Annotated in this window: 56 protein-coding genes (1 of these 56 cut by a window edge); 27 read left to right on the top strand and 29 right to left on the bottom strand. The window is 51.9% G+C overall.

Features of this window, described 5'->3' with window-relative positions; genetic code table 11:
* Together traI and traJ are read right to left on the bottom strand one after the other, a co-directional pair.
* Positions 1-1360: the 5' portion of a TraI/MobA(P) family conjugative relaxase gene (gene traI, locus BMY01_RS13625; RefSeq protein WP_074748506.1), read on the bottom strand. 719 nt of this gene lie to the left of the window's left edge; only the first 1360 of its 2079 coding nucleotides appear in the window; the start codon lies at positions 1358-1360; its stop codon lies off the left edge, out of view.
* Between the two features lie 19 nt (positions 1361-1379).
* Entirely contained in the window at positions 1380-1868 is a 489-nt protein-coding gene (gene traJ, locus BMY01_RS13620; RefSeq protein WP_254772750.1) for a conjugal transfer transcriptional regulator TraJ, read from the bottom strand.
* A gap of 159 nt (positions 1869-2027) precedes the next feature.
* On the opposite strand from traJ, the gene BMY01_RS13615 reads away from it, so the two are divergent.
* The 3 genes from BMY01_RS13615 to BMY01_RS13605 are packed head-to-tail and all read left to right on the top strand — an operon-like array spanning position 2028 to position 3552.
* Entirely contained in the window at positions 2028-2372 is a 345-nt protein-coding gene (locus BMY01_RS13615; protein ID WP_074748503.1) for a TraK family protein, read from the top strand.
* Positions 2372-3100, top strand: a complete 729-nt coding sequence (locus tag BMY01_RS13610) for a nucleotide-binding protein (protein WP_074748500.1) — start codon at positions 2372-2374, stop codon at positions 3098-3100. The genes BMY01_RS13615 and BMY01_RS13610 overlap by 1 nt, the downstream gene beginning before the upstream one ends.
* Positions 3097-3552: a hypothetical protein gene (locus BMY01_RS13605; RefSeq protein WP_074748497.1), complete on the top strand. Its 456-nt coding sequence runs from the start codon at positions 3097-3099 to the stop codon at positions 3550-3552. Before BMY01_RS13610 ends, BMY01_RS13605 begins: the two co-directional genes overlap by 4 nt.
* Before the next feature lie 7 nt (positions 3553-3559).
* On the opposite strand, the gene BMY01_RS13600 is transcribed toward BMY01_RS13605, so the two are convergent.
* The 8 genes from BMY01_RS13600 to BMY01_RS13565 all read right to left on the bottom strand — a co-directional run bounded on the left by BMY01_RS13600 (position 3560) and on the right by BMY01_RS13565 (position 9419).
* Positions 3560-3919 (bottom strand): KfrB domain-containing protein, encoded by a 360-nt coding sequence (locus BMY01_RS13600; RefSeq protein ID WP_254772749.1) that lies wholly within the window; start codon positions 3917-3919, stop codon positions 3560-3562.
* 19 nt (positions 3920-3938) lie between these two features.
* Complete coding sequence (locus tag BMY01_RS13595; protein WP_074748493.1) at positions 3939-4901, bottom strand: ParB/RepB/Spo0J family partition protein; 963 nt, start codon at positions 4899-4901, stop codon at positions 3939-3941.
* A gap of 84 nt (positions 4902-4985) precedes the next feature.
* A complete protein-coding gene (gene kleE, locus BMY01_RS18830; RefSeq protein WP_175463273.1) occupies positions 4986-5261 on the bottom strand; it encodes a KleE stable inheritance protein in 276 nt (91 codons plus the stop codon).
* A 54-nt stretch (positions 5262-5315) separates the two neighbouring features.
* Complete coding sequence (gene ssb / locus BMY01_RS13585) at positions 5316-5684, bottom strand: single-stranded DNA-binding protein (protein ID WP_074748486.1); 369 nt, start codon at positions 5682-5684, stop codon at positions 5316-5318.
* Positions 5685-6192: 508 nt separating this feature from the next.
* Entirely contained in the window at positions 6193-7161 is a 969-nt protein-coding gene (locus BMY01_RS13580; RefSeq protein ID WP_074748483.1) for a replication protein RepA, read from the bottom strand.
* A gap of 45 nt (positions 7162-7206) precedes the next feature.
* On the bottom strand, positions 7207-7533 hold the full coding sequence (locus tag BMY01_RS13575; protein WP_074748480.1) for a TrfB-related DNA-binding protein: 327 nt from the start codon (positions 7531-7533) through the stop codon (positions 7207-7209).
* A gap of 42 nt (positions 7534-7575) precedes the next feature.
* Positions 7576-8637 carry a ParB/RepB/Spo0J family partition protein gene (locus tag BMY01_RS13570; protein ID WP_074748476.1) on the bottom strand — a complete coding sequence of 354 codons (1062 nt, stop codon included), beginning with the start codon at positions 8635-8637 and terminating at the stop codon, positions 7576-7578.
* Entirely contained in the window at positions 8634-9419 is a 786-nt protein-coding gene (locus tag BMY01_RS13565) for a ParA family protein (RefSeq protein ID WP_074748472.1), read from the bottom strand. The genes BMY01_RS13570 and BMY01_RS13565 overlap by 4 nt, the downstream gene beginning before the upstream one ends.
* Positions 9420-9646: 227 nt before the next feature.
* Here BMY01_RS13565 and BMY01_RS13560 point away from each other — a divergent pair, with 227 nt between their 5' ends.
* The 16 genes from BMY01_RS13560 (at position 9647) to BMY01_RS13485 (ending at position 23651) form a co-directional block, all read left to right on the top strand.
* Complete coding sequence (locus BMY01_RS13560) at positions 9647-10060, top strand: transcriptional regulator (RefSeq protein ID WP_254772748.1); 414 nt, start codon at positions 9647-9649, stop codon at positions 10058-10060.
* Between the two features lie 124 nt (positions 10061-10184).
* A complete protein-coding gene (gene trbB, locus BMY01_RS13555) occupies positions 10185-11150 on the top strand; it encodes a P-type conjugative transfer ATPase TrbB (RefSeq protein ID WP_074748469.1) in 966 nt (321 codons plus the stop codon).
* A gap of 3 nt (positions 11151-11153) precedes the next feature.
* Entirely contained in the window at positions 11154-11573 is a 420-nt protein-coding gene (gene trbC / locus BMY01_RS13550) for a conjugal transfer system pilin TrbC (RefSeq protein WP_081353939.1), read from the top strand.
* Entirely contained in the window at positions 11560-11871 is a 312-nt protein-coding gene (locus BMY01_RS13545) for a conjugal transfer protein TrbD (protein WP_074748466.1), read from the top strand. Before trbC ends, BMY01_RS13545 begins: the two co-directional genes overlap by 14 nt.
* Complete coding sequence (locus tag BMY01_RS13540; RefSeq protein WP_139176923.1) at positions 11868-14528, top strand: VirB4 family type IV secretion/conjugal transfer ATPase; 2661 nt, start codon at positions 11868-11870, stop codon at positions 14526-14528. Before BMY01_RS13545 ends, BMY01_RS13540 begins: the two co-directional genes overlap by 4 nt.
* Before the next feature lie 29 nt (positions 14529-14557).
* Positions 14558-15313: a VirB8/TrbF family protein gene (locus BMY01_RS13535; RefSeq protein WP_175463271.1), complete on the top strand. Its 756-nt coding sequence runs from the start codon at positions 14558-14560 to the stop codon at positions 15311-15313.
* Between the two features lie 15 nt (positions 15314-15328).
* Entirely contained in the window at positions 15329-16552 is a 1224-nt protein-coding gene (trbG, locus tag BMY01_RS13530; protein ID WP_254772747.1) for a P-type conjugative transfer protein TrbG, read from the top strand.
* Between the two features lies 1 nt (position 16553).
* Positions 16554-17096: a hypothetical protein gene (locus tag BMY01_RS13525; protein ID WP_074748463.1), complete on the top strand. Its 543-nt coding sequence runs from the start codon at positions 16554-16556 to the stop codon at positions 17094-17096.
* A gap of 15 nt (positions 17097-17111) precedes the next feature.
* Positions 17112-18434 carry a TrbI/VirB10 family protein gene (locus tag BMY01_RS13520; RefSeq protein ID WP_074748460.1) on the top strand — a complete coding sequence of 441 codons (1323 nt, stop codon included), beginning with the start codon at positions 17112-17114 and terminating at the stop codon, positions 18432-18434.
* Positions 18415-19218: a P-type conjugative transfer protein TrbJ gene (gene trbJ, locus BMY01_RS13515; protein WP_254772746.1), complete on the top strand. Its 804-nt coding sequence runs from the start codon at positions 18415-18417 to the stop codon at positions 19216-19218. Before BMY01_RS13520 ends, trbJ begins: the two co-directional genes overlap by 20 nt.
* A gap of 9 nt (positions 19219-19227) precedes the next feature.
* Positions 19228-19440 carry an entry exclusion lipoprotein TrbK gene (trbK, locus tag BMY01_RS13510; protein ID WP_074748454.1) on the top strand — a complete coding sequence of 71 codons (213 nt, stop codon included), beginning with the start codon at positions 19228-19230 and terminating at the stop codon, positions 19438-19440.
* Positions 19441-19444: 4 nt separating this feature from the next.
* On the top strand, positions 19445-20767 hold the full coding sequence (gene trbL, locus BMY01_RS13505) for a P-type conjugative transfer protein TrbL (RefSeq protein ID WP_074748451.1): 1323 nt from the start codon (positions 19445-19447) through the stop codon (positions 20765-20767).
* Between the two features lie 16 nt (positions 20768-20783).
* A complete protein-coding gene (locus BMY01_RS13500; protein ID WP_074748448.1) occupies positions 20784-21236 on the top strand; it encodes a transglycosylase SLT domain-containing protein in 453 nt (150 codons plus the stop codon).
* 428 nt (positions 21237-21664) lie between these two features.
* A complete protein-coding gene (locus tag BMY01_RS13495; protein ID WP_081353938.1) occupies positions 21665-22582 on the top strand; it encodes a DUF2167 domain-containing protein in 918 nt (305 codons plus the stop codon).
* A gap of 26 nt (positions 22583-22608) precedes the next feature.
* Complete coding sequence (locus BMY01_RS13490) at positions 22609-23304, top strand: hypothetical protein (protein WP_139176922.1); 696 nt, start codon at positions 22609-22611, stop codon at positions 23302-23304.
* Positions 23304-23651, top strand: a complete 348-nt coding sequence (locus BMY01_RS13485; RefSeq protein WP_074748439.1) for a J domain-containing protein — start codon at positions 23304-23306, stop codon at positions 23649-23651. Before BMY01_RS13490 ends, BMY01_RS13485 begins: the two co-directional genes overlap by 1 nt.
* A gap of 338 nt (positions 23652-23989) precedes the next feature.
* On the opposite strand, the gene BMY01_RS18825 is transcribed toward BMY01_RS13485, so the two are convergent.
* The 7 genes from BMY01_RS18825 to BMY01_RS13445 all read right to left on the bottom strand — a co-directional run bounded on the left by BMY01_RS18825 (position 23990) and on the right by BMY01_RS13445 (position 31955).
* Positions 23990-24514, bottom strand: a complete 525-nt coding sequence (locus tag BMY01_RS18825) for an HNH endonuclease signature motif containing protein (RefSeq protein ID WP_074748437.1) — start codon at positions 24512-24514, stop codon at positions 23990-23992.
* A 91-nt stretch (positions 24515-24605) separates the two neighbouring features.
* A complete protein-coding gene (locus tag BMY01_RS18820) occupies positions 24606-25421 on the bottom strand; it encodes a DUF6615 family protein (RefSeq protein WP_074748434.1) in 816 nt (271 codons plus the stop codon).
* 33 nt (positions 25422-25454) lie between these two features.
* Positions 25455-25658 carry a DUF3800 domain-containing protein gene (locus BMY01_RS18815; protein ID WP_368086245.1) on the bottom strand — a complete coding sequence of 68 codons (204 nt, stop codon included), beginning with the start codon at positions 25656-25658 and terminating at the stop codon, positions 25455-25457.
* Positions 25659-25712: 54 nt separating this feature from the next.
* Positions 25713-27839 carry an ATP-binding protein gene (locus BMY01_RS13465; RefSeq protein WP_074748431.1) on the bottom strand — a complete coding sequence of 709 codons (2127 nt, stop codon included), beginning with the start codon at positions 27837-27839 and terminating at the stop codon, positions 25713-25715.
* A 15-nt stretch (positions 27840-27854) separates the two neighbouring features.
* On the bottom strand, positions 27855-29219 hold the full coding sequence (locus BMY01_RS13460) for an SIR2 family protein (protein WP_074748428.1): 1365 nt from the start codon (positions 29217-29219) through the stop codon (positions 27855-27857).
* 1111 nt (positions 29220-30330) lie between these two features.
* A complete protein-coding gene (locus BMY01_RS17515) occupies positions 30331-31116 on the bottom strand; it encodes a hypothetical protein (protein ID WP_139176921.1) in 786 nt (261 codons plus the stop codon).
* A complete protein-coding gene (locus tag BMY01_RS13445; protein ID WP_074748419.1) occupies positions 31113-31955 on the bottom strand; it encodes a J domain-containing protein in 843 nt (280 codons plus the stop codon). Before BMY01_RS13445 ends, BMY01_RS17515 begins: the two co-directional genes overlap by 4 nt.
* A gap of 416 nt (positions 31956-32371) precedes the next feature.
* Here BMY01_RS13445 and BMY01_RS13440 point away from each other — a divergent pair, with 416 nt between their 5' ends.
* Positions 32372-34009: a pentapeptide repeat-containing protein gene (locus BMY01_RS13440; RefSeq protein WP_074748416.1), complete on the top strand. Its 1638-nt coding sequence runs from the start codon at positions 32372-32374 to the stop codon at positions 34007-34009.
* 372 nt (positions 34010-34381) lie between these two features.
* On the opposite strand, the gene BMY01_RS13435 is transcribed toward BMY01_RS13440, so the two are convergent.
* Complete coding sequence (locus BMY01_RS13435) at positions 34382-36088, bottom strand: tetratricopeptide repeat protein (RefSeq protein WP_074748413.1); 1707 nt, start codon at positions 36086-36088, stop codon at positions 34382-34384.
* Positions 36089-37304: 1216 nt separating this feature from the next.
* On the opposite strand from BMY01_RS13435, the gene BMY01_RS13425 reads away from it, so the two are divergent.
* The gene (locus BMY01_RS13425; protein WP_074748407.1) at positions 37305-40877 is read left to right on the top strand and encodes a hypothetical protein; all 3573 of its coding nucleotides are present in this window, start codon (positions 37305-37307) and stop codon (positions 40875-40877) included.
* A 111-nt stretch (positions 40878-40988) separates the two neighbouring features.
* Here the strand turns inward: BMY01_RS13425 and BMY01_RS13420 are convergent, their stop codons facing one another.
* Positions 40989-41978, bottom strand: a complete 990-nt coding sequence (locus tag BMY01_RS13420) for a tyrosine-type recombinase/integrase (protein ID WP_074748404.1) — start codon at positions 41976-41978, stop codon at positions 40989-40991.
* Positions 41979-42259: 281 nt separating this feature from the next.
* Positions 42260-42547: a ribbon-helix-helix domain-containing protein gene (locus tag BMY01_RS13415; RefSeq protein WP_074748402.1), complete on the bottom strand. Its 288-nt coding sequence runs from the start codon at positions 42545-42547 to the stop codon at positions 42260-42262.
* 204 nt (positions 42548-42751) lie between these two features.
* Here BMY01_RS13415 and BMY01_RS13410 point away from each other — a divergent pair, with 204 nt between their 5' ends.
* The 3 genes from BMY01_RS13410 (at position 42752) to BMY01_RS13400 (ending at position 45216) form a co-directional block, all read left to right on the top strand.
* On the top strand, positions 42752-43006 hold the full coding sequence (locus BMY01_RS13410) for a type II toxin-antitoxin system Phd/YefM family antitoxin (RefSeq protein WP_074748399.1): 255 nt from the start codon (positions 42752-42754) through the stop codon (positions 43004-43006).
* Positions 43003-43416: a type II toxin-antitoxin system VapC family toxin gene (locus tag BMY01_RS13405; protein ID WP_074748396.1), complete on the top strand. Its 414-nt coding sequence runs from the start codon at positions 43003-43005 to the stop codon at positions 43414-43416. The genes BMY01_RS13410 and BMY01_RS13405 overlap by 4 nt, the downstream gene beginning before the upstream one ends.
* A 126-nt stretch (positions 43417-43542) precedes the next feature.
* Positions 43543-45216: a cyclic peptide export ABC transporter gene (locus tag BMY01_RS13400; RefSeq protein ID WP_081353936.1), complete on the top strand. Its 1674-nt coding sequence runs from the start codon at positions 43543-43545 to the stop codon at positions 45214-45216.
* Positions 45217-45472: 256 nt separating this feature from the next.
* Here BMY01_RS13400 and BMY01_RS13395 read toward each other — a convergent pair whose 3' ends face one another.
* From BMY01_RS13395 to BMY01_RS17510, 7 genes are all read right to left on the bottom strand, one after another.
* On the bottom strand, positions 45473-46495 hold the full coding sequence (locus BMY01_RS13395) for a glycosyltransferase family 2 protein (RefSeq protein ID WP_074748391.1): 1023 nt from the start codon (positions 46493-46495) through the stop codon (positions 45473-45475).
* 270 nt (positions 46496-46765) lie between these two features.
* Positions 46766-47956 (bottom strand): cyclophane-forming radical SAM/SPASM peptide maturase GrrM/OscB, encoded by a 1191-nt coding sequence (grrM, locus tag BMY01_RS13385; protein ID WP_175463270.1) that lies wholly within the window; start codon positions 47954-47956, stop codon positions 46766-46768.
* Positions 47953-48780, bottom strand: coding sequence for a hypothetical protein (locus BMY01_RS13380; protein WP_074748382.1), 828 nt, complete (start codon positions 48778-48780; stop codon positions 47953-47955). The genes grrM and BMY01_RS13380 overlap by 4 nt, the downstream gene beginning before the upstream one ends.
* A gap of 332 nt (positions 48781-49112) precedes the next feature.
* Complete coding sequence (locus BMY01_RS13375) at positions 49113-50288, bottom strand: cupin-like domain-containing protein (protein ID WP_074748379.1); 1176 nt, start codon at positions 50286-50288, stop codon at positions 49113-49115.
* 13 nt (positions 50289-50301) lie between these two features.
* A complete protein-coding gene (locus BMY01_RS13370; protein WP_074748376.1) occupies positions 50302-51258 on the bottom strand; it encodes a phytanoyl-CoA dioxygenase family protein in 957 nt (318 codons plus the stop codon).
* A gap of 831 nt (positions 51259-52089) precedes the next feature.
* On the bottom strand, positions 52090-52743 hold the full coding sequence (locus BMY01_RS13360) for a recombinase family protein (protein ID WP_439331407.1): 654 nt from the start codon (positions 52741-52743) through the stop codon (positions 52090-52092).
* Positions 52744-52906: 163 nt separating this feature from the next.
* A complete protein-coding gene (locus BMY01_RS17510; RefSeq protein WP_139176920.1) occupies positions 52907-53128 on the bottom strand; it encodes a hypothetical protein in 222 nt (73 codons plus the stop codon).
* Positions 53129-53336: 208 nt separating this feature from the next.
* Here BMY01_RS17510 and BMY01_RS13355 point away from each other — a divergent pair, with 208 nt between their 5' ends.
* A complete protein-coding gene (locus BMY01_RS13355; RefSeq protein ID WP_139176919.1) occupies positions 53337-53906 on the top strand; it encodes a hypothetical protein in 570 nt (189 codons plus the stop codon).
* A 285-nt stretch (positions 53907-54191) separates the two neighbouring features.
* On the opposite strand, the gene BMY01_RS13350 is transcribed toward BMY01_RS13355, so the two are convergent.
* Both BMY01_RS13350 and BMY01_RS13340 read right to left on the bottom strand, forming a co-directional pair.
* Positions 54192-54548, bottom strand: a complete 357-nt coding sequence (locus tag BMY01_RS13350) for a thermonuclease family protein (RefSeq protein WP_254772745.1) — start codon at positions 54546-54548, stop codon at positions 54192-54194.
* Positions 54549-55322: 774 nt separating this feature from the next.
* Entirely contained in the window at positions 55323-56129 is an 807-nt protein-coding gene (locus tag BMY01_RS13340) for a vWA domain-containing protein (RefSeq protein WP_074748359.1), read from the bottom strand.
* A 337-nt stretch (positions 56130-56466) separates the two neighbouring features.
* On the opposite strand from BMY01_RS13340, the gene BMY01_RS13335 reads away from it, so the two are divergent.
* Together BMY01_RS13335 and BMY01_RS13330 are read left to right on the top strand one after the other, a co-directional pair.
* A complete protein-coding gene (locus BMY01_RS13335; RefSeq protein ID WP_074748356.1) occupies positions 56467-56739 on the top strand; it encodes a type II toxin-antitoxin system prevent-host-death family antitoxin in 273 nt (90 codons plus the stop codon).
* Positions 56739-57152, top strand: coding sequence for a putative toxin-antitoxin system toxin component, PIN family (locus BMY01_RS13330; RefSeq protein ID WP_074748353.1), 414 nt, complete (start codon positions 56739-56741; stop codon positions 57150-57152). The genes BMY01_RS13335 and BMY01_RS13330 overlap by 1 nt, the downstream gene beginning before the upstream one ends.
* Positions 57153-57490: the final 338 nt, after the last annotated feature.

Below are 57490 nucleotides of genomic sequence, written 5' to 3'. Positions count from 1 at the left end.
CAATCCCAGCGTGGGAGGCACCATCGATCCTGGTTCCAGCGTGTGAGGCAGAATTCTTCTTCCCCTGCAGCGGCCTGCCCTGCCCTACCTCCTCCTGCTTGCCCAGCAGCGCATTGACGCGACCGAGGGCAGCGCGCTGTCGCCTCCTCAGGGTGGCCAGCGCCTGTGCGTCACCCATGGACGCGCACTCGGCAAGCCAGTCAAACCAGGACAAGCTTCTCGCATGCGAGAATTTTTCCTCATGCGCTGCCCTTTGCCGGGCATGGATGGATCCGATATCCTCGCGCAAGGCCGCGCCTGCCTGCCGGTAGAGCATGCATTTCATGAAGCGGTCGCAAGCGAGCTCCCTGATCAGTCCGCGCTTGATTCTCGCGCGGTCCTTCGCCTGCGACACGAGGGAATGCTTCTGCTCGCGCAGCTCCTGGCGTATTTGCGCCCGGGCGCTTCGCCTGCCCGCCTGTTCCGCGAGATAGCGCTGGTAGAGCGTGATTGTGCTGGAGTCTCGCGCCATTGGCCGCGGCTGATACGCCCTGTCCACCTTCTCTACTTTCTGTACCTGGCCCTTCTGTCCCCGGCTCGCCTGCAGCTGCGCATCAATTGCTTCAAACGGGCCGAAGCGTTTTTCGAGCTGCGCCTTGGAGAGGTCGCGCGCAATGGAGCTTGCCTTGACCGTTCTTCCCTCCTGGTCAGAGACGACGAGTCCGTTGCCCCGTTCCTGAAGCGCAAGCCCGTTTCTTCTCAAGTGCTCATGCAGCTCTCCCCAGCTTTGCGCCTGGCGTAGCTCTTCCAGGCACTCGCGCTGAATCCAGCCAAGCAGGCTTTCCACCCCTGCCAGATATTCCACGTCCAGGGCGCGATTACGGGCTCCAGGAGCGATCGTCTGATGATTGGTATGGATGAGGCCATGGACATGCTCCAGGCGCTCGCAGACGGCTCCCAGGGCCTTGTAATCGCAATACGGATTGTGGATGGCAAGTGTCTTTGGATGGATCTTGTTGATCGCCACATGGATGTGCAGGTTGTCGGTGTCGGTGTGCGTAGCGCTCACGCGCTGATGCTCCCCGAAACCCAGTGCGTTGCAGACTTCATCCTCGATGCCGCGCAAGGCCTCCGCCGAGGGGGAGTCGCCTGCGGGAAACGAGATCAGGAGGTGATAGGTCTTGTCGCTGCAGGCGCGCTGGTTTTGCAGCTGGGTGGCAAGCACTTCCAGTACTGCGTCCTGCGCCTCCTGCTGATGGCAGTTCGTGACTCTGACTTCCCCGATCCTCACCGCCTTGTCCTTCGCGTGAGTGATGTAGGCCACCAGTTCGCGAAAACTGCTGCGCCGGGCAGACTTCATCGGAATGTGCTTGGCAATCATTCCTCCCTCCCCTGCCCCTCTATCGCGCCAGCACTTTCTGCATGATGGTGCGCATGGCTTCCTGGTTGCGCTCGATCTTGTTCAAGAGTCCGCGCAACTCCTCTGTCCGGACTTCACGCAACCGCTCGTCGTTCGTGAGCCACAACTTGAGCAATCCGCCCAGGCGCCCAAGATCGCCATTGACCCTGGCCAACTCCTCGATGCGCTGGTAGTCGAGCACGGTACGGACCTCAAAGCCTGCGCCCACCCGCAACAGGAAGGTGGACAGGCTCAAGCCTGCCGCTTTCGCGTTCTCCGCTATCTGCGCTTTTTCTTCGGGTAGGCAGTACACCTTGATCGGGGTACTGCCCTTGCGTGTGGGCTCCTGCTCTTGTTCCATGCTCTCCCCTGTCGGCGGCGGCAGCCGCACCCCAATCAGTTTGCCCCGCAGGGCAAGATTCCTGTTGAGCACATCCGTGCGAATAAAGGGAAAAGTGAAGGGGGAATGGCCGCTTGCGGGTAGGCCCACTTCACATATCTTGCCCCCACTCTCTTCGAAACAAAAATCCAGTGCTCCGAATTCTTCCGGAATTCTTTCAAAGATGAATTGAAGTTAGCAAAAATACTTTGGTTGTGCAACATAAATGTTCGATATACTATTGTTCATAATTCATTAAATTGAATTCACATGACTAACCTTTCTTACAGAATATTGTTACGAGTCAAAGACAATAGATCCAGCAGGAATGCTCGCAACCTTGCTGCGTTCCTCGCTCAACGCGAAGAGATTCGCAATGCGCTCGAAGATGGGTGGACGGTCTATCAGATCTGGGAAACACTCCACGCCGAGCAAAAGGTAACGACGAGCTACAACACATTCTGTAGCCAAGTTAATCGGCTGATCATCAAGCGCGAGGAAGCATTACCTAAGACGAAGCGCGCTTATCAATCACCTTCCCCGCCTCGTCACGCAACTGATACCGCTGGCTTCACCTTTTCTTCAACCCCTTTAAAAGACGAGGAGATACTCTGATGGCAAATGTTCATATGATTCTGCAAGGAAAAGGCGGCGTGGGTAAATCTTTCATTGCCACTGTGCTTGCGCAATACATGAATGCAATGGGAAAGAAACCCCTCTGCATTGATACAGATCCAGTAAATGCAACCTTCCACGGATATAAAGCGCTTAATGTCCATAAACTCGAAATTATGGAAGGAGACGAGATCAATCCTCGCCATTTTGATGCATTAGTGGAACTGCTTGCTTCGTCTAAGCAGGATGTCATCATCGATAACGGGGCAAGCTCTTTCGTCCCGCTGTCGCACTACCTCATAACGAATCATGTTCCCGCGCTTTTGTACGAAATTGGCCATCGGTTGTTGGTGCATACCGTGATCACAGGCGGCCAGGCATTGCGCGATACAGTGAGTGGTTTTGCGCAAATGGCTTCCCAGTTTCCGCAAGATGTGTCGTTTGTAGTATGGCTTAACCCCTATTGGGGCTTAATTGAACATGAAGGAAAACGCTTTGTAGATCTGAAAGCCTGCAAAGACCATCGCGACCAGGTGGCCGCCGTAATTGAAATTCCTGCATTGAAACGTGAAACCTATGGGCACGACCTGTCAGAGATGTTGCGAGCGCGGCGCACGTTCGAGGAATCCTTACAGCTTGCCTCACTCCCGATCATGGTGCGCCAGCGCTTGAAGATTGTACGCGACCAGCTTTATGGGGGGCTCGGCGGCTTGGTGGCACCCGCATGAACAGTAATGAAAAGAATAGTCTTTCGTGGGAGCGTGATGCGCTTGATGAAATCATCCGGGAAGTGGCTATTCGTCATGGTATCTCCGTTGGACGCGATGATCCTATCCTGATGACTTATACCATCAACAGACAGGTGATGGAGTCCGCCACAGGTATTCAGAAGATGATCTTGAACGACTACCTAAAGGGCTTGAGAACACTCTCAAAGGAGCTACAGGATGAAGCTGCAGGGCGGCTGGAACAAACCATGCGCGAAGCCACCAATAGCATCTGTCTAGCCCTCGAACAGGAAGCAAAACGTCTCTTCAGTCTGCAACGAATGGAAAATGAGATGGTGGTCCGCAAGATGATGGAGGAATACAGGCATTTGCAGCGCTTCTCCAGCATTAGCTTCCTAGTTTCGTTCCTTGGATTCGCCACAGCTCTAGCGATGTTATGGTATACAGGCTAGTAATGAATTAGCGGGACAATCTTCTGCTTTTGCTCAAAGCAGCGTCCGCCACAAGGGCTTTCCCCTGCTCATATGAAATGGAAACGGGCTTGCCATATTCGGGGATAGAGTCGAATACTTGGAATAGATGCCGAACAATATTCTGTTCTGTTTTCTGGTATACGTAGATCTCATCTGCATAAAACACAATTCCGTTGTGCTGCACAGTAGGATCCGCATCCTTCGCGAGATAGGCATTATAGATTCCAGGCTTGAGGCGACCGGCCTTGGAAACCTTTTGCGTAATCCACTCTCCTCCCTGCTCCTGCTGGAGAAGACGCTGCCCATTCATGACAAGGATGCGCTCTTTCTTTGCTGATACTTCCACTCCCCTCCCCTTTCGTAAATTACTCACCCTCTGCCAGCCCGACAAGCTGAACGTCATTCATTGCGTGTTCTTTCTCTTCCCCGCTATCCTGATATCGAATCCATGCTCTTCCGAAGCGGGAAGGACGGCGATAGTAAAGTAAATACCCAATCCGATCATCAATGCGTACCTGTACGAGTGGCTTTCGTAGCTTGAAAGGATTTGTCGTGCGCCGTTTGCGCTCGCGAGATGTTGTTTCTGCTTCTAAATGAATTTCTTGGGGAGCCAGCGTGGAAGAGGATTCCTGCTCTGCGCGCCTATCCAGAAAGTCTCGTAGACTCCTTATGGAGTGGCGCGTAACCTCTACAGTTGAGTCATCGAGCCATATTTCCACATCATCAGGATACAGTTTCCATACTGTGAATAGCTGAGTGAGTGCAGAAACATCTTCGCACCGCCCCGAATTAAATACTTCAGCGAGCGGCTCGGGCAGCTTTAGAAGGTTACTGTAGTAGGTTACAAATGGAGGGGTTTTCCCCAATTCTTTGGCAATCTGAATCCGTTGCTTTCCCTTTTTTTCTTCCTGATCTATCAGGATTGCCCATTCCCTCGGCGTAAAGTTAGCGTGATGAGCATTGACGATAATCTGATCTATTTTCGTAAAATCGGGATCAATAAACGCAGGAATAGACTTTTTACCTGCCATCTTAGAGGCTCTATAACGCCGGGCCCCATCATTGATGATGTACCGACCTGGTTTCTCCGTATTAAGATGTACTGAGATTGGGTTTTTAACCCCCCTGGCACGGATTGTGTCCGCCAATTCTTGAAGGAGTTGAGGATCGAAAACGGTTCGAGGCTGGTTTGGATCTTCATCTATCAAATCCAGCGGCAATTCTATTGGACTATGTGAGGTAGATACCGATTCCTGTCCGGGATCGTTCAGAGACGGCGCGATATGTCGGCTTGATTGATCATCTGTTTTTTTTTTGGCTTTTACCATCTAGAAATCCCCAGCTACTTTTTAATCAAAATGAGTCTAGCAAAAACTGGGGATTTATTTAAGCCGCGTAAATGATTATTTACCTCATCTTTTTGATGTAACAAAACAGATCATGCAGGTGTAGAGGAGAAAATGAAGAAAAAAAGACCAGTCAAAGTATAAACCGGACCGTGAAAAACCAATCAGCATACGGAAAAACTGAAAAGTAACATCGATAGCGAGCAACCAACGTAATACGGGCCAAAAAAACGCAACCAGAAACCACAGAATGCTAACGAACCTTGATACTACTTTACTGCCCATATGAACTCTGGGTGGATTTGAATAGTTGAGGTTCCGCCTTATTGGAATAACATTCATTTCAAAATCCTTTGTCAGCCCTTTTTAATCGGCTGTTAGTTTGCTCAATTTTTTTCAGAATGGAACATCCAGCACTTCTTCATCTAAAGTCGATCCGTCCACTGGATGCTTGACGGGTTTTTTGTCCAACATTCTAAGTAAGTTGCCTGCTATTTCTGTTGTAAATCGCCTTTTGCCGTCTTTGTCTTCCCAATAATGGGTCCTGAGTTTTCCCTCAAGATATACCAGTGCTCCTTTCTTCAGATAGTCCCTTGTTACATCAGCTAGTGCTTTGTAAAACACGATTCGATGCCATTCTGTTCTTTCCTGTCGATTACCTTCCCTATCTCTCCATACTTCCGTAGTAGCGAGATTAAAGGTAGCTACAGTTGTCCCATCCGGATTACTTTTTTTCTGTGTTCTCAACAGCGTGGGTAAAACCACAAGTTTTTAAGAAAAAATTATAAAAAATGATTTAGGCAAGGCCGAAGGCCGCGTCAGAAAAGATTTGTTTTGAAGATTAGGAATCCTGTGGGCAATCCCTGTGGGAAACCTTGTGGACGGGGTTTTATCGTCCATCAGGTTTCCCATCAGGGTTGTCCATAGGGTAGATGAGGGTGTACTGAATGTTGGTGGGGCTTAAGAAATTCCAAGTTGGAATACTTATTCACAAGCTTGCCTGCTCCCACTATCGGAGATACATATAGGTAAAACCTAAAGGCTATACCTATCGGTTTAGGGGGGGTCTGATTAGGCGTGAATGAGGGGTCTAATTAGGCATATATTTGTCAGTTCAGGGGTCTGATTAGGCATGGATGGGGGGGTCTAATTAGGCGTGGATAGATAACGGACTCCACTGAGTTATACACACTGAATCATAAGGGGGGTCGGATTAGGCATAGTGCTGATCGCACCATGATCTAAGTTTGTTTCCAATCAGCTTCTGTGAATACTAGAATCCCTTATACGGAATTGGAGGGGGAGACGGCATAAGCATGATTCCTCCTGTAACTTGTTTTACCTTAGCTTCCGGGTAGACTGAGAGAGCAGCGCGTAATGCTGGTAAAAATTTCTTTTTAAAATCTTTGTCTGCATCTTTGCCTTGGTATTCCTGCGCAAATTGATCGCGCAGATTAGCCCAATGCAGAACTATTGGTCTGCCCTGAATTCTATGTAAGCGCTGCGCAAGCCAAGTGTAAACGTCCAAAGCTAATGCTGAACTCTTCAGCGCCATAAAAGCGCGTAGATCGAGAGGTACAGCATGATCCTTCAGGGTGAGGTAATAATCCTGAGAGAATGTAACTGATCCCGGCCAAAAGGGACGTTGCTTTTCTTCGGTATTGAGCCACGTTTCAAAATGCTTGATGGGTTTGCCTTCGTAAGTGTGAGCTCGACCGTTTGCGTTAAAACCTAAAGTCATGCGACATGCGGATAGTGCTTGTACTTGCTTGCGGAAAGTTGTGTAGACTCCGTTGCGGCCACCATTAATATTTTTGTGTCCAAGCATCCGCAGGAATTCGCTTGCACTGTCTCCTACAGGAATTTCTGGTGAGTTGAAACGTACGGCATAGGTGTTCATCCAGGCTAACATTAGGCGTGGCATTGCTCCGTATGGGATTGGTTGTTGGACAAACTGCTTGCCATCCCATAACTTTCCGGCTTCTACCAATAATGCTGCGCCACCGGAATAACGTTCAAAAGAATTACCTTCTACTTTGGAGCGAGGTAAGCCTACCTGGCACATTATAGAGTGCATGTAAGCTCTATCATCATCATCTGGGCGCTCGCCAGCAATCTCCGCAGCAGTCTTGACCAGGCGTTTCTGGTTTCTCGTTAGGGGCGGGGTTGCTGGCGAATTTGTCTCAGCTTGTTCAGCTTCTTTTTGCCCAACGGCTTGATCCAAAGTCTTCTTTTGTATCATCTTGAGAAGCCCCTGCGGTTGTTTCGCATTTACAACGCATTTGCGTCAACTGTTCTGAGAAAAATACTTGATCCGTTCACGTTCCACTTCGGTAAGAAATCGATTGAGCATTTCTTGAGGAGCACACACCGATGCTCTTACCCAATCCGGGGGAAACATGGAGTTTCGAAGGTATGCGGAATGAAACTTGTCGCGGATGGCCATTACGCGTTGGCGCGTGAGCTGGTATCGCGCAGCAACCTCAGACATATCTTTTCCCTCCACCAATATTTCGCGAGCAATCACTACGCTTTTCTCCTTTAGCCGTGTATTTCGAGCAACTCTCTCAAAATCAGCTGCGGGAATACGATAGCTATCTAACATTTGTTGCATGAAATCCTCTTCTAGCTAGCGGCATTCCTGCCGGTTTGTTGTTTACTTGCGATTTGCCAAAGTGTCGAGGGTGTGGCAGATTCTATAGAGCTCAGTTTGTGCGTGAACTACACTTTGCAATGTGTCGCCAAGCAGATCGAGTACATCGTGGCGTTGTTGCAGAAGCGTGGAAAGGAGGTTCATTTGTTCACAAATGGAGCGCGAATGCTCTGCAGCTTCGGCAATATGCGAAACTGCGTCTGGGTGAAGTTCGGGTTGATGGAAGTCATTTATTCTTCCGTCAGCAGTTTCTAATTCTCGCATGCGAGAATTTTCTTCCTGTTGCTCCTTTTCGTTCGCTTTGGTGTCTCGATGTTTTTCTCGCATGCGAGAATTTTCTTCTTGTTGTTGCTCCTTTTTATTCTTTTTGGCGCCTTGAAGCTTTTCTCGCACCATCTTGCGCACATTGGCATTTGGATCAGCTTTGGCCTGCTCGATCACGCTCTCAGCGGCAGCTGGATCGGTTTTTTCCAATCGATCAAGGTCATTGACCGCTGTAATGTCGGCCGTCACACGGTCAATCACAGCTTTGCTCGCTACGCCACCCGTCTCAACCACCTCAAGAAACTTGATTCTCTCGGCTACCCAATTAATGCCCTTGTTCCATTCAGCGGCCACTTTATCGAGAGTCTGAAGTCGCTCCTTATCGTCGCGTAGTGCTATTGCAATTTCCAGTTGCGTCAGATTCTCACGTTGAATATTTTCTGCGCGCTGAGTACGTCGCGCTTGTTCTTCGGTTATATCCCGAACGACTGCTTTAAGCTTCAGACCCTTTAGTTTACAGGCACGCCAACGCCGTTCACCTGCGACCATTAAGTATCGGCCTGCATGCTCGGGATTTTTTCGCAAGACGGCGGGTTCATGCTGCCCATCGCGTTCCAGATCATTGGCAAGCTCAGTTAATGATTCAACTGTAAAACCGGGATTATCCTCACTGCGAAGCTGTTTTAGACAGTCGATCAATGCAGGATCGATTTCCTCAATGCGCTCACCAGGTAGTGATGCCGCTGCTCCCTGCTTCTGAATTTGGGACAGCTTGCTGATCTTTGTTCCAAATGCGCTCATGACAAAGGCTCCATTAATTTAAATCCAAGACGGGTTAAGACAGCATCGCACGCTCGTCGCATTTCCTTGGCAGATGCACGCTGATTGCCGCTGCGTGCTCGATGCCAGACCGCGTGGCCTTGAGCTAGGGCCGTTGCTACACATGCACGAGCAATGATCGCTTCATCAAAAATAAGCTCGCCATACGCTTCACGTAATTCAGGGAGTGCCTCAACCTCGTTGACAGATTTGCTGTTGACCATGTTGGCGAGGAAACCAAGATGGTTTAGGTTAGGGTTGTATTGCGATTTTACCCCGGCAATTGTTGCTTGCAGTTTGGGCATTCGTGCAAACGAAAACGGGGAGATGTTGAAGGGCGAAACAACTGCATGCGAGGCAACTAATGCGCCAAGCATTCGTCGCTGTAGATTTGGAGGAGTATCGATAATGCAAAAATCATAGTTGCCGTTTAATTGAGCAAGAGATAGACGGGGTTGCTCAATCGTTTCAAGTGGCATATCGTCCACGTCAAGAACGTCTACATCGGCTTCTATCAACGCGATTTTTTCGTAAACCTGTCGTGGTTGCCGTCCCTTGATTTCTCCTGTAAATAAATGACTGGCTTTGAGATAGTCGGTGCCGTCATTTTCCTCGATTTCAGGGAACACTTCCGATAGGTCGCCCTCATCAACATCGATTAATAAAACACGGTAGCCTAGTTCAGCCGCACGGAAAGCAAGATGCACACTAAAAGTGCTTTTTCCGACTCCGCCTTTTTGATTGCCTACTGTCAAAATCTGCATAGTTTTGCTCGTTGTATATGATTGGAGGAGGAAGTGTCTGGTCCATTTCATTGTTTGTATTGTTAGAGTAGTTGACATGTAAATACTTTGTCAATATCTATTTTGCCATTTGCAAGATTATTTTTTGAAGAAAGCGTTTATAAAATTCTGTTTACTTTGTTCGTATGTCTTTAAAAATCTGGTATAAATCTAACGTTTACGCGGCATAAATAACAAAGCTACTCATAATGTCCCGCCATTTCATCTACCACGACATTTTTTTTACTAATGTTCTCCGGGTCCTCGATGAGCGCAAGATTTCTCAGAGAGAACTTGCGGAACGTGCAGGAATCTCTACTGCCTTCATATCGGACGTTGCTAAAGGAAGGAGCAATCCCTCCCTTCGAACAATGGAAGCAATTTCCGTGGCTCTTGATACTCCATTGCCAACTCTTCTTGAGTCCACCGATCTGGATCGCAAAACCCTTGACGAACTTGCTGGTGGAAAGGCCCCTCAGAGTTTGCCTCCCGGTTATCAGCGTATATGTGCGGTGATGACGGATTACCAAGCATTCTTGGCCCTGCAATGGGATGAAGCGAATAGGCAAAAAATAAAAGGCCTTAGGGCGCACAAAAAGCGTAATAAACCGAATTCCCTGTAAGATTTTACAGTTTCCCTCTCAGTTTTTTCCCGCTAATCTCCCCCACACTTTAACGATAAATTGAATATTGCACAATTGTGATATTCGGTATATCGTATATGAAGCTTGAGTATGGGAGCATTGCATGGATCAAAGGGAACAGCAGGACCTTATTAACAATCGGGCAAAGATAAAGCTCGAGCGCGACCTCGGCCCGGATTTCTTGGCTGCCCTCCACGATCCGCGCACCATCGAGCTCATGCTCAATGCTGACGGCAGGCTGTGGCAGGAACGCCTGGGCGAGCCGATGCGCTGTTTCGGCACGATGGAAGTGGGACTTGCGCAAAGTGTCATCCGCAACGTAGCGGGCATGCACGGGCGCGAACTCACGCGCCACAGCCCCACCATCGAATGCGAATTCCCGCTGGACAATTCGCGTTTTGCCGGCCAGATCCCGCCCGTGGTCCCGTCGGCCGTATTCGCCATCAGGAAGCGCGCAGTCGCCGTTTTCACGCTCGACGATTATGTTGCGGCCGAGATCATGACTTCCGCGCAATGCGGACGCATCAAATCAGCCGTTGCTACCCGCTCCAACATCCTTGTCTCCGGCGGCACGGGTTCCGGCAAGACCACCCTTGTCAACGCCATCCTCAACCATCTGATCGAAATCGACCCTCTGACGCGCGTGGTCATCATCGAGGACACGGGTGAGATCCAGTGCACCGCGCAAAACCATGTGCAGTACCACACTTCGGCGGAAGTGAGCATGACGAGGCTCGTGCGCGCGACCCTGCGCATGCGGCCGGATCGCATCATCGTGGGAGAGGTGAGGGGCCCTGAAGCGCTCGACCTGCTCATGGCCTGGAACACGGGGCATGAGGGCGGAGTAGCGACCCTGCACGCCAATAGTGCTAAAGCAGCCTTGTCGAGGCTTTCGCTCCTCATCAGCATGCATCCTGATTCGCCTCGGCCGATCGAGCCTCTGATCGGGGAAGCAGCACACCTGATCGTGCATATCGCGCGCACCCCTAGCGGCCGCAAGGTCGAAGAAATCCTCGAGGTTTCAGGCTTTGAGAACGGCCATTACTTGACCACAACTTTCAGGGAGTAAGAAATGAGAAGCATTACACGAGTTTCACGTGAAGCAAACGTCATATGGACATGCACGTTCCTGCTGCTCGCCTTTTGCCTGCTTGCAGCTCAACCGGTTTTCGCCTCCGAGGGCATTGGCGGCACACTGCCCTACGAGAGCTGGCTCATGAACCTGCGCAATTCGGTGACAGGCCCCGTGGCCTTCACCCTGTCCATGGTGGGCATCGTCGTGGCAGGAGGTGCATTGGTGATGGGAGGGGACTTGAGCGGATTCTTTCGAACCCTGGTGTTCATCGTGCTGGTGCTTGCGTTCCTGGTGGACGCGCAGAACATGATGAGCAATTTCTTCGGCCGCGGCGCTGAAATCGCGATGATCGACTCAGGCAAGACCAGTCAGATGGCAGCTGTGGGAGCAGGGGAGGGGAGTGATGGCGTTGCGTAGGATTCCGATCCGCCGCATCGGCCACCGCCACAATCTGCTCCTTGGAGGCGATCGCGTGTGTGTTGCGATGCTCGGCATCGTCTGCTCGGCACTCATCTTCAATGCGCAGGAACTGCGCGCCGCGATCGTCGGTGTCGCCTTCTGGGTGGTCGGGCTGTATCTCCTGCGCCTGATGGCCAAACACGATCCCAGGATGATTTTGGTGTGGTGGCGCAGCAGAAGCTACAAGGCCTATTACCCGCCGCGCGCCACGCCCTTCCGTGAGAACACCAACTCCCAGGAGTGGCACTACCGATGATCACAAACTCCTTGCTGGGGTTCATCACCCTGCTCGTTGCCGCAACCGGGACCTTGTTCCTCGCCATCCTGTATGGTCGGATGCGGGAAGCGGAGAAAGGACGCAGGCTGAGCCGCCACCGTGACAGGCAAGCAGGCTTTGCCGATCTCCTGAACTACGCCGCATGCGTCGACGATGGCGTCATTGTCGGCAAGAACGGTGCTTTCATGGCGGCCTGGATGTACCGGGGAGAGGACAACGCGAGTGCCAGCGAAGAACAGCGCAATCTCGTCTCCTTCCGCATCAACCAGGCCTTGAGTGGTCTCGGCGCCGGCTGGATGATCCATGTGGATGCGGTGAGAAGACCTGCTCCGCACTATCCGGAGCGGTCCCGCTCGCACTTTCCCGATCCGGTCACACAAGCCATCGATGAAGAGCGCCGGCAGCTCTTCGAGCGGATGGGCACCATGTTCGAAGGCTATTTCGTGTTCACCGTCACCTGGTTTCCGCCGCTCTTGGTACAACGCAAGTTCGTGGAGCTGATGTTCGACGACGATGCAGCACCTGCCGATCACAAGGCGCGCACTCGTAGCCTGATCGAGGACTTCAAGCGCGACTGCGCGACGATCGAGGCGCGCCTGTCTGCCGCCGTATCGCTTGAGCGCTTAAAGAGCAAGCGGGTGGTGAGCGAACATGGGCGGGAGACAACGCATGACGATTTCCTGCGCTGGCTGCAGTATTGCGTGACCGGCCTGAACCATCCGGTGCAGCTGCCGAACAACCCCATGTATCTCGACATGCTCCTGGGCGGCCAGGAACTGTGGCCGGGGGTGGTGCCGAGGATCGGCAATAAATTCCTGCGGGTGGTCGCAATCGAAGGATTCCCGATGGAATCCTATCCCGGAATCCTCTCGGCCTTGTCTGAGCTTGCCTGCGAGTACCGCTGGTCCACGCGCTTCATCTTCATGGACCCGCATGAAGCAGTGGCCCATCTCGACAAATACCGCCGCAAGTGGCGGCAGAAGATCCGCGGCTTCTTCGACCAGGTGTTCAACACCCATACCGGCATGGTGGACCAGGACGCGATGTCGATGGTGGCCGATGCCGAGGCTGCCGTTGCCGAGATCAACAGTGGCGCCGTGGCGCAGGGGTATTACACCAGTGTCGTGGTGCTGATGGATAAGAGCCGCGATGAGCTCGAAGTGCTTGCCCTGCGTCTGGAAAAGGGGATCAACGCGCTGGGCTTTACTGCCCGGATCGAAACCCTGAACACGATGGAGGCGTATCTGGGCAGCCTTCCGGGTCATGGGGTCGAGAATGTCCGCCGTCCGCTCATGAACACCATGAACCTCGCGGATCTGCTGCCGACCTCCAACATCTGGACCGGACAGGCGGATGCACCTTGTCCCATGTATCCGCCCAGCTCTCCGCCGCTCATGGTTTGCGTGACACAAGGTTCGACCGTGTTCCGGCTCAATACCCATGTGCGCGATGTCGGCCATGCGCTGGTGTTTGGGCCCACCGGTGCTGGCAAGTCGACGCTGCTGGGCGCCCTCATTGCCCAGGCGCGCCGCTACCGCGGCATGTCGATCTTCTGCTTTGACAAGGGGATGTCGCTCTACCCGCTGTGCAGCGCCACGGGCGGTGACCATTTCATCATTGCAGCGGACACGCACCCCCACACGCACTCCGATGCGCGCACAGAGGCGCAGTCCGGCACGCGCTCCGCCAGTCGTTCCGGCAAACAACAGAACACAGGCCTGTCGCTATCCTTTTGCCCCCTGCAGTACCTCTCCTCTCAGGGCGACCGCGCCTGGGCCATGGAATGGATCGATGCGCTCCTGGCATTGAACGGACTGGTCACCACACCCGCGCAGAGGAACGAGATCGGGATTGCGATCGCGAACATGCAAAAAAGCGGTTCTAAGACGCTCTCCGAGTTCTACACCCTGATCCAGGATGAACCCATACGGGAAGCGCTCAAGGTCTACACGGTCGAAGGCAGCATGGGCCATCTGCTCGATGCGGAGGAAGACGGGCTCTCGCTCTCAAGCTTCACCGTATTCGAGATCGAGGAACTGATGAACCTGGGCGACCGTTATGCGCTGCCGGTGCTCCTCTACCTCTTTCGCCGCATCGAAAGGTCGCTCAAGGGCCAGCCTGCCATGATCGTGCTGGATGAAGCCTGGATCATGCTCGGCCACCCGGTCTTCCGCGCCAAGATCAGGGAATGGCTGAAAGTTCTGAGAAAAGCCAACTGCATGGTGCTGATGGCAACGCAAAGCCTGTCGGATGCCGCCAACTCCGGGATTCTCGATGTGATCCTGGAGTCGACCGCGACCAAGATTTTCCTGCCGAACGTGTATGCGAGAGACCAGGATACCGCATTGCTCTATCGGCGCATGGGCTTGAACGACCGGCAGATCGAGATTCTGGCAACCGCCATTCCCAAACGCCAGTACTACTACGTCTCCGAACTCGGGCGGCGGCTCTATGAACTTGCCCTGGGACCACTGGCGCTTTCTTTCCTCGGCAGCACCGACAAGGAATCGATTGCAGCGATTCAGGCGCTGGAAGCCCGGCATGGAGAGCATTGGGTGCGCGAGTGGCTTGCCCAGCGGGGGCTCGATCTGAATGACTATCTGAATGAACACGGCAGGGAGGCAATAACGGCATGAGTTTGAGTGCGGGTGCTGGGGTGATGCGAATGATGAAATCGTTGCTCTGGAGGAAAGGACAGAGTGGAAGAGACGAGGGCCAGGCGGACGCGGCGATAGCCGATGGGAGGCGGGCAGGGGAGGAGGAGAATCCTTATCTGTCGGCCCGGCGCACCTGGAACGAGCATATGGGCGACATGGCGGCTTCCCGCAGGAACTGGCAGATGCTGGGGCTGCTGTCGCTCCTCATTGCCTTGGCAAGTGTGGGCGGTGTCATCCACATCGGCAGCCAGGCGAAATTCATACCCTACGTGGTGGAAGTGGACAAGCTCGGCCAGACCCTGGCCGTGGCTCCCGTCGATCGCGCCCAGGAGGTCGATGCGCGCATCGTCCACGCCGCTGTCGCTTCCTTTATCCAGCAGGCGCGCATGGTCACGCCTGATGTCGCCCTGCAGAGGAAGGCGATCTTCGGGGTGTACGCCATGCTCTCGCCCGAGGATCCCGCCACCGCCAAGATGAACGAATTCATGAATGGGAGGCCGGAAGCGAGCCCCTTCAGGCGTGCGGAACGCGAGATGGTGAGCACCGAGATCGTCTCGGTGATTGCGCAATCCCCGCAGACCTGGCAGGCCGACTGGACGGAAACCGTGCGCGACCGGCAGGGGATCGTGAAGAACAGTTACCGTATGCGCGCGCTGGTGACAGTGTACGTGGCGGAACCGTCTCCTGACATCAGCGAGGCGCAGCTGCGCAACAACCCGCTTGGCATCTATATCAGCGATTTTGCCTGGTCAAGACAACTCTAGGAACCTCAAAGCTCCATGAAAATCCCCCTGCAATATCTCCCGGCATTTTCCCCGACCAGGCTCGCAGCAGCCATCGCGGCAGGCCTGCCGCTGGTTGCGGTCACCGCCGCGATCGCCAACAATACCCTGCAGCAGCCCGAGTTACCTGAGTTGCCGTTGCCGCAACAGTCAATCCAGCCACCCCAGCGGCCCCAGCTATCCAGGGCGGCAGGCTACATCCCTGGCGGGCAGGACAAGCTGGCTGGGCCACAATCCCCTCCCGGGAACCTGCTTTCCGGCCCCCCGCTGCCCCCCGGACCGCCTGCCCCTGGGGCATTGGTGTCCTCCGGGCCTTCGGTGCCATCTGCGCCGCCGATGCCGCCCATACCGGTTGCCTCCGTGCCGGATTTGCCAGACGCGCCAGAGGCCGCATCGCCTCAGGCGCTGCATTTCAGCAATCCGGAGATCAAGCTGTCGCCGCAGGAGCGCGCAGTCCTCGCTTTGGCAAAAAAATGGAAGGCGGGGGCCTCGACCCAGGGAGTGAAGCCCGTGATCGGAGGGGATGGCACCATCCGCTTCCTCTATGGGGCGACACAACCGAGCATCATCTGCGCCGTTTTGCAGGTATGCGACGTGGAGCTGCAGCCGGGCGAACAGGTCAATTCCCTGCACCTGGGTGACACCGCCCGCTGGACGGTGGAACCGGCGGTGACGGGTTCCGGCCGGATGGAAGTGCAGCATCTCATCATCAAGCCGATGGATACGGGGCTGGAAACTTCATTGATCGTGACCACCGACCGGCGCACCTACCACCTGAGATTGCGCTCGCACCGCACGGAATTCATGCCGCGCGTGGCCTTCACCTACCCGGATGAGGCCATGGCCAAGTGGGAGAAAATCAGACGCCAGGAGCAGGCCGCCCATGACAACCAGGTCATGCCGGGGACAGGAGAGTACCTGGGAAACCTCGACTTCGACTATACGATCGAAGGACAGGCTGCCCGATGGAAACCCTTGCGGGTCTACAACGACGGAGTGAAGACCATCATCCAGATGCCCGGAACCTTGAACCAGACTGAGGCCCCGATCCTGCTCGTGGTGCGCAAGGACGGGGGATTCTTCACGGATGAGGAATCGGTGCAGGTCAACTACCGCCTGCAGAACGACCGCTTCATCGTGGACAGCATCTTCGACAAGGCCATCCTCGTGGCGGGGGTAGGCTCCAACCAGGATCGCGTCACCATCAAGCGGGGGAAATGACATGCGCCCCATTGCATTGATCCTCTGCTTCATCCTTACTTTCATCCTTGCCGGCTGCGCCAGCCTGCAGGAGACCCGGCAGCAAACCCGCAATCGTCTGGCCGATGACAGGATTGCACTGGACGCCACCAACCAGCTGGCCAAGCTCTATCCGCCTGCAAAAACGCAGTTCAACCTGATCGTGACTGAGCCCAGGGAGTTCGGGGAACTGCTGGCCGCGAAGCTGCGCGCAAAAGGGTATGCGGTTTCGGAAACCGTGAAGGTAAAGAGAGTTTTATTTGCCGATACATTCGCAGGATTCCAGCAGAAACCGGGCGGCCAGCCGGAGGAGACCGAAGCCCCGGGCATGGAAGCTCCGGCGGCTCCACCAACCCCACTGGCAGCAGGGCAGGGCATGGAACTCTCCTATGCGCTCGATACCCCGGAGCACGGTTCGCTCCATACCATCACGTTGAAGGTTGGAGATGCCTACCTGTCACGCGCTTACCTTCCGGATGCCAGGGGTGTGGCTGCGGCGGGCGCCTGGACTTACAGGGGGCAATGACATGGGGGCAATGATATGAACGATCCCATGTCCCCCTCCGCTTCCCCGAACCGGTTGCAGACGAAATGGGGCGTGCGCCGCGCAAACGACCTGCCGCTCTACCTGCTAGGGGTGGCCGCCGCCATCTTCCTCATCGTTATCGGGCTCGTCGCGATGGACCGGGCAAAAACCAAGCACAGGGAAGAGACCGCGAAGACCACGGCAGGGAGCAATGCGGCCATGTTCGCCAATGAGATCGCGGGTGAACAAAAGGGCGGGATGATTCCCGCGGTCGAGCCGGTAATCCATGAGAACAGCTATCCGGAGAACCCGAATCCGACATCCATGAACGCTGGTCTGCCTTCGGCAAGGCATCCTGCAACTCCCGAGACACAGGAAATGCAGCGTATCCGGCAGCTTAAACTTCAGCAGTTCGAAGAAGCATTGAAGGCGAAAACAGGGGTGCAAATCCAGAGGCGCGCAGCGCAGGATGTGCCAAAGGCGCAAGCTGCTCCGGTCTCAAGCAGCGATCCCACCGCCCTGTACAAGGAGCGCCTGGCTCAGCTCAAAGGGGCAGGTATCGTCGCGCCCTCGGATGACGAGGACGCAGGACAAACGCAGCAGGACCAGGCGCACCAGAACGATATCAGTGTATTCGACAACAGGGAAGGGCAAGACCGGTGGAAACTTGATTCCAGGCTCACGCCGCCGCGCTCAGCCTTTACAGTGCTGACCACCTCCGTCATCCCGGCAACCCTGATCACCGGCATCAATTCTTCCCTGCCGGGCAAGATCTTCGGACAGGTGAGCCAGGACGTGTTTGACACCGCCACCGGAAAATTCCTCCTGATCCCGCAAGGCACCAAACTGGAAGGGGAGTATTCCAGCGAAGTGGCCTACGGCCAGGCAAGCGTGCTCGTGGCGTGGCAGAGACTGGTTTTTCCGGATGGGAAGACCATGGATATCGGGGCCATGCCCGGCTCCACCGGGGCAGGCTATGCCGGGTTCACCGACCAGGTGAACAACCATTATGCGCGGCTCTTTGGCACCGCGATCCTGATGTCGGCGATCTCCGCAGGCGTGGCCTTGAGTCAGAGCAGGAACCAGGTGGCAGGCACGTTCGGAGCACCGACGACGAGCAGCGTCTTGAGCGCTACTCTGGGGCAGCAACTCGGGCGGGTGATCACGCAGATGATCTCGAAGAACCTGAACATCTCGCCAACACTTGAGATCCGCCCGGGCTACCGCTTCAACGTCACGGTGACGAAGGACATGGTCCTTGCTAGGGCCTACAAGGCTTTCGACTACAGGGGAGCGAACCTGAATGGAAATACGCCGAATGAAAATACGAATGGATAAAGGATTGAATAAGCGAGCAGGCTGCTCAAATCGGGCGATCACCATTGCAGCAGTGATCGCAGGCCTGTCTGCTCTCCCGACTCCGGCAGTTCAGGCCGGTGGAGTTCCCGTGTTCGATGCCGCGAACATGCAGCAGAACGTCATCTCGGCGATCGAGGGCGTGAACCAGACCATGAAGATGGTCGAGCAGTACCAGCTGCAGCTTTTGCAGTATGAGAACATGCTGCGAAACTCCGTTGCTCCTACTGCCTATGTTTGGAACCAGGCGCAGATGACTACCATGCGCCTGATGGGCGCGATGAATACCCTGCAGTACTACCGCAACCAGGCAGGCAGCCTCGATGGCTATCTGCTGCGCTACCAGAACCCGTCCTACTACATGAATTCGCCCTGTTTCGGGCCGAACGGTTGTACAGTGGAAGAGCGGACGCAGCTGGAAACTAACCGCCGCAATAATGCCGACGGCGAGAAGCTTGCAAACGATGCGATGATCCGCAGCCTCGAGCTGCAGGAACTGGAGTTGCAAGCGGATGCTGCAAGGCTCGAGCAATTGCAGCGCAATGCGCAGGATGCGCCAGGGCAGATGGCGGCGATCCAGGCAGCTAACCAGCTCGCAAGCAACCAGGCGAGCCAGCTCATGCAAATCCGTGCGCTGCTGATTGCTCAACAGAATGCCGAAGCAGCACGCCAGGCGAGGATTGCGGACATCGAGGCGCAGCAGGCGGCTGCGGCAGTGCAGGCACGGCAGGGTACATTTCAACGAAGTACGCCGCGCTCTTGGTAAGGAGGGAAGATGAAGAAAAGAACTACATTAATGATGGTTTTGCTAACAGGCAATTTGTTGACCGGTTGTGGCTCAAAGGAACCGGAGAAAGTGGAGGAGCCCAATCCAGCTTGCGCTGAGTTGGCATGGACGACAGATCCTGATAAACAAGAGGCTTTGCTCAAGGAGTGTCCGAAAGGCCTACCTGAAGGGTACAAGCCAAGCCAGAAAAAGAGCTGGTGATGGCATGAAAAAGTGGATTTCGTTAGAAACTGCCACCCTGGTGTTACTGCTGGGATTGATGCTTACTTCGTTGCATGCGCAGGCAGCAATCGGAAATGCCGATGTTCTGGATGACATACTCACGCGCTATCAGACGGCCGCCAGTGCGTGGGCGACTATCATTACCGAACGCGCTTCCTGGCTTTTCTGGGTGCTGGTGACGATCAGCATGGTCTGGACATTTGGCCTGATGGCATTGCGCCGCGCTGATATAGGCGAGTTCTTTGCCGAGTTTCTCCGCTTCACGGTCTTTACCGGTTTCTTCTGGTGGCTGCTCATTAGCGGACCTGCTTTCGCTACTTCCATCATCTCCTCGCTCAAGCAGATCGGTTCCGAGGCCAGTGGACTGCGTGATGTGCTTTCCCCATCAGGCATTGTCGATATTGGCTTTCATATCTTCTATCGAGCACTGGATGAGTCCACGCTGCGCTTACCAATAGACAGCATGACCGGAATCATTATGGCGGCGGTGATCCTCATCATTTTGGCCCTGGTCAGCATCAACATGGTGCTGCTCCTGGTATCCGGCTGGATACTCGCTTATGCCGGCATTTTCTTCCTCGGGTTCGGTGGTTCGCGCTGGACTTCGGAGATCGCGATCAACTATTACCGCACTGTCCTGGGGGTTGCGATATCGCTCTTTGCCATGGTGCTGCTGGTTGGGATCGGCAAGACCTTTCTGGATGATTACTACCGCCACATGAGCATGGGCCTCAATCTCAAGGAGATGGGTGTAATGATGGTCGTGTCCATCATTCTTCTTGTGCTGGTCGACAAGATTCCGCCCATGCTAAGCAGCATTGTAGGCGGTGGGGCAGGGGGAATAGGCAACCTGGGTGCCGGCACAGCGATTGCTGCGGCCGCAACTGCAACAGGTGTCGCCACCGGTATGATGATGGCTTCAGCTGCCAATGCAGCCGGTGGGGCATCGGCCATCAAGGCCGCGTTCGATGCGGCTCACGCCAGCATGGAAGGCGGCATGGGCATGTTTGCTGAAGAGCAGCCCAGGCAGAGCACGCCCTTGGGGGGACTAGCCCAAGCCATGGGCACGCCTTCGCGCTTTGTGGCTGAAATGGGCTCTCATCTCGCTCGTGGGGGGGTGGAAGCGGTCAAGAGCGGTATTGCTTCGCAAGGTGGGCGTGTGGCGCAAACCCCCGGTGGAAAAATTGCCTCCGCCATTCGCTCCAATATTCCAGAACCGCAATTCAAGGGCAACGCCTTTGCCGGATCGACGGAGACGAAGCTCGACGCCGAAGCGGAAGCCGCTGCTTTCCGGGACAGCAAGTAACAGGGGCAGGGGAGTGATGGAGCTGCCCACCGATTTGCCGGAGCGCGTCGTCTGTTCGATCCAGGCTGCCGTGAAATACGAAGTTCCAGCGAACATCCTTCTCGCCGTGGCAGAGAAGGAGGGGGGCAAGCCGGGTCAATGGGTGCGAAACGCAAATGACACCTATGATGTAGGCCCGATGCAGTTCAATACCGCGTATCTTTCCGGCTTGGCCAAGTACGGCATTACCCCTGAACATGTTGCTCAGCCAGGGTGTTATTCCTATGCGCTCGCCGCTTGGCGTATTCACATGCACATCCGCAACGATCGGGGCGATCTATGGACGAAAGTGGCCAACTACCATTCATACACGCCTCATCTTAATGCAGCCTACCGGACAGACCTGATGCGAAGGGCTTCGAGGTGGGAAAAATGGCTTGCTTCCCGCTTTGCTACGAGGGAAGTAATCTTTGAGATGGACAAGCGGTAGTTATGTGGATGATCGGCACAGCCGATCGTCCGGCTGCACTTTGCTTGGCCCATGGACAACCCTGCTGGAAAACCTGATGGACGAATAGATCCTCGTCCACGAGGTTTCCCACAGGGATTGCCCACAGGCTTCCCGGACTTCACCCACATAAACCAAACCTTCCTGACGCGGCCGGAGGCCTTGCCTTGGTTATTAGGAGGAATTTTCTTGAAAACCCTTTTCCCCGCCTTTTTGTTCACCAAGTAAGCTGGAAATTTTCAGATAACGCTGATACCCGCGGAGGTGTACCTAAGTCCAATTGTTTACTCAGCCATAAAACTAAAAAATATAAACTTGGCCTTGCACTTCCCGGATCTTTTTGGAGGGAAGAATGAGGAACCTCGGGATGCTATTTTAATGAATTTTATCCACTTATTTAGAAAAGAATTATGCGTATAGAACATTGGAAATTGACTGACTGTGATACTTGTGCAGCAACTTATGCTCGTTTCGTGAAATGGATGCAACTCACTTGTCTTGCCGCGGTTTTGTTTATTGGCGGCATAAATCTAGTCAACGCTGCTCAAGATGAACAAGAGACAGAAAAAATCCTAGGAAGCCTCAACTGGATTGAGGGACCGCAAGAGGTAAATATAGAAGGCAAAGCATCCTTTAGTATTCCGACAGGTTATGTTTTTCTAAACCCTGCCGATACCAAACGTTTTATGGAAGTAATCCATAATCCTTCTACAGGAAAGGCATATTTAATTGCGCCACAAGATTTACATTGGTTCTCTTTATTAAACTTCGAGGAAACGGGGTATGTTAAAGATGATGAGAATATCGATCCGGAAGCAATTCTAAGCTCCATTCGGGAAAACACGGAACAAGGTAATGTAGAAAGGCGGGCCAAGGGGTGGGAGACAATGAGTGTGTTGGGGTGGAAATTGCCCCCATATTATGATGCGGTAACAAAACGCCTCGAATGGGCTATTGATGCAAGGAGCAGTAACGATGAAGCAATCATTAATCTTAATACTCGTATTTTAGGGCGCACGGGGGTGACTAGTGCAGTTTTAGTGGCCTCACCCGAAATATTTAGTACATCTACTCAAGAGTTTAAGGACGCCCTCACTGGATATGAATATATTTCAGGAGAAAAATATACGGAATTTCGGCAAGGGGATAGGGTTGCCGAATATGGGCTAGCTGCACTAATCGCTGGGGGGGCAGCTGCCGTTGCAAGTAAAAAGGGATTATGGGCAATGATTGCAGGTTTCTTTGCCGCATTTTGGAAGGTGATAGCGGGGGTCATTGTTGCTGGTTTTGCAGGCTTAATATCCATTTTCAGAAAAAAGAAGGAATAATGCAATCTCAAGCAGAGCTACTTCTAATGACAATGGTTACCCTTTTGTACATTCACGATTCGTGCCTGCTTTTACACTCAAATGAGGGGATATTAATTTCGAAAGGTAAAAATAAGTGGGTAATCTGCTTTGGATCAGACAAAGCTGGAGGAATGGGAAAGGAATTATTTCTCCCTAATCCTTTTTTCCCCCATCGCCCGATGTTTCGCCTTTCATGGCAATTTGAGGGAAGCTTTGAAGTTGAAAACGGAACGTGGGCTCCACCCATAAATATCTTTGCGCCTTTGGCCCCAATGATATGGGGAATGATTTTTGCGCTTTTCTTTTTTCTTCCTGTAGGTCTATTTACAAAGTTTGGTGATAAATCTCTCCTTCTTGCTGGCGGGCTTTTATATCTCAGTGTAATTAGCTCATTGTCATATTTGTGGTTTCAGAGGGCGCAACTTAACCTTTCAAGAAGACGGTTCATAGGACTAGCTTTTGAGTCAATGGTGTGCCCGCCTTTTGGGCTAAATTTGATTAGGAAGGTGTCTGCCGGGATGCAGGTGAAAGAAGATCTTGTAAATGTGGCACGCCGACTACAGAAATCTAGTGAATGGTCGATTACTCGGAGTGAGATTGTTAATCGACTTGATGAGAAGATCGAATTCGAGGATGAAGATTCAATACGACTGGCGGCTTTAAAAGATCATCGTAGAAAGCTTGTAGAAGAAGGTATGTAATGTCGACTATAGAAATTTTTGTGATTATCTTAGGGCTATACTGCGGATATTGGATAATATCCAAACTTATTTCCCCGAAATTAGAAGCTCAGAAACAAACAAGCTCTGCAGAACCAGCTAATGAAGGCTGTAATCTTGCCCCATGGTATATCACCTTGAATGTTCCATCTGATGCAGGTGTAGAAGAGATAAGATGCAGCTATAAGATATTGATGAGCCAGTATCATCCTGACAAAGTAGCCTCCCTCGGTGAAGAATTAAAGGTCTTGGCAGAACGTAAATCGAAAGAGATAGTAACCGCTTATCGTTATGCTATGAAACTCCATGGGGCAAGCAAAGACACCTAAAGGTGTAGTAGCTTAGATAATTTGACAGCAGCTTTGCCCGTAACATCTTTTATCGTTATCACTAGGCGATAGAGTCAGGCGTATTGATATCTGCTCGATGCCGACCGAGAGCAGCAGGAGCAGGAGCATTGATCGATAGAGAACAAAAGATGAGTCAATGTCTAGCGTAAATCGACGATAAACATCGCGACTAAAGCTTTTTCCTCAAAGATTTTCTCACGGCCCTCTTTAGCCAGGGCGTCGATCTGCAATCTGCCCACAAGATTCTTATCGACACAGAACACAAGATTCTTATCGACACAGAAAAGGGCAGAGCGCTTAACATGGGAATGCCAAATTCAGGTGGCATTGCCGAATATTGCAGCGACAGCACTTCTGTCTCCAGATGTCCAAGCTGATATAAGCTGCTGTCCTCTGGGAGTAAGTATTACTCTGTATAAGTAAAGGTAATGGTTTGGATTATGGTTCCGTATTGCGAGATCTATCGTTGCTAATCCCGAGGCAATTAGCTTAGAGAACTTTAAAACACCATCTGCTGAAATTTTCAAGTCCTGTGCCTCGGGCGTTGCCAAAAACAGCAAATCATCAATTGTGCTTGTATCGAATGCACGGCTGAGCGAAACAAGCATTGCCTTCCACGCGTAGATGGAGTCACGCCTGATTTCTCCCCGGTGGAATAGAGCGTGACAGGTTGGACATAAAGCGAGCAGATTCCCTTGATCATTGCCACCGTTTTCTGAAACCTCGACAATGTGATGAATGTCGAGCGCTAGGATTCCGCGGCAAGTAGGCACGGCGCAGCGATAACCCGCCTCAGTGAGGACGTTTAGTGCCGTATTATTCGGAATGCTTCGACGTTTCATAGCGTCGAGAACAAGGCCACCCTTAGCCGTTTAACCATCACGCCTCTCCCTCTACCTGCAATCATTGATGATCCAGTAGGAGTATGAGGGGTTAGTCATATTGAAGCGCACGAAGCACAAGGACCCCCCGCGAGTTGGTTGGTATGCCATCAGGCCTTCGATTTTCGATTACGGAGCGCACATAATCCGGGGCCTGAGGCCTTGGACCGATCGGCTTGCCTTGGAAAGCTTGCTGGTTATCTCTCGTGCGTATAAGCGGTGCTGCTATCTTGAGCCTATGCTGGAGCAATAACCAAGCGCGATTAGGTAGATCATCTCCCTCGTATCCCCGGCAGCAGACTAGGCAGTGCCATGGTATCGTTTTTTGCATAACAGATTCGCGATCATCCTTTCTTGCCGTACGTAATGTTTCGATGTGCGAAATCGAAGCTAATGAACACCCATAGTATTCTGGAGAATAACCAAAGGAACCGCACCAGCGCTGGCCTCCCTGGGAAACAGGCTCCTCGTGTACATAGAAGCAATACAACGGTATGAGGCCCTCTTTCGCACTCTCTCTCTTAAGCTTTGTAGACTGGTACTCCTTAGATTTACCGCTTTTGTAATGTAGGTGAGAGAAAGCATCCAACTCTAGATTCAGTATCTTTGCTTGTACCCGTAACCCCAGCCAGTTTGTCATCGACCAATTTGTTAACCACCACTCCCAATCTGCACCAGATTTACCCTCGTCACGTTTGTTATAAACGCGGGAATAAATTTCTGTTGGATGCCTTTCTTTCAGGTCTAGGATGTTTGTGTCGGTAAACGTTTCTTCTAGCGGCTGATGCTCGACTCGCCGTGCTCGACCAAGTTGATCGAAGGTCCGGAATGCGAGTAGTCTAAATGTCTGGCAAAGTGTGGGAATCATGAAAGGTCGACTTTTTGATATCGACACGCCCCTCTAAAGACAGAATAAAGCGGCTGCGTCAAGTTCTGGTAAATCTGCCTTATCAAGTGAAAGTTCTAGTTGTTCAATAATTAAGTCTGCCATTTGATCTTTTGAATTACGATCGCCGTTGTGGTTTAACCGCCTATTCACCGCGCCTGCTACCAAGTCCGCTAACTGAACTAGGGGACTATTTTCGCGATGACGCGGTTTGGACAGCAGATAGTAGGAGTTTTCCGTGATCGGAACACCTCTTCTCTGCAGTCGTTGCCATTAGTGCTCTTTGTTGTTCGCTAAAGTGTTTGTTTGTTTAAGTTCACTTATTTGTTGCCAGTCATCCGCAATCACTTTCCAGCCTATGTTGCGTTTCACGGCCGTAACGCTATTTGTTTCATCTTTTTGCTCTCCGGACCACACCGCCCAAAAATCCGGATCGTTGGATTTTGGCTGCTGATTATCAGGCAAGGCATTCATCTGAACCAGTACTGGCAACTCGGAGGCCCAGCCCAACAGGATGGCATGGCGCGATGGCAGCGAGGGTAGATCTCGCAGCAGGCCACGAAGGTTATCGGGCACCAGTTTGTGCACCAACTCCTGATCGCGGTCATTGCTGATGCGGTGCAGTAGGTAGCTGTTGCACTGCGACAGCACGGTGGGCGACAACTCGCTGGGACGTTGGGAGGACAGCAGGAGTCCCAGTCCAAATTTACGTCCTTCGCGGGCGATTTTCTCAAACACCTGGCAGCAAATGGCGGCGGAGTTCTGGTTCTCAGCGTCGTCTTTGTAGCGCTTGATAAAGGTGTGTGCCTCTTCCATCACCAGCACGGTGGGCAGTGTTTTGCCGTGATTAAGCTTGCGGTAGCGTTGCAATGCTTCCAGCGTTATACGGGCGATGACGGCGGTGATGATATGCACGACTTCGGCAGGGACCAGTGATAGGTCGATAACTGTCACCGTGCCATTGGAGGTTTGATTGTCGCCAATATAGTTTCCCAGCCAGCCATCCAACGTTACGTCGCTGATATCGCCGGTAATGGTTTTCATGCGGTTATCCGAGAGTATCGCTCGGATACGCATGAGCATTGTCTCGACGTATTCCGACACTCCTAGCAGTTCTGCATTGGCTTCAACACTACGCAACAGTTGGTCACCGGTAAAGGCGCGAGGTACGTCGGCATCGATGGGCAGGACGTCGGTGTCACTGCCTCCAAAGGCTGCGTGAGTTTGACTAAATGCCTCCAATAAATCGTTAATCTCTTGCCTAGTGAAAACCACTGGCCAGTCACCTTGATGTGCGCCTAAGACTTGTGAAATCTTTTGCTTTAACGATTCAAGGGCGGCATTTTCCGCTTCATTGAATGAAGCATGCTCAAGCAATCCTTCGTTCCACTTTATCAATCGGTCGCGGAATCCCTTTGCCGGTCCGGGGGCTTTCCAAGGATTCCCAGAGTTTTTATCCACTTGAATAGCACCGACGAGCGTACGCAAGTACCTGCGCAGATCGCGGCTTGGCATTGCAACGGTTTCTTCCACCCCATCCCGTACGGTGCGCAGTGCCTGAATCAATGTTGGTCGTTGTGTCTTGGCGCTGGCCTGGGTAAATGCACTCCACTCAGCGCTGTTCCAGAACCATAGTGGTACCTGGAGCTGTTCAATACCATTGGCATGATCCGGTTCAACTGCAAACACCCGCACTTTTCCCACGCCATCAAATGCATTTGCGTATTCGCCATTGGGGTCGAGCACAATAAATCGGGCATTGGGGTCTGCTCCACCACGTCCTTTCCGGGCTGCTTCCATTGACCAGCGAATCAAACCGGCGACCGAGCAGGATTTGCCGCTCCCAGTATTACCCAGCACAGCCAGGTGACGGCCAAAAAGACGATCCGGATCAATCTTGACTTCGGCATTGGCGGCGAGCGGGCTGATGCCGATCTTCACCCGACGATTCTCGCCAGATTCGACGATGGAACGCAGCTGGGTTTGGGTCGGCAGCAATACCGGGTCACCGACTGTTGGGTAGGTCTCCACACCGCGTCGGAAGGTGTAGCGTTCCTTGCCTTCCTCCAGACCTTCGTAGGACAGACCCCCCAAGGGGTTGAGGCTCATTTTGCGCAGTGGATAGGGTAAATCCACTAGGCCGAAGTCTTGCATACCTTTTCGCTTGGGGTACTGGGAGCGCTCAATAGTAATCCACTCCACCTGCGCCACTAGGTAGCCTTCGTCGCTAGGCACCAGCACATAACCATTGATGCGCGGGAATGGTCGCGGCGTACCGGTGTTCAGGGCGAGGTTATCGGGTGCTTCGATATCCAGCAGCACTTTGATTTCTTCGGGTGACACAAAGTCGATGCTGCCAATTCGCAAAGAGGCGGTATAAGCGATGGGGGACAGGCTCATATTAGGTCTGCCACATCATGCCCGCCACTCACTTTCTCCGCTGCCTTCCGGGGGCGGGTGCGGCTCGGTACCGTAGCGTTGCCTGAGCAGCTCGCTCATACGGAAGGTAGTTTTATCGATGGCGGCCTTGGGTAAAAAGGTTTCGGTCAAGGTTTGTAAATCCGCCAGGACAGGGCCGAGCATCAGGCTGATTTGCGAGGGACGCCCCAACTTCTCGTAGGTTTGTAGAATGCGACCGAGCGGATCGTTGTAGGCAATCACCACCAGATGGGTGGATGGAATAGTGAGCATATCTCGGATCACGCGGTTGATGTGCTCGTCGCCAAAGCTGTAGCCATAGGTGATCAGCGTGCTATTGGGACGGCACACAGCGGCGGCGAGGTCCCGGAATAGCTCCACATAAGGGTAGTCTGAGGTCTCCCTGTCCTTGGCAGCATTGGGGTAGATCATCAGCTTGTGGGCACTGGCACCGTTTAATCCAGGGGCTTTCAGATAAGGCCCAACTTCGTCCACGCCAAAGGGTAGCCCGATACGACGTATGTCATTATCTGTCTGCACCCAGTCCACCGACCCATGCAGTTTGGTAAAACGGGCCACTCCTTCCAGATAGCGGGGCTCACCGCGGATTCCTGGTGGGTTGTAGTGCATGTCCAGGTCTAGCCGTGACGAGCGGAAGATCGGCATCAGATTGCCGAGAAAACGATCCAGCAGATGCAGTCCCGCCAGCTCGGCACCGGCCTCGATCATGCGGTCGTAGTTGGTGGTGAAGATGTTCAGCCGGTCCCGTACACCCGTGCGACTGGCGAAGCTCATCAGGAAGGTAACCAATGTATTGAACGCCCGCTCGCGATTGGCCTCAGTGGCCTGAGTAATACGGGCTTCACTTTGGAGGATGGACTTGGCGAATACTTCCAGCGCGCTGGTTAGTTCAGTACCTAGCGTCTCAGCTTCCTTATACTTCCCCAGTATCTCGAGGCCACATAGAAGTTCGTTTGCGGCACGGATCTGGTCTTCCAGATTGCCTGTTTTTCGCCCTATTTTTTTGGCGGCATTTTCCGCTGATTTCTTTATTTCATCCTTGTAGCTGGACAGGGTGATCTCTCTCATACCTGTAGCTGCTTCCTCTGCTGCCAGATAATGGACCGCATGGGTCAGCCCTGAACCTGCCAACAGCGATAGATGTTCTGACTGGAACAACGCCGTTAGCCAAGGCTCGATGTGATTGCGCAGTTCCTTGAGACCAAAGGCTTGATTCTGTTTTACCCAAGACGCTTCTTTACCTTCACAAAGCTGGAATTTTCCCTCTTCAGTGAGCGAAAAGTACACCGGGCGATGATCGTCCCTAACTTTCACGATGTTATTTGTTTCCGAAGCAGTCATGCTTGCCCTCTTTGCTACGTCATTCAATCACGTCAGAGGAGATCCGGCGTGAATTTCCTTTTCTTAAGGAGGCTCCTTAAAGGATTAGGTACCAGTCAGCTTGGATTGTAAATTTTATGGCTGAGCAGGCAATTGGACTGAGGTACACCTGTCGCTGAGTATGGGTATTTGAAGTTGTCGGTGGCTCAATAAACAGCGGTTTTCTCCAGTATTGTTTATCCTTTTACTCTTGATAACCGTGTACTGTTGTTGAAATCCGGGTTTTCTATGCTCGAGGGGCATAGAAAGGAGCAGGACATTCAACCGCTGCGTGGAAATCAAGATAGCAAGTTGACACTGTCGAGCCACTTAAGCAGTCGTACCAAATACGGCTCAATCAGAGTAATCAGAGAGATTTGGAGATCTGAACTAAAAAGCTGTTGCATGGATAGCAAAGTCGCCGTTACTGCCATATCCTATCCGGAAGTTCAACTCTGAACTTGATGTAACTGTTCCCCGCACTTCACTCATACCACCAGCGCAAGGGTCATTGGGCCACGCTCTAAAAACGTAATCTCCTGCTGGAAGATAGAGCACAATCTTCTCAGAAGTACGAATGTCCGCTATCGGCTGTGCATTCACAAATATTCTTGATGAGCATGCTCTCCCGAGAAAACCACTATCGCGTTTGATAGTGACACGGCCAGCGTTTGGAACAGAGCGAAGGTAAGTAGAATCAATGATTCGATCACTCGGCACTTCAACGGCTTTAGCATTGGAGATGGGCCGCGTAGCGCAACCAGCAATAAAAACTGCAAATACAATGAAAAGACAGCGTGTAAACATTGATCAAGAGCTAATTACTTGAAGTTTCACTATTTTTTCCAGGCCATGGGGATAGGATTATTTTCTTCGGCTGAGAACAAGTCCACACTCGGGAAACCGGGGAAAACATCATATTTTCGAAAACCCTTATAGAATCCGGAGCAACACAAGACCTTTCCCGTGACTTATTTTGGAACTATAAATCACCTTCCTTCCTTCGGAGGTAATCCACGGTAGCTAACGGAAGCTCATGTTTAAAAAGAGAAACTTGTAATCCTTTCCCGAGAAAGAAGAAAGGCTATAAGGATTAAAATTGATTAGCTGATATTGATTTGGTAAAGAGGTTTCCCCCTTGCTGTCGAATAAGTTGCAGGGTGTAACCGTTGATCTGGTTCCCAAGCATTGTAAATTGGAAAGTTTTTTCGGCTTCGCTATAGTTAGTATCAGGACCAAATAAGTGCTTCTCGCCATACCAAACCATGCCAGTGGCATATCTTACCCGGTAAGTCCCTAGCGGAACTTTAGTATCAAAAGTCTGGCCTCCGTTGACAAAAAATGAAATTACGTTTGCCCCAGTGGATGCATTAACGAGTTTGACGTAATAATGCTCCTTTCCAGGAGGAGTAATGATTTGGAATGGAGCTATTGATTCTAAAACTGTGAATCTTTTATAGATACCTTGTTTGACATCAACCGGAGGATAGACAGGGCCTTCCGGAACTGTAGAAGTCGCTGCTATATGCTTCGATGGAGGTACTACAGGAGGATGGCCAGAAACTTCCGGAACTGAAGAAGTCGCCGCTATCTGCTCGGATTCAGGTGCTACAGGAGGATGCTCAGAAAATTCCGGAACTGAAGAAGTTGGCGCTATTTGCTCGGATTCAGGTGCTACCTGTGTATTTAAATAAAACGCACCACCTACGAGTAGCCCTAGAATTATCCAATATCTATACTTAACCGTATGACGAATTATTTGAAGTAATGCTGGCTCCGATAACGGCGCTTGACACCGCCCACATATTGGCAAACGCCGATAATAATAGCTCTTAATGCGGTTTTGTATTCCACAGTTGGTACATACAACTAACTTCATGTCATCTTCCCTGCGAAGCGGCTTTCTAGATAGCTGTACGCAAAGTTTAAGCGCTTCGATTCTTCTTCTGCGTATTGCAACACCTCGGCCCGTTCATTAGAAAATTTGTCGGGATGAAATCCTGCAATTTTTCTTCGGTATGCTGCTTTTATATCCTCAAAAGATTTTGGCATTTGGTGCAAGCCCAGAATTTGAAGACAAATGCCAATTTGAGGGTCGGCAGAGAATGACCCGGGCTTATTTGTGGTATGCCTGGTCTCTTTCTGAGAGGTATGTGCCTCGTCTTTTGCTCGGTGCTGGTTCCGCAAGATATCTTCCGGCATTGCGAACGGTCGCTGCCACCCTTGCTCCGCAGCAATTTTATTTGCAAAGCGGAAGAGTGCTTCACGTCTGAATTCAGGATCAATTTTTCGAAGTGCGCCGAGGGGATACCAGCTTCCGTTAAGTGATCCATCAAACAGAAAACTAAGGCGTTTAGCTTCATCAGCGGAAATCTTCGTAAAGATAATGGACCTGGCATACAGGTATGATGGAAGCCAGAAGGGTAAGATTGTCTTATTGAGTAGTATGAGTGAGCCGAGGTAACCACCGATAATATAGGCCCACATTAAAACAAGCCAAATCCACTCAAGATCACTGCTTTTTAATTCTCTTTCAAGAGGATCAGATATCGGGTGGAGAAGATCGGCACCCACGACAACAAGCATAATGCCTCCTGCCCCGGTTCCAACTCTAAATAGCAGGTCGTAAACATGCGTGTAACTGATAGCCATCTCTATTAGCGAGCTTGCAGCAGCCTGGCTCGGCGACTCTCCAATCCGGTTAATCTTTGATGTCATTAGAGTTTAAATCTCTAGCTCAGCAGCTACAACTGCTTTTTGCATTAAGATCTCCTTCTCGACTGTCACGGGCGGCTGGGTCAGAGCAGAGGGTGGGGGCAGGGGCCTTGGAGGAAGCCAGGAACCGGAGATGAAACTGAAGAGAAGCCAGGACAGGGATCAGGAATGGGAGCTTTGATCTGTATTTATAAGGGCTTGCGTTTGAAACCGATTGTGCTCGCATCGACGCCGTTCTCGCCTCGAATTAACTGTTAATAACGGAGCGATCATGCTCACGCGCCGCCTTGCACATTCCATCATGGCGTGCTCACGCTAACTGCAAATGAAAGCCGATCTAGATTGAGAATGGCGATGCTGTAGGAAGACGTAAAGACGCTTCCATCAAGACTCCATAAGTAAAAAAAAATGGATAGAACATGAATAAAGAAGGGACCCTGGCTCTTTATAAAAAGGGCCGGGAGGCCTGGAATGTTTGGGCTAAGGAGATGCTGGGCCGGCAGGATAAGCTTATGGAGACTGAAGAGTGGCTGCCGGGGAAAGGAGCTCAGAATGCAGCTACTCAAAGTTGGTTCACTGCCGCGAGGAGCGATTTCTCTGGGCAAAATTTCGAAGATGAGGCTGACTTCTCCAATTTTGAGTTCCCAGGAGAGGTAGATTTTACAGAAGTTAAATTCGCAAAGCAGGCTCTATTCAGGGAAGCAAAGTTCAACGGCGATGCGGAGTTCAGGAACACGACGTTCAGTAGTGATGCGGACTTCTGGAATGCAACATTTAGCGGCGAGGCGAGGTTCGAGAACGCAACGTTCAGCGACTATGCGAAATTCATGAGAGCGAAGTTTAGCAAAGCGGGTTTTGCGGAAGCAGTGTTCAATGGCGATACGTTGTTTGAGAACGCGAAGTTCAGCAGCGATGCAGTTTTCGAGGCAGCAACATTCAGTGGCTATATAGTGTTCGAGAACGCGAAATTCGACGGCGCTGGGGAGTTCTTGAATGCAACATTCAGTGGCGATGCGAATTTCAAGAGGGCGAAGTTCGGTGGCTATGCAAGGTTTGGGAACGCGGCCTTCAGCGGCAATGCTGGTTTCGAGGAAGCGAAGTTCAGCGACAATGTGTGGTTCGACGAAGCAACATTCAGCAAACCTGCGAAGTTCGAAAAGGTGATGTTCTACAGCAACGCGGGGTTCTATAAAACGAAGTTCAGCGACAATGTGGGATTCGACGAAGCCATGTTCTGCGGCAATGCGGGGTTTTACCAAGTCATTTTTGAGAGCATTGCAGATTTTTCTGGAACTACTTTCCGGAAGGAGGCTAACTTCGTCGCTATTAAGGGGCAGAGTTTTTTTACTCTCAAGAATGTGAGATTTCTTTCTGTTCCCGACTTCGAGCAAGCGAATTTTGCGGAAGCCCCAAGGCTTGATCATTTATCTGTGCAAGCATTAGGTAATGAACCGGATATCGCGGCACGATGGCGCGCATTAAGACGGCTTGCCACTCAAGGGCATGACTATCAACGCGAGCTGAATTTTCTTGCTGATGAGATCAAATCCTTACGCGGTGTTGAAGACAAAAAATGGCCATGTCCAACCAACCTTTTCAAGGGCAAGAAGATCTGGCCCGGTGCGGGGCGCTACTGGGCAGGGCTTTTCTATCAACGGCTCTCGGATTTCGGCCGCTCAGCGTTCCGTCCCCTCTTATGGTGGATGAGCGCCACAGCTGTCTTTTGGCTATATTACCTTTCCGCACATTTGGAATTCTCAGGCTGGGACAGTATTGAGATTCTCTCGACTATCCCACCGTTAACTTGTGTTAGTGAGACTTCAAGCAGCCCGCTAATGGCTGCACTCTACCTTTCTGTTAATAATGGTCTTGTTATTTCAGGGTTAAGCCGCTCTGAAAAGCTGATGCAAAGCTATGTCTGTCTTTATGGAAAAAATGAACTGGGCCCAATCATGCCCGATGTGGTGGTATTTGCCGGAATCACCCAGACAATCTTTTCAGCCGTACTGATTTTTTTGTTTCTGCTGGCGCTGAGAAATTACTTCAGGATTAAGTGAGAAGGAGGTGAGCTGGTTGCATCGTGAAGGTATACTCAAACGGGTCTCCATAAGAGACAAAAAAGAGTCTCATCGCAAGTAAGAGCTGCGTGGCGGTCTATCAGTCATTATCCCGGCAGTTGAAACAGGCGCAACGATGTACCGTTACAGGATTTCCCCGCGTATCCGAAGCAGTATTTGTAGCAAAAAATCACTCCCTTTTGCCACAGCTTTATGAATGATAAAGGACGTTATCATTCTCAGCTGACTTACCCGCATCGTCTACGTTACTCACCTAATCAGCTTGCGGTGGTTGCTTCGCATAATATCTAAGAAAATGTTGTCAATTCCAGTCTCTTAAGGGGGTCAATTCAGAAGAAAATCAAAAAACGCTTAATGTAAATCGACCACGACGGAATACTCTCGGGATAACTCAAGCATTTGGGGGATCCATGTCAGTTTATAGAGTTGATTCCCCAGCGGATCAACCTTGAATGGCTGCTTGAAATCACTCTTACCCATTTCTGTTGTTACGTCCGCAATTTTGTCCCTTACAGCTTTATCAAGACGCTCTCCGGTTTTAGCATGCTCAGAATCAGTCGACAGATTCTTGGCGCGTGCACCACTTCGGCTAGCCGTGGCGGTACATTGAAATGGGCGGTCAATGGAAGAAAATTTCTCAGGAGTAATGGCCATAATTCTAAATGTACCAAGGTCAACAGCCATCTGACCTACCAAAATTGAGGCGGCGGTGAGGGTTTTTACGGCAGGGTCATCACGGGTTTCTTTCATCAATCGGTCGATCTCTTTAATCATTTTTGGTGCAGTGCAAACTTTTGAGGCCTGTAGGTATTGACTCTCGGCCAGTTTTGCCCAGCGTTGACTTTCCTTGGTATCACGTTGAATTCCCCATCCGTTGGCATACATGCGAGAGAGAGCCGCTTGAGCCGGGGCATTGCCCTTGTTAGCAGCGGCCTGATAATATTGAAGCGCACGCTGATAGCCTTGCGGCAGTTGCTGCCCTTGATTTTCATAGAGCTGCCCAAGGGCAAAATTAGCATCGGCATACCCTTGTGTAGCCGCAATATTTAACCAATATATTTGCATCTTTATGCTTGGCCAGGCATATCCACGGGGTCTGGCCCTTCCATATGCGACTTCACCGGTGATAGGAGGCAGTTCCCTTGTTCTTGAGTCTCCCCCGGTTGCTAGTACTATTTCGGAGCAATCATTAAAGCCATCGCCTTCGATCACGCCTGCCCATCCTCTGCCGTGGGCATCACGGGCAATATCCATAGATAAAGAAATCGGTGGGGGAGTTGGTGCCAGAGGTTGCATGTTCATTTTTCCTACCCTGTAATATTCCTCCTTTAGGGCATTCTCCTTGATCTGGTTTTCCTGACGTACTCGTACTCTCTCTTCCGGCGTCATTCGCGGTAGCGCCTGAAGCATTCTTATATATTCTCCCTCCCATTCCCGCTGCTTGGTCTCGATTTCGGCGGCTGCCTGTTGCCGTCGCCGTTGCTCCTCCATAATCTGTTCCCTCGTCGGAGGTTTGGGCACTGATCGCAGGTTAAGAACTCCGGTATTGATATCAAAGCTTCCCCCCAGGGCTGTTTCGATAGCAGGTGAGTCCGATTGCTCTGGCTGGCGGAATGTTCGAAGAGTACCGTTGGCTCTGAGTATATGCCTGTCCCTACTGTGCGGCCCGGTGAGATTGATTTCAACGCCGATTTTTTCATCGCAGGTACTCCCCTTCAAAGTGCCTACAAGCAGCTTTTGAGCGAGAGCGATGGTGATCTCATTCGCTCCTTCCTTGCTCTGCCTTTGTAATTCAGCGAGCCTTTGCATTTCGGCTTTCTGTCGTTCCTGCTCCTGCTGTTCTAGGGTCATGCCGACTGTCGGCGTAACTTGGGGTACATCCAGGCCATTAAAAATGGGGTGCCGATGAGATCCATATTGCTGATCTAGGGCTTGCTGGTAAGCAGCTTGTTGGTTGGCTAGAGCTTTTTGATATAGCTCCAGCCCGGGAGCAACACAGCCTGAAGTCAGAATTGCTAATATAATTAACGTTATAAATTTACTCAAGAATTTGAACATTCCTCACCTATTACTTACTTAAGGTTAACTACTGCTGACCCCGGAGAAGCATTTCCTTCTTTGTCTGATAGGCGCCCGTCAGTAGTACCTTACGATGGGCCGGTGGAGTTGAGGCTTTCGAACTCAGCAGGTCTGATTTGCAGTCCTTCATCTTGGCTTTGTGAATTCCTCGCGCCGCAACCCATCGTAGAGCAGGATGGATAAATGCGTGGTCAATATTCAGGATTATGGTGAGTTAAACTAAACTCGACAATAAAATTTGTAAGATGATTCAAACTTGGGATGTGGTCGCGAAACAGTGTTGGCGGCATCTTATTTTGTCATACCCTAAAATGTCATGATAAAGCTCAAGCTCATCTATTGACGTAAGATGTTGTAGATGTTAGAAATCATCTTTACGGGTTTAACAAAAATAATGCAGAAGACAAATCGAACGGACTCCCCTGAGAGCTTCGCATCCTTATTTGAAAAGCCCAGTGGGCTTGCAACTTGGAAAGCTTGGTTCGCAGCGTTATTAGTAGTTTTCTTCTTTTTCACAATCGCTTGGTTTATCCCCTCATTCGGCGAAAACCTAGTTACCGTGGGGCTCTACATACTCCTGTTCACAGTCGGAGTGGGTTGCATCGGCAAGTCATATTCCGACGTGAAGTTCATAGATCGTGGAACACGACTTGCTTCAGAGCAGGTTCGGATTCTCGAAGAAGTCGACGATTCCAAGACATTTCTCGATTGCGCACAAGTAAGCGTATTTCGGTCCCACATCGAAAACCTTTACACGATTTCGAGCGCCCCATTACCGGTGGACCCCTGAGCGGGTTAGGGGTAGCGTTTTATACGACCCTTCTAGGGGCTGCATTTGGGGAAGTTGTTCTTCGTATTTTAACTAGTGTTGTGAATGCCAGCATCACCTGTTACACCGCGCATATTGCAGAGCTGACTCAGGTACATTTCCTTACCTTCATGCGCAAGCAGAGGAGTAGTTAACCATAAAGCTCTCACCGCCGAATCGATTCTCCAACTTCTATGAATCGTTCAGGATCTGATATTCGGAACGATGACAATCTTCGTTCTACTGATGATTGTTTTCCTCTCTATGGTAAAAAACCGCCGCCCACCGCTACAGTTGAGAGTTATCCGAGACTATGAATCCAGAACAGAGAACGACGCTTCAACCCTATGCCCCTGACAGACCGACCAATCCTTATACTGCTTAACTATGAACCCCATCAACCCCAGAGACTATTTCAAATCCTCAGTACTTCATCTTTCACTCGATCAACTGATTCGAGGTCCTGTCAGCAACTTGAATGGCGTCTCTGCCGGTGCCGAAGCAGCTTTGAATGGCATCGGTATTCTTTCGGTTTTTGACTTGGCTTTTTCAGAAGTCTTTCGCTCAGCAACCTACATTAATGCGATTGATGATGTCCACGCGGATTCTGCAAGGACAATGCAGATTCCCCGGCACATGCTGGACGAAGGGGTGAATACTTCAGACATCGCCAGGGTACGTGAGCTGGGCATTAAAACGATTAAGGGTATTGGCGAAGTCACTGGGAGGAAAATTAGAGATACGATGGCCATTCAATCGATCCGCGATCTGGCCCTGTGGCCTCCTTACCTGGCCGCAGTCCGCGTGGTGAACGCCGAATATGGCCTGGGAATGGATAGCAATGCCGATCCCGAAACTCCGCAGGATCTGGTGCCCCGTACTGGAGAGTACCCCGTTGAGATCGTCCGATACAACAGTGTGGTCCTGATTAAATCTCCCCGGATAGAAGCGAAGCACTATAAACCGCTGGAGAGATCGGGCAAAGTCAGTTTCAACCTCGATGATCAAAATGCCGGATTTACAGAACCTGGCTTTGGCGCGCTCCTGAATTATTCGCAAAGCTGGTATGTGGAGGGGATTACGAACGGTTCGCTGCTCCACTGCGTGGCCTTGGCTCCCGGAGAAAGCACCAAGGTCGCGGTAATCAACTGGCGACGAGCAAGCAGCGGAACCACTATAGAGGATATCTCGCAAACCGAACGCCTTTCCAATACGCTGACCCAAAGCAGGGCGATGAGTGAAATCGTTGAAGCCACAGCGCGCGAAATGCAAGAGGGGTCATCAGAGGTTGATTCGGACTCAGAAACCTACTCGGAATCACAGGGGGGATGGAGCTTTGCCATTCTTGCCGGGATGGGCGGTCAACACACATCCGGAGATACGGATACGAACACTAACGCATATACCTCATCAAGCGGTGAGCGCAACATCAGCTCCACAATGCAACAAAAAATCGATAGCAGCACCCAGCAAAAATCCTTCTCTGCTAGAAACCGAAGAGCCTCGGTGGTCACCGAAGTGCTTGATACGGAGTCAGAGAGTATCAGCACGCGAACCATCACTAACTACAATCATATGCATGCCCTCACCATGCAGTACTGGCAAGTGATTCAGGTCTACAGAACAGAAGTGCGACTGGAGAGCTATCGCCGTTGCCTCTTTATTCCGATGGAAGTCTTCGACTTCAAAGACGAACGCCTCATAGAACGCTTCAAGAACGTACTTATCAGATCAGCATTGAATCCGTTAACCCGGGAACTGCTTGTGGCCAGCACCAATCGCGTCAATGTGCGATTCACGGCACCGCCACCCTATTCAGCAATGCAGGAAGGACGTGGTAAAGCCATCGCAGCGGCAAAGTTCGCAGTCAGCCTGAAGAATTTGAACCGCTTAGGATTGATCAGCGATTTCGATCGGGAATCCCTCTCATGGTCGATGAATTCAGACATTCAGTTATACAATATCAAATGGGATACAAACGAGAGTGATTCGCTTAAGCACTTTACTATCATCGCCGAGGATGGCCAAACCACGGACGTTACCGACAACGGCACCGGGTTTAGCAGCTTCCGAGTGAATCCGGACATCATTCAACCTTTACCGCTGAGCAAAATAGATCGGATCGTTGTCGTCTTCGATAATCCGGCCAATGATTTCATTCAATCCTCTTCATTTCAGTTCAAACTCTTGGGCAACCACTATAAGACCTTTACATTAAAGTTCTTTGTGGATAAAACGAAAGCCTCAATCAAGCTCCTGGAGTTCGACCAAGCGGTGGTATCCAACGAACTTTCAGATCTGCTTAATCAGCATGCTTTGTATTACAGTCAGCAGATCTGGATGAATGTCGATGCGCATTTTCTCACGATGCAATTGAGTCAATACAGCTTCAACGGCCAGCCCATCACAGAATCGATCGACCCGAAACCGGTAGCCGTGGTAGGTAATTGTCTGGGCTTTATTTGGCACAACCGTGCGGATAAAGAGTGGAATGATTGGGTGAAGAACAATATCAACCTCGATCGCGTCACTAGGCAACGCATTGCTTTGCCAACGGACGGCGTGTTCGGCGAAGCGGTACTTGGTCGATTCAACTCAGCCGAGAAGCTCGATTTCACTCGGTTCTGGAATTGGCAGGATTCGCCGCCTCCTGTGACCTCGCCGGAGATCGCGCCCCTGCAGGCGGGCCAGCAGGATGCCAACCAGCCGCAGCAACCGGGTAGACTGGATTCACCGGTGGTAAATATCATGAACCCTACGGCGCTGCCCGATCCGATCGGCATGCCAGGTATCCTGCAGGCCATTGCGGCGGCCAATCTCTTCAGGGATATGACCGGTATCACACAGGCAGCCACACTTGCCAGCGCGGTCACCCAGGCTTCTGCTGAGGGAGCCGCGCAAGTCGGCCAGCAGGTCGCTTCTAACCTCAATGCCCAGGTAGAACTGTCCAAAACGCTCGCCGCACTCGTCCCCATGCTCTTCGGCTTCCCCCCCCTCGGCACACCGGCAGGCGCAAAGAACGCTTCGGTGTCTGGCGCTTTATTCAATGCTGCGCAGAATCAGGATGCAAAAAACAAGAATAACAATGTATCCCCTCCTGGGGGGGTGGCACAACCCGTACCCGCACCGGGCAATCCTTCGGGCGCATCGGTTTCCGGACAGCAATCTACTCCTCTCAGCCGCGGCGAAACCGGGCAGGTTCTTGATATGATGACCGGCGCAGGAGCGGTTCGTGGCATTCCGCTGGACCTCATCCAGAGCATAGTTACCGGTCAGGTTCCTTCTTCCACCGCCTCCAAAGTTAAGATCGTCGGTGATCCACTTGATGCTTCACCGCAATCGGTTGACCTCGCAGAGTTGTTGGCCCAACACATCAAGAGTCGCTCAAGGGTGCCGAGATCAAGAGACGTTTGCGTCGATGCCTGCTATCAATATCTGCTGGATACTCTCCGCGAAAACGATGTAGAGACCTTTGAGCTGAGGGGCTTTGATCACCATTTCCCGCACATTCGCACCCACAGCGGAGACAAACTGTCCGGACCCTCATTCGTAAAGCTCTTTTATTCAAATTCGGAGCACATCAACTGGCAGGGTCTCCCCCGGTCGTGCCGGGGGAAGGGGCCTATCGGTGCGCTGCTGTTCGCCGATATGATAGCCGGTCGTGCAGGCGGCATAACGATTACTAAAGACAAATGGCCCCAGAACATGCTACCTGGCACCCTGCTTCAGCTATGGACCGATGAGCAAGCCTTTAATGAGGTGCGCGACACGGGTCGGACTTTGGGGGGGGGGATTGGCCATGCACCCATCTTCCTCCAGTATAAGGACAATGATCCGACGAGTGATACCATCATCGTAGCCGATCAGTATAATCTGAGCACGGAATACAAGTATCCGGTGTATAACCTAAGATATGTGATCGCCGCCCGACCTGCCAAAATTGAGCTGGTGAGCATCTGAAAGACTCCTGAAAACAGTCTGAATTTATTAAAAACTGTCAACTGAAGTCGTCATATTCATACATTACATTCGGTAAAGGCCGGACGTTTACCGTTAATCTGTCCAACATCCTCAATACATAACTTTAAACGTCGGACTATCCTCCGGCCGGGTCTTGCGGTGGTCATAGATGCGGGTGGTGGCAATATTGGCATGTCCCAGCCACTCCTGCACCTTGGCGATGTCAGCCCCGTTATCCAGCGCATTGGTCGCGGCCGTCGCCCGCATCACATGCGGCCCCATATTCTCCCCAAAAATCCCCAATTTCCTTAAATACTTCAACACCACCTCGAAATAGATGGAATCGGGAGTCAGTGGTGTCATGGTATGGCCGTGCACATTATTTTTGACCGGCCGGAACAAGGGCGCATCGGGATGAGGTCCATGGCCCGCGGCCTGCAGATACTCTTCAATCAGGGTGAGTGTACCCGGATGGGTGGGAATGAAGCGCATCTTGCCGCCCTTGCCCTTGATGCGTAGGTGCGGCACCCCGCGGCGCATCTGGTTGTAGTCCTTCACCTTCAGTTTGGCCAATTCCTCGCGCCGGATGCCGTGATAGAGCAGGGCGGAGAGAATCGCCCGGTCACGCTTGCCCTTGAGCGTTTTCGCGTTTGGCGCCTCGAGCAGAGCGCGCGCCTGAACATCGCCCAGTGCAGGAGTCTTACCCTGCCAGGATTCGACCGGGGGGCGCTTCACGCCTTTGACCGGATTGTGCGTGACCGCATTGGACTCGCACAGATACTCGAACAGGGAGGAGAGCGCCGCCAGTTTCCTCCTGATGGTGGCGCCACCAAGTTGCTGCTCTTCCAGGCTCTTCCTCCAGGCTAGCACATGGCTGCGCGTGACAATCCGAAAGTCCTCCGGCCTGACGATGCCGGCAAAAGCCATGAAGCCGCGCAGGTCGTTCTGGTACGCGCGCCGGGTCTGCCGGCTGTCGATGTTGGCGAACCACTCGATCTCGGGTGGAACTTCGGCAAGCTTGCGAAATTGTGCAAAGGTAAGGGCGGCGCCGGAGGCAGGCACAGCCTGAGTCGCCGGGGGAACCATCAGTTCTTCACTCATGCCAATTCATCCTGAGGAACAAGTAAGCTAGTATCCATGCTGATAATATGGGTATCTTTTTTCAACGCAAGCACTCATGCCAGGCGACGATCATGGGGACGGAGGCGAATCCTCCCGCTCCCGGTCTTTCCATCCCGTCTTTCGGCAACCCGCGGCAGCGGCCGGAACACAGGCGCGCCGACCGGGAAAAACTCCAAAGGGCACCCTCGATTTTTTTCCTATATATATATGCACACCATTGTCATATAGCCGCCTATTCGGGTCAAGCCAGTTACAGCTGGTCAACCGGCACGCTTGCGCGCGGCCAACAGTTTCCTCGCGCGCTCGACGATCCGATCAGTATTAAACTCGCCCAACTGTCCGTCCGCAACTTGCGCCAGGGCTTGGTCGATGTCCGCCTTGAGGACTGCGAGTTCCTCCTGCCGGATCGCGCGCTTGGTCTTCCACTCGCGCAGTGCTTCGCGGATCACTTCGCTCGCCGAAGCATAGTCGCCATCGAGCACGGCTGACTTGATCGTCTCAGCCAGTTCAGGGGTGAGCGTGATGGTCAGGCGCTCGAGTTCGGGCATTGGATCTCCAGATAGCGGATTCTTGTAGATCATACTTTATCATACTTTTGGGCTGAAGCTGGAGCGGAATTTTACCCATGATAAAATATGTTATCATGGGTAAAAAATAGAAGGGGAGAACCACCTTCCAACGATATATCGTTTTATTGATCGAACCATTAACCCATGATAAGCTGGACATATAGCCTAGCTTATGGAGATCAAATGCGTGAAGTTGGAGCCTTTGAGGCAAAGAACAAACTAGGGACGTTGCTCGATTGGGTGGAGAACGGTGAAGAAGTGATTATCACCCGCCATGGCAAAGCCGTGGCCCGGTTAATTCCGAATACTCCCCTTCATGATTCCAGTAAGGCGGTGGCAGCTGCCAAGCGCATCCGTAGCCGAGCAGTTGCCCTAAAACACGGTGGCGCCTTTGACTGGCAGGAATGGAAAGTCTATCGTGATGAAGGCCGTACGTGAGCTTGATACTTGACAGTTCAGTCACCTTGGCATGGCTCTACAGTGACGAGTTGACCCCTGCCACCCAGAAAGTTTTCGATCAGGTTGTCGCTGCCGGTGCACGAGTGCCATCGCTCTGGCGCTTGGAAGTAGCCAACAGTCTGCAAGGAGGAGTCAGGCGAGGACGCATCAGTAAAGAGTTTCGAGATGCGGCCCTGACAGATTTGGGGCTGTTGGATATCGCGATCGATTCGGATACAGACACCTTTGCTTGGTCAAGCACACTGCGTTTGGCCGAGCGGTGCGGTCTCACCCTATATGATGCCGCCTATCTTGAACTGGCCCAGCGACTCGAACTTCCTTTGGCAACACTGGATCAGGAGCTGCGTGCCGCGGGAAACGCACTCGGTCTTGCCCTGCTTGGTCAGTAAGTGAACTCTTAAAATGGTTTCCCGAATCGCGAGGGTTCAATCTGGAGTTACGGCGAGAGTGACGCGCTCAACTGTGCTTGCCAGCCAAATACCCTTAGTCAGGTATGCAGGGCTCTGGAGAAGTAGATGAGCTCGCCTAAGTACATGCCCCAGCAATTAGATTCAGAATCTCTTCTTCGCGAAGGTTTGCGTCTGCTGCGGCCTTTTTGGAAAGTTGCTTTCCTGGCAACCTCGCTGGGGGCTCTGAGTGGCTTTTCCACACCATGGTTATTAGCAACTGTCAACACGGCACTCTATGCGGAGCAAGGATCTACGATGGCACTGCTCCTGCTCTTCGCCGGCTTGTGTCTGATGACGATAATGGGGGAGATCGCTTCCGACCTGGGTAATAGCTATATCGGGCAGCATGTCGTTGCCAAGTTGCGAAGAGATTTATCCGAGAAGATACTTTCGGCGCCTATCGTGGAAATAGAGCGATTTCGCGTCCATCGCATCACCACAACACTCAATCAAGATATCGATGTTATCAGTAATTTCACTTTTGGATTCTCGGGGCTGGCTATTGCAATTGCAGTTGCCATCGGTTGTTTCGTTTACTTGGCGGTGCTATCGCCACTACTCTGCCTAATCGCGGTTATCGCGATCGCACTGGGCAGTTGGGTTCATGCTACGGCACGCCAGCAGGGGATAAAGGGTTTTGACGCGGCCCGGGAAGCTCAGGATGAACTGCAGAAGCAATATTATGCCATTACCGAAGGTGCCAAAGAACTTCGGATTAATCGTGCCAGACGTCAGCATATATACGATGATCGGCTCAAACAGACAATAGATAGGATACGTGATCTGCGCATTCGGGCAATGAGGATTTTCGTGTTCGCAAATGCCTTCGGCTCAGCTCTGTTTTTCATCGTAATTGGAATAATTTTGGCATTGCAAGGTTCGATGAATTTCGGTTCCGAGGTGCTTTCCGGATTCGTACTGGTGCTTCTGTATGTGAAAGGGCCGCTGACGCAACTCATCAGTACATTGCCGTTGCTTGGACAAACACAAATAGCTATCAAACGGTTGGCTGAGCTATCCCTTAGATTTTCCAATCCCGAGGCGAACCTGCTTGTCCCGACCTCAAAAAAATATCCTCCCCAAGGAGCTGGATCCATCGAACTAAAGGGTGTGACATACACGTATTCTGATGTAAGTGGATCCACTGTCTTCTGCCTGGGACCGGTCGATCTGTGCATAAAGACTGGCGAGATGCTATTCCTCGTAGGCGAGAACGGCAGTGGAAAGACAACGCTCATTAAGCTGCTGCTGGGCCTTTATGAACCGCAGGAAGGAATAATACTGCTTGATGGCGCTCCTGTTGTAGCTGGTAATCGAGATGATTATCGACAACTGTTCAGTACCGTCTTTTCTGATTATTACCTGTTCGAAGACTTTGTCATTGGTAAGGATTTTACCGCGGAGACTTTGGTCTATCTGGAACGCTTGGAATTGACTCACAAAGTGTCGGTAAAAGACGGAAAGTTTTCAACTACAGACTTGTCGACCGGCCAGCGCAAGCGGCTAGCCTTAGTGCATGCTTATCTTGATCTACGTCCTGTCATTGTTTTCGATGAGTGGGCAGCCGATCAGGATCCAGCATTCCGTCGAATCTTCTACACGGAAATATTGCCAGAACTCAAGCGGGACGGAAAAACCTTGATTGTAATCTCGCATGATGACAGATATTTTCATGTTGCGGATCGCGTGGTTCACATGGTCAACGGTAGAACGATAACCCACCATCATACTCAAAAGTAGTGGCAAACTACAATCATGGCAGGATCAACTCTTATGATTAGATGACCCAGTACCTATATTCCGCTTCGATAATGCTGGTTTTAACATGCACGCTCACCATAACAGCGCTGTCTGCGGCGGACAGAAAATCACATATTCGCCCCCTACCGGCACATCCATCAGCCGGTAAATCCCGATCTGCTCTCTTCTGGAAGATTGGCATCCTGGAAGGAGAGCGGCTGGCGCCATAGATGGGAAGTCACGGTCGAGCAGCGACTTACGCGACCTCGAGCGGATCAATTTGCTCTAGATCGCTCAGCAGTTTCTCAGCATGAGCAAGTCCGATCGACCGCATGCCGCCGCGTGGCACTCCCACGATCCGGGAAACGAAGGCCTCGTCGTTGATGCTTTCAGCAGCGACCTGAGAAACCTGATCCCATGGGAGTTGGAGCGCTGCTGCCAGAGTGGCGAATGCGCCGGTGTGGTACGCGGCACGAGCGTTTGCATGCTGTCGAAAGCGCCAGACCATATCTTCTGGGTGGGCCACCCGCGGTAAAACGGGCGTCCTATCGCATGCAGCCAAGGTGGTCGCCAATCCGTCCGGCGCGCGCCCGGCACGGCGGCTCGATGTTTTGACTAGCACCGTTGCGTCGCGACGGACGCGATAGCCTGCTTGCGCAGCCGCCTCGACGAACTTTCCATCCTCGCCACTTCGGACCGGCTCGAACCCACCAAGCTGTCGATACACATCCGCCCACACTGCCGTACTCGCCCCACTCGTCCAGTGATGTGTCTCTGGCGCCTCCCAAGGCACCGGATCGATAATGCGGCGAAGTTGATGCAGTCGCTCAAGGTAGGCGTCCATTCGATCCAGTTTATCTGGCACTCGGCGTTCGCCGCGCGTGATCCTTCCCACGACCACGTCGGCATGCTCCAACGCCGCGAGGTTTGTGGCTACCCAATCCAACGCTGGTTCACTATCTGCATCAGTCGTCAGCAAGGTGCCGTCAGGTGCGCTGCGCAACGCCAGCGCCATTGCGCGTCGTCGCGCAGCGCCGGCACTAGGTGAATCGCCTGCATGACAATAGTCGCTCACAATCGAGAAGGGTAGCGCTGCGGCCCGTCGCTGAACAAAATTAATGCTGCCATCGGTACAATTGTCGAAGAACAGGCAGAGAACGAATGATAATCTCCCTTGCTGCTGCGCCAGGGCCGTAAGCAGGTGCGGAAGGCGCTTGATCTCATTGCGGACTGGAACGCCGATTGCAACGGAATAGGCTTCGAGTTGGGGTATCAGCATAAGCCTGCGTCATTTGTGCGGCCAGAGTAGAAGTCGGCGAACATTTGTCTGACCTTCAGCTAGTGAAGCGCTGCTATTTCAATACGCGTTGCCAAGTTTTGCGCCAGCGTTCATTGAAGCTCAATAGATTCAAACGCTCTGCGTTCAGCGAAGTTCCAGTGGGCGCGCAAACAAAAACACAAGGTGTGACAGCGAATCCAAGCGCTGAAAGCGCATCGAGACCTTTTGCTTTGGGCCCTGCTCTCGCCGGTGTTGCATTTAGAACAAGACTCATGTCGAGGTCGCGCACAGCTCCTTTTCTATTTCTATCAGTGCCATATCGGCCACGAGCTTGATATGCGCTGTGCAGTGAACGGTGGAAGTGCCGATGAAACTGCCATGCTCGCCAAGCTTGTTTGACGGCGAACCACCTCCGCAAAGCCCGAAATAAGAGCAGGACTGTCTGCAGGCCGTAACGCCCGCGCTAATGTCACGTGTCAGATTACGAAAGGTATGAGACTCGAACATCTCGTCTAATGTTTGCGTTTCGACGTGACCGAAAATGAAGTCATCGTAAAGTGGATGCCGCAACCCCTGAAGCTCCGGTGAGAATCCGCTCACACGACCACGCCAGTCGACGCAAAGTAAGCCTGCTGGTGTTGCGGTGATACTGCGGCGCTCTTCTCCACCGGACAATATTGCATCACGCATACTTTCAAATTCACGAATCTTGACACTGCCATCACAGCACAATGATCTGAACTCTGCAAGAAAATCCGCATATCTTTGAATCACGTCCGTGCCACCTAAAACAACTGAGGTATGAGCGCCATCGCTTTCCTCGAGATTGAGCCCAACTTCAGTAGGTCCAAGATCTGCAAAAAAGCGATGTATCGCCTGAGCGTGGTCCAGCGAGGCTTCCGTCAGGACTGCGATTACTGTGAATGGAATTCCACGAGCATGTAGGCGTTCGCATGCCGCCATCACAGCAGCATGAGTGGGACGGCCGTTCCGTGTGTGCCGATACGCATCATGAAGAAATGCGGGCCCATCGATGCTAACGCCGACCTCGATACCCAGTTCCTCGAACACGTCGCACCACGCATCATCAAGCAGCACGGCGTTGGTCTGCAGGGTCTGGCGAAGAGACACATTCGATGGTGTGATTTCTCGGATTAATCGGTTCGCCTTTCGATAAAAATCCGCCGGTACAACGAGCGGCTCGCCAGCGTGCCAGCGCAATTCCAAATCGTGATCCGAGCGTTTCGATTCGAATACGCGATACAGGGAAAGTGCCGCGATTTCGGGTTTCATATGCCCCCGATTGTCCTTATCCGGCAAATAGCAGTATCTACAAGCCAAGTTACAGAAAGGTGTTGGCTGGAGCACGATCTGCTTGATCGGCCCAAGCGACACCCCCATCTCGTTCGTCCACGCGGGTTGCCGTATCGCGTGTTGCATTGGGTGCATGACCCTTGTCATGACCCTGCCGCCCATTCGAACTGGCCCGCGACGAGTAACGCAACATCATCGTCTCCAACACAGTTCGTTGCACCATCATGGATGAAGTTTTGTGTGACGGCGATGTAGGCGTAATCAGGCGGCAGCCGAAGTCGCAATATCTGATGATTCGGCCGGCATGCGAAGAAGTCATGAACCAGCCTGCGCGCAAAATCAGGGTTGTTATCGTCGAGCGCGCCTGGCTCTAAACCTTCGAGCAAGCCGGGAACGGAAAGATTGACAAAGTCGAGATAACGTTCTTGAGCGCCGATATTCAATGCCACGACTTGGAACCCCGCACTGCGTTCACGTGCTGGTAGGCGGTCGTGGTTGTCGACGTGGAGTCCGACATAAGTGTTCGTGATATAGTCATATGCAGTCGAGCGCTGATGCGCGGGTGTTGTCTGCAAGTCGCACGAGCGAAGTGCAATCGTGCGAATTCCGGAATTGGACAAGGCCTGAACCACCCGTTCGGCCAATTCCCACAATACCGCGTTCCGAGCATCGGCCGTGCACGCGCCATTGATCAGTTTGGTGCCTTCCGACCAATACCAGGAACGAACACGTTCGTCGACATGAATTATCGTCACTGCGTTTGACAATGCCACTCGCTGGTTCGCTGCTTCGCTGGCTACGTCGCCTAACATCAGGTCTCGCCAACTTGGACTGGCGACGTAACGTAGGTTCGGAGTCTGAAGCTGCTCGACGCCAAAGGTTTCCGCCAATCCGCAATTGCTTAGTGTGCTCGCTCCGATAAACTGGATCTGCAACTGATACTTTCGGAAGTCCGGCTCCAGTGCATTCATGATTTCTAGCTTTGAGGGGTTGTGCTACTGTTTAATGGGAATGCGAAAAATGGGAGGAACTTATAAACATATACCAAAGTCTTCTACTGTCGAGCGCAACCTCGCACTCAATCCGATAGGCAGTTCAATGCCGAGTTCAAACCAGTCATCGAAATTTACTGGTCTGCATGACGTGAAGCTCCGTGCTGCGGCAGATACAAACACAAGTAACTACTCGTCTCTCATCAAGGCTGGGTTCAAGCCTACCCCCTGGACAGGTTTGTTAGCGACGCTGTTTGAAAATCTCATGCGCTGAATCAACAGTGTTGATCGCGAGTAACAAGTCGTATCGTCTAAGAACCGCTCAATGAGCTGGTTCGCATTCGACTCACCATTCGATAGAATTCTCCCTTTGTCAGCGTTGGAAAGGGATCTCCCTGAAGTTGGAATACGAGATGATCCAACAGGCTTCCCACCCATCCTGCCCATCTAGCTCTGAGATCCTCATCAACGATGCTTCTAAGAGTCTGCAGTTCGTCGAGCGCTGTTTTTGTTACCGTACGAGCGAGGGAACCGGTGCATAATGTGTCGATGGTCGATTTACTCAACGTTGCGTGGAACAAATGTCTTAATTTTCTCCGTGTCTCGAGCGACTCGCCAGGAATCTCCGTGTCCATGAGGCGCAGTGCTCTGGGCAAGTATAGGCTAGGTGCACACTCGACCTCCTCTGCCCATATATTAGCGGAGAGATTGAGGCCGCCGTTCGCACTCACGAGATGCCACCAAAGAGGAGGAATATAAAGAATTTCTCCTTCATGTACATCGACGACACGCATCTGCTTCGCTATCATTTGAAACAGTGGGAATTTTCGATTATCTGGGCTGATTGGGTTAACTAAACTCGTCAGTGCTCCCTGGAAACAGCGGTCTAGCGGTGCAATATATAGGTTGCTTAGTGCTTCGGGTGGAAAGAGATAGACACGCTTCACGCCGAGAAATACTGCGATGAAATTCCTGAACCTGTCATTGTGAAGCGACGTTTGCTGTCCGGAATTGCCGAGCCAGAACAGCATTGGGCTGTTGATGCCTTCACAGTGTAGCTTACTCATCTCCGGAATGCCGGCAGCAATCTCCGGAATTTGCTGCGCTTGCATATAGTAAGTCGAGTTCTTCGACCGCGCGCAGGTTTCCACAAATCGAGCAAGTGGACCATGGACCATGCGAAGTCGCTGATGCGCCCCTTTCGTATATGTGAATTGGCGATTCACGCCGCGTAGGTACGCGTATTGGATAATCCGGTTAGGGGCAGCGCTGGCAAGACTTCGCAGCTTGGCTTCTGCTGTATTAAGACACGAAAATCTTTGAAAAAAAGGCCATTCGGCCATCTCTTTTACGAGCAAGAAAGGCTCCGCAGCGCGGACATGCGAGTAAGCCGCTAAATCGTGTCGCCGCGAAAGGAGTGTCACCTCTTCCATCACGAAACGGTGTCTTGAGAGATTGTCGTCAGTTCGATCATTGCCAGAAGGCATGCGTGACATTCCATCACACGTGCGCTTTTGAGGCCGCACACGGCGTCCCGAACACCGGAAGACCGAATGGCAAATGTGTCGTCCCGCGCGCCAGAATATGAGAGCCATTCGTCATTCCCGTACGCACATCGATGATCGGAGCCGCGTGTACGTCGTCACCAATTTGGTCGCTGCCCCACCGAACGAATGATCGAGCATTGCAATAGTGAGCTGCAAAGCTACGTCGCGACCTATCCGTGGTCTTATTCGCTGTGCTCCGATGGAGGGCATGTCCTGAGAAAAAGACTGCGCTCCCTGCTCGCATTTCGATCCTTCGAATGTCGTACTGGGCCGCGACATCCGCCAAGTCACAGGTAGCGTCTTCCTCACTTGCGCCGCGAATACGTTGGATTCCCGATATCAACTCATCACCAAACCCGTATCCTTCGGCCGGCGGATACACCGGTTCAACACAACTACCGGCGGCTATTTGTAACGCGCCGTTTTCGGCGTCGCAATCTTCCACCGCAATCCACACTCCGCATAACGTATCTGGATAAGTTGGAAGATAAAACGAATCTTGATGCCACCCTTGGCCTGCCTTGCCCGGCGGCTTGAAGAAGAACATTGTTGACAATGCGAGGATGTCCGGCCCGATCAGCACTTCCACCACGTCAAGAACTCGCGGATGCAGCAGCATTCGTTCGTGCAAGGCGTGGACGCGATGGAGCATATGCATTCGGACAAAATAACCTTCACGCTCGCGCGCCGAAAGATTTGCAGGTGCAAGATCGAGACCTTGACAGGTTGTTCCGCTGTCCGCGGTCGTGTCTCTGAGAGGCATCTCCTTCCGCTGCAAAGGCAGGCGACCCGCGATGATGTCGTCAGCATGACGATCAAGCTCTTCAAGTTCGTCAATTGACAACACGTTTTCCATGACCAAGTAACCTTGGCTGCGAAAATGCCTATATTGATCAACCGTTACTTGCATGAAATCAAAAACGACGGAACCGCCAAGTAGCCTTAGCCTGTTTGCCGCCCACCTATCCCGATTATCGTTCGTCCTATGCGCTGCATTCTTGGCATGCAAACGCGCCTGAGATCCTTGGGCTGGACTCCTCTAAAGCCATAGACCTTTCCTTTCTGCAACTTTCGCGGGCGTACGAAGTTTGCTTCGCACACCCGCGATACGTACGTCAGCTAGCCCAGCCAGTCCAATTGCAGCTTCCCATCGCATTTGCCTTTAAGCGCACGGTTTGCAAACGATCTTGAAATCCTGCTGGGTCCGTATTTGCGGTCGAATTGCGATGCGGCGTGCGTTCGACAGTGTCTGCGATCACGGATGTATCAGCCTGTTGATTCTGCCCCAAAATATTCTGTGATGTATGTTCCATTTTCAGCCTTCCTTATCCAGTTGAGAAATTGCCCTGATCGCTAACAACTATGCCATCTATATATCATAGTAAATGAACTATATTGAGTACACAAGTTCAGATTGGGACTGAGCGTGCATTTGCAATCGGTAATGGCAAACACAGCCATATCGGCCCGCAAAATGATATTTCTCAGCTTGACCAAATTGACTGGAGCAGCTTCCGATGCATCCATCGTCGGCGGTAATGTGTCTTTCCTCATGCGCCAGTGGGTCAGCGCTTGGTGAATGAATATGTGGTTGCCGCGTTAAATCGATTGGCAGTCCACCGCGATCCTCCCCATTATCTAAGCGATCATCGAGGACTGGCGACGGGACTACAACGAGAGCCGGTCTCATTCGACTCTCAATGACCTATCGCCAGCCGAATTTGTACACCGGGCGGGGCTTTCAAGCCTTCAAAGCAGCTTCTCTCGATCTTTGGTTTTTGGTTCTGATTTTGAAACTTCCCACAACTAGCGCGATCTTTCTTCCTATCGGATGTATTGATAAAGGGTTTCGCGGCTTATCCCCAACTCGGCTTATCCCCAACTCTTTTGCCAGCTTTGTTCGATTTGTCCCTGCTGCGGCTTGCTCTCGTAGCTGAGCAATCCTGTCTGCGTTGAGTGCCAGCTTCCTGCCCTTGTAGGCTCCCTTGGCCTTTGCCAGGGTTATCCCTTCCCGCTGCCGCTCCTTGATGAGGAATCGCTCAAACTGAGCAAAGGCGCTCAGCATCGTGAACATCAGGATCGAGCGTGGGTCATTACTGCCAGCGGTAAAGCTCATGTTCTCCTTAACGAATTGAATGGATACTCCCCGATCGTTCATTTCCCTCACCAGCCTGAGCATGTCCTCGACGTTACGGGCTAGCCTGCCCATGGAATGGACTACGAGGATGTCTCCTGCACGAATGTGATTGAGCGCGGCCTGGAGTTGAGACCTGTTTGTATCTTTGGCGGATACCTCGTCGGTGAATACCTTGTCTAGTGCAATACCGTCGAGTTGGCGTTCAGGATTCTGATCCAGCGAACTGACGCGAACACATCCAATTCTTTGGCTGGCCACTACTCTCTCCTCCATAAATTGTCAGGATAGAGTCTGTATCTCTCGCGAGGAGTGTCAATTAATATTAATTAGAACTATATCTTGACAAAAAACAGTAGGAAAAGTGTCAGGTATATTTGTCAGTATGGGGTGTATTTCAAAATGACGAATTTAAGGAATTGCCCTACCTGGAGAATAAGGATGAGAGTGAAAAGGACTTGATGTCCTTCAAGCCAAACCAACGTTGCTCTTCCTCGCTCAGTTCCCGCCCAATAGTCTTCGTCAGTTCTGCCGCGACTTCATCTACTGGCCAGCATACGACACACTGCCACATGCGTGCGGTACGGTCATTGCTTGTGGTCACCACCGTCTTGCCATCGGGAGAAGGAGGGAGTGATAAGTCCAAAGGCAATCTGGGAGAGAATCTGTGAGTAGAGTAAGTAGAGGGTGCGATAACACACCAAGGCTGGATCTTAATTTAAAGATTATTAGGTTGTCCTAAAGATTCTGTCTTGGCCTGATCAGGAAAAATATATTCTCTCCGGGGTGAGTTACCGAACGGATCGGGATAACTGCCTTTCTTAGAATAACTTCTGTAATCCGTGCCAAGCCAGTTGATCGCCAAGACTGGGCTCCAGAAAAGCCGTGTTCGATGTGGCGTCCGCGAACTGAATGATGTGTGGAATAAAGTACTTGACGAAGACTGGAAATCATTAATCCATCATTTTCAAGAGAGATTTATGGAAGATATTATTACAGTAAGATTTGAAACAGGCGATGAGGCCAGGGCCGCGGCAGCGTCACTGGCTGATTCTGTAAACGAGAATGATATTTTCATTTTATTTAACAATCAGCCAGATGCTCTTGATCCGGATCGTGATGCGGTTAGAACCCACGACCAGGGTGGCGCAAAAGGGCCGGAAAAAGGAATGACAACCGGCGCAGACTCCCGAGGCATTGCGGCAGGTATTGCCAGCCCGGTGGCTGGAGGACCGGCAGCTGCCGTAGGCGGTTATACCGGCTCACTTGCAGGTACAGCAGGCGGTTTACCCGGAGAGGGCGAAGGTGTGAACAAAGCGCCACCTGCGCAAGTTGGCCTGATGCTTGCAGTACGTGTGGCAAATGCTGATAACAAACAACAGATAATTGATTGCTTGAGGCACCACGTGGGCCGAGGCCATTGAATGGCCAAAGGCAAGTGGGTAAGAATAGGAGTGGGGAGACTCAAACCAATTTCATTCTTAGCAGTTCGACTTTTAGCACCTGGCTCTGCAGCGTTTGTACTAAGGTCTGAGATGCCTGTGCGAAGAGCTGCGAGTAGCTAAACGGCATGGAAGAATGCGTCAAGGGCTACCGTGAGTGTGCTGAGAGTTGCTAGCAAAATGTAAGCCACGCTTCGAGTTTGGAATCTTATATATATCCTCCCGAAGATCGCGCCATAACCCCATTCCATTGAGCCTGGCAAACTCTTACGCTTCCCCATAGCGGCTGCGATCAGCAAGCTGCTGGGCCTTTCCGTATTGCTTGTAATGCCATGCCAGCCCTGCCTTGATTTGCTCGAGATTGACATCCTGGCCATCCACCAGCACTTTTCCCAGGATGCGCTGATAGCGATCGCGCTTTTGCCACTTCACGACAACTGTCTTGCCAAAGACAAGATCAGCCAGATGCTGCCTTGATACGGTACCAAACGGCTGCTTTCGCTCGGGTGCATCAATACCGACCAGCCTTACCTTATGTTGACGGTTTGACTCATCGAGGATTGTCACGGTGTCGCCATCGGCTATTTTGACCACCCGGCCGCCAAGTGTTTCTGCCTGCGCCAAGGAGAAACACAGGGCATAGGCAGCCAAAAGCGAGGAGCATAGGTAGCTTTGCAAATTCATCGCGAACTGGCTACGCCGCGCACAAAGCCCCTGCTCCTCGCGGCGCCGGTAAACCGAAGCAAAGCCACGAAACTTTAGCTCAATCCCGGAAGGCCTGCTAATCGTCTCCGCATTCACTCCTTGAGGTCAAGAACAGGCGAAGCGGAAAAAACGGATAGTTCGACTTTAAGGGGGCGTACTAACTACGCTGTGTGGGGCAATCATCGAACGCGCTGCAATGAAATCAGGCTGTTCGAATCGTTAACCCATATAGCTATCGCTGCGACTGCCTGTCCTTTTGGCATGTCAGAATCAGTGGCGGGGGCTTTCACGGGTGCCTTGCTCGGGTCGTCCCAGATCCAGGCATTGCACATCAAGGTTGAGCCACAGGCCGCTTGCGCCGCATCTCGCCAGCTTTCCGGATTACCCCCTGGCGCACAAACCAGGATTACTATCGTGTCATTCCTGTCCCTAATTGTGCATTGGCTAGAAGGAGCGACTGGATCAGCCAGCGCACTCACTCCCATGAACATGAAGCAAATTAAACTAAAATATTTGAAGCAATGCATCATTGCGATTACCTCTTCAACAACCGATATGGGGTTCCTATCCCCATATCAATTGTTGATTCCAGTACAAGATGGTTATTAAGCGAATACTTCACGCGCCTTCTGAGCGTTTAGGACGTTTTCCTCAAAAGACGCATGATTTTGCACGAAAGCAGCGCGTCTAATATTAATGAATCTTGCCTTTCCTTGCGGTAATGCCCATGCCTGACAAAAGACCAATTGCAATCAAGGCCAATACAGACGGTTCAGGCACCTGATTCGTCGGGGGCGTAACGGAAGCAAGGACCTTGGCTGCCAATACCGGAGCGAGACTGTCAAAATCGCTGACTGGGACTACCCAGCTGCCACCGAGCGGGTTGGGAATATTGCTTGACTGGTTCACGGCTAAAATGGTCGCGGGCGTAGGAAAAGTCATTGCGAGCATGTTATTCAGTGCGGATTGGCTCGAAACACCACTGCCGATGGCTTCGATGGAAAGCGCGTCAATACCTGCTGATGCTGCAGCTATAGAGGCAGCTACTGCGGCACTTTGAGAGTTAGGGACGCCATCGGTGAGCAAATTGATAAGAGATTTGGTTTCCGGATCACTAAACACAGAGGAACTGCTTAGCAAGCTTGTCATGCTATTGATCGCTTCCGCTGTATCTGTGCCCCCTCCGGATTTAATGTGGCTAGAGATCGCACTTTGGATTGTGGGCAAAGTGAGCGCAGAAAGTATGGTTGGCGACACAACAGTAGTGGTTGAGCTACTGTAGCTGACTATACTGATTTCCACACTGCCATCCACAGGCAGGCCAGCCAACGCACTATTTAATCCGCTGCGCATCAGATTGTAATTACTTGCCGAAACACTTCCCGACGCATCCAGTATGAATCCGAGTTGCGTAATTGGCACTGCCAACGCAGCAGACGAGCCTAGCATAAGGGAAAAACTCAATGTAAGGATGGCACATAGTTTATTAATTATTTTCATGACCTCTCTCTTTAGTGATTTTATTATTTATGGAACCGCAGCAAGCCTATAGATGAGCTTGAAGCAAAAAAAATTTAAGCAATATTCATGCCATTGCATGAAATGTGTAATTAATCAACGCCCTAATCCATTTTTATAGAAAACAGCCATACCCTGTTCGCTGTATACTGTAAGGAATTCTGACAACCTCCCAAGCTGGCTTGGCCTGTAACTAACGGCAACGACCTTTTCGCCCCGTTTAAACCGCTACTTTTTGGCTTCTGGATGGGTGATCTGGACATCAGGCGCACCTAAGACCATAATGATCGTATTGGTTATTACTATAAGAGGTTGATGAATGATCACTGAAGTCAATGCCGTGAACTTCCGGCAGAATCTGGGGGAAATGCTCAATCAGGTTCAATACCGCAATGACAGCATCGTCATCAGCAAGGGTGGCAAGCCGGTGGCTGCTCTGGTGGACGCGGAACTGTTTGCTCGCATCCGCCGCATGTATGACCGCTTCGACGCTCTCAGCAGTCGCCTGGCTGAGGGATACAGGGATGTGCCCGAGGATGAAGGTTTGACCGAGATCGATGCTCTGGTGGCAGAGGAACGGAAGAAGCGCTGATGCGGGCGTTGCGTGTCGTGCTCGACACCAATGTGCTGGTATCGGGCCTCGCCTACCCCGCTAGCATACCGGGTCGCATTGTAGGGGCCTGGCGACATGGAGGCCTGGATGTTGTGCTGTCGCACCATATTCTGGATGAAATGGCTCGCATTCTTCCACGCCTGTCCAGGGTAAAACTGAGCCCGCCGGAGATCAGGGACCTGGTTGACAGTTTCATGTTTCTGGCAGATGTGGTCGAGCCTGGCAGTGAGCAGGATCCCAATCTGCGTGACCCCGCCGACCAGCTGGTGCTGGCTACCCTGAAAGCCGCCCAGGCACGCTACCTCATAACCGGGGACAAGGATCTGCTGGTTTTGGCTGAGCAGTATCCTATCGTTTCGCCGGCCGACTTCTGGGCACGCCACGGCAGTTGACTGCCAGCCTGAAAACTATTTGTCTTGCCCTTTTTCCGAAAATCCCACACGTACCCATAGAACAAGAACAGCACTGCCGGCGGCGGACAGGAAGTCACATATTCACCCTTCTCCACCGCCGTCTGTCAGGCGATAAATTCTGACAGGAATACTCTTCGTCGTATTGACCCGCAGGCCTGCGGCAAAGCAATGAGAGCCACACCCAGGAAACCGAATACTATTCCTATGAATACGCGGCTAATCCAGACCCTAGAAGAAATAATTGAATGATAATATTCCCTCATTATTTTGGTCGTAGCGGTTCAATTCCACCCTTAGATCCAGATCTTGTGAAAGCG

Source organism: Nitrosospira multiformis, from assembly GCF_900110185.1.
Lineage (GTDB): Bacteria > Pseudomonadota > Gammaproteobacteria > Burkholderiales > Nitrosomonadaceae > Nitrosospira > Nitrosospira multiformis_A.
The sequence above is the reverse complement of the archived record's forward strand: the minus strand, read 5'-3'. Positions and strand labels throughout refer to the sequence as shown.

What these genes read in the sequence shown, in the direction of transcription:
- BMY01_RS13500 (WP_074748448.1), top strand. Translation starts at nt 20,784, where the DNA reads ATGGAGCTGCCCACCGATTTGCCGGAGCGCGTCGTCTGTTCGATCCAG.
- trbB (WP_074748469.1), top strand. Translation starts at nt 10,185, where the DNA reads ATGGATCAAAGGGAACAGCAGGACCTTATTAACAATCGGGCAAAGATA.
- grrM (WP_175463270.1), bottom strand. Translation starts at nt 47,956, where the DNA reads ATGACAAGGGTCATGCACCCAATGCAACACGCGATACGGCAACCCGCG.
- trbJ (WP_254772746.1), top strand. Translation starts at nt 18,415, where the DNA reads ATGAAAATACGAATGGATAAAGGATTGAATAAGCGAGCAGGCTGCTCA.
- BMY01_RS13380 (WP_074748382.1), bottom strand. Translation starts at nt 48,780, where the DNA reads ATGAATGCACTGGAGCCGGACTTCCGAAAGTATCAGTTGCAGATCCAG.
- BMY01_RS13495 (WP_081353938.1), top strand. Translation starts at nt 21,665, where the DNA reads ATGCGTATAGAACATTGGAAATTGACTGACTGTGATACTTGTGCAGCA.
- BMY01_RS13400 (WP_081353936.1), top strand. Translation starts at nt 43,543, where the DNA reads ATGAGCTCGCCTAAGTACATGCCCCAGCAATTAGATTCAGAATCTCTT.
- BMY01_RS13395 (WP_074748391.1), bottom strand. Translation starts at nt 46,495, where the DNA reads ATGCTGATACCCCAACTCGAAGCCTATTCCGTTGCAATCGGCGTTCCA.
- BMY01_RS13605 (WP_074748497.1), top strand. Translation starts at nt 3,097, where the DNA reads ATGAACAGTAATGAAAAGAATAGTCTTTCGTGGGAGCGTGATGCGCTT.
- BMY01_RS13490 (WP_139176922.1), top strand. Translation starts at nt 22,609, where the DNA reads ATGACAATGGTTACCCTTTTGTACATTCACGATTCGTGCCTGCTTTTA.
- BMY01_RS13485 (WP_074748439.1), top strand. Translation starts at nt 23,304, where the DNA reads ATGTCGACTATAGAAATTTTTGTGATTATCTTAGGGCTATACTGCGGA.
- BMY01_RS13545 (WP_074748466.1), top strand. Translation starts at nt 11,560, where the DNA reads ATGGCGTTGCGTAGGATTCCGATCCGCCGCATCGGCCACCGCCACAAT.
- BMY01_RS13570 (WP_074748476.1), bottom strand. Translation starts at nt 8,637, where the DNA reads ATGAGCGCATTTGGAACAAAGATCAGCAAGCTGTCCCAAATTCAGAAG.
- trbL (WP_074748451.1), top strand. Translation starts at nt 19,445, where the DNA reads ATGAAAAAGTGGATTTCGTTAGAAACTGCCACCCTGGTGTTACTGCTG.
- BMY01_RS13330 (WP_074748353.1), top strand. Translation starts at nt 56,739, where the DNA reads ATGCGGGCGTTGCGTGTCGTGCTCGACACCAATGTGCTGGTATCGGGC.
- trbK (WP_074748454.1), top strand. Translation starts at nt 19,228, where the DNA reads ATGAAGAAAAGAACTACATTAATGATGGTTTTGCTAACAGGCAATTTG.
- BMY01_RS18820 (WP_074748434.1), bottom strand. Translation starts at nt 25,421, where the DNA reads ATGATTCCCACACTTTGCCAGACATTTAGACTACTCGCATTCCGGACC.
- BMY01_RS13520 (WP_074748460.1), top strand. Translation starts at nt 17,112, where the DNA reads ATGAACGATCCCATGTCCCCCTCCGCTTCCCCGAACCGGTTGCAGACG.
- BMY01_RS13560 (WP_254772748.1), top strand. Translation starts at nt 9,647, where the DNA reads ATGTCCCGCCATTTCATCTACCACGACATTTTTTTTACTAATGTTCTC.
- BMY01_RS13580 (WP_074748483.1), bottom strand. Translation starts at nt 7,161, where the DNA reads ATGATACAAAAGAAGACTTTGGATCAAGCCGTTGGGCAAAAAGAAGCT.
- BMY01_RS13595 (WP_074748493.1), bottom strand. Translation starts at nt 4,901, where the DNA reads ATGGTAAAAGCCAAAAAAAAAACAGATGATCAATCAAGCCGACATATC.
- BMY01_RS13445 (WP_074748419.1), bottom strand. Translation starts at nt 31,955, where the DNA reads ATGACATCAAAGATTAACCGGATTGGAGAGTCGCCGAGCCAGGCTGCT.
- BMY01_RS13410 (WP_074748399.1), top strand. Translation starts at nt 42,752, where the DNA reads ATGCGTGAAGTTGGAGCCTTTGAGGCAAAGAACAAACTAGGGACGTTG.
- BMY01_RS13525 (WP_074748463.1), top strand. Translation starts at nt 16,554, where the DNA reads ATGCGCCCCATTGCATTGATCCTCTGCTTCATCCTTACTTTCATCCTT.
- BMY01_RS13340 (WP_074748359.1), bottom strand. Translation starts at nt 56,129, where the DNA reads ATGAAAATAATTAATAAACTATGTGCCATCCTTACATTGAGTTTTTCC.
- BMY01_RS18825 (WP_074748437.1), bottom strand. Translation starts at nt 24,514, where the DNA reads ATGAAACGTCGAAGCATTCCGAATAATACGGCACTAAACGTCCTCACT.
- BMY01_RS13575 (WP_074748480.1), bottom strand. Translation starts at nt 7,533, where the DNA reads ATGCAACAAATGTTAGATAGCTATCGTATTCCCGCAGCTGATTTTGAG.
- BMY01_RS13460 (WP_074748428.1), bottom strand. Translation starts at nt 29,219, where the DNA reads ATGACTGCTTCGGAAACAAATAACATCGTGAAAGTTAGGGACGATCAT.
- BMY01_RS13615 (WP_074748503.1), top strand. Translation starts at nt 2,028, where the DNA reads ATGACTAACCTTTCTTACAGAATATTGTTACGAGTCAAAGACAATAGA.
- trbC (WP_081353939.1), top strand. Translation starts at nt 11,154, where the DNA reads ATGAGAAGCATTACACGAGTTTCACGTGAAGCAAACGTCATATGGACA.
- kleE (WP_175463273.1), bottom strand. Translation starts at nt 5,261, where the DNA reads ATGAATGTTATTCCAATAAGGCGGAACCTCAACTATTCAAATCCACCC.
- BMY01_RS13335 (WP_074748356.1), top strand. Translation starts at nt 56,467, where the DNA reads ATGATCACTGAAGTCAATGCCGTGAACTTCCGGCAGAATCTGGGGGAA.
- BMY01_RS13415 (WP_074748402.1), bottom strand. Translation starts at nt 42,547, where the DNA reads ATGCCCGAACTCGAGCGCCTGACCATCACGCTCACCCCTGAACTGGCT.
- BMY01_RS13420 (WP_074748404.1), bottom strand. Translation starts at nt 41,978, where the DNA reads ATGAGTGAAGAACTGATGGTTCCCCCGGCGACTCAGGCTGTGCCTGCC.
- BMY01_RS13435 (WP_074748413.1), bottom strand. Translation starts at nt 36,088, where the DNA reads ATGTTCAAATTCTTGAGTAAATTTATAACGTTAATTATATTAGCAATT.
- BMY01_RS13375 (WP_074748379.1), bottom strand. Translation starts at nt 50,288, where the DNA reads ATGCCTTCTGGCAATGATCGAACTGACGACAATCTCTCAAGACACCGT.
- BMY01_RS13610 (WP_074748500.1), top strand. Translation starts at nt 2,372, where the DNA reads ATGGCAAATGTTCATATGATTCTGCAAGGAAAAGGCGGCGTGGGTAAA.
- BMY01_RS13540 (WP_139176923.1), top strand. Translation starts at nt 11,868, where the DNA reads ATGATCACAAACTCCTTGCTGGGGTTCATCACCCTGCTCGTTGCCGCA.
- BMY01_RS13535 (WP_175463271.1), top strand. Translation starts at nt 14,558, where the DNA reads ATGATGAAATCGTTGCTCTGGAGGAAAGGACAGAGTGGAAGAGACGAG.
- BMY01_RS13465 (WP_074748431.1), bottom strand. Translation starts at nt 27,839, where the DNA reads ATGAGCCTGTCCCCCATCGCTTATACCGCCTCTTTGCGAATTGGCAGC.
- BMY01_RS13565 (WP_074748472.1), bottom strand. Translation starts at nt 9,419, where the DNA reads ATGCAGATTTTGACAGTAGGCAATCAAAAAGGCGGAGTCGGAAAAAGC.
- BMY01_RS13425 (WP_074748407.1), top strand. Translation starts at nt 37,305, where the DNA reads ATGAACCCCATCAACCCCAGAGACTATTTCAAATCCTCAGTACTTCAT.
- BMY01_RS17515 (WP_139176921.1), bottom strand. Translation starts at nt 31,116, where the DNA reads ATGAAGTTAGTTGTATGTACCAACTGTGGAATACAAAACCGCATTAAG.
- BMY01_RS13370 (WP_074748376.1), bottom strand. Translation starts at nt 51,258, where the DNA reads ATGCAAGTAACGGTTGATCAATATAGGCATTTTCGCAGCCAAGGTTAC.
- trbG (WP_254772747.1), top strand. Translation starts at nt 15,329, where the DNA reads ATGAAAATCCCCCTGCAATATCTCCCGGCATTTTCCCCGACCAGGCTC.
- BMY01_RS13440 (WP_074748416.1), top strand. Translation starts at nt 32,372, where the DNA reads ATGAATAAAGAAGGGACCCTGGCTCTTTATAAAAAGGGCCGGGAGGCC.